At 60.9% G+C, this 57,671-nt stretch carries 47 protein-coding genes and 3 pseudogenes (1 of these 50 running past the window's edge); 30 read left to right on the forward strand and 20 right to left on the reverse strand.

Going from position 1 to position 57,671, the window contains the following annotated elements:
• The 8 genes and pseudogenes from ACKVY0_RS13080 to ACKVY0_RS13115 form a co-directional block, all read right to left on the reverse strand.
• Positions 1-424 (reverse strand): annotated as a pseudogene (locus tag ACKVY0_RS13080) (hypothetical protein); the annotation flags it as partial.
• Positions 425-465: 41 nt separating this feature from the next.
• Positions 466-2,007 (reverse strand): sialate O-acetylesterase, encoded by a 1,542-nt coding sequence (locus ACKVY0_RS13085; protein WP_409215269.1) that lies wholly within the window; start codon positions 2,005-2,007, stop codon positions 466-468.
• 36 nt (positions 2,008-2,043) lie between these two features.
• The gene (locus tag ACKVY0_RS13090; protein ID WP_409215270.1) at positions 2,044-2,541 is read right to left on the reverse strand and encodes an EF-hand domain-containing protein; all 498 of its coding nucleotides are present in this window, start codon (positions 2,539-2,541) and stop codon (positions 2,044-2,046) included.
• 33 nt (positions 2,542-2,574) lie between these two features.
• Entirely contained in the window at positions 2,575-2,703 is a 129-nt protein-coding gene (locus ACKVY0_RS13095) for a hypothetical protein (RefSeq protein ID WP_409215317.1), read from the reverse strand.
• Entirely contained in the window at positions 2,700-2,948 is a 249-nt protein-coding gene (locus ACKVY0_RS13100; protein WP_409215318.1) for a hypothetical protein, read from the reverse strand. The genes ACKVY0_RS13095 and ACKVY0_RS13100 overlap by 4 nt, the downstream gene beginning before the upstream one ends.
• 179 nt (positions 2,949-3,127) lie before the next feature.
• A pseudogene (locus ACKVY0_RS13105) lies at positions 3,128-3,595 on the reverse strand (alpha/beta hydrolase); the annotation flags it as partial.
• Positions 3,592-4,518, reverse strand: a complete 927-nt coding sequence (locus tag ACKVY0_RS13110) for a ThuA domain-containing protein (RefSeq protein WP_409215271.1) — start codon at positions 4,516-4,518, stop codon at positions 3,592-3,594. The pseudogene ACKVY0_RS13105 and the gene ACKVY0_RS13110, both read right to left, overlap by 4 nt.
• Before the next feature lie 71 nt (positions 4,519-4,589).
• On the reverse strand, positions 4,590-5,729 hold the full coding sequence (locus ACKVY0_RS13115; RefSeq protein WP_409215272.1) for an alpha/beta hydrolase: 1,140 nt from the start codon (positions 5,727-5,729) through the stop codon (positions 4,590-4,592).
• A gap of 145 nt (positions 5,730-5,874) precedes the next feature.
• Here ACKVY0_RS13115 and argH point away from each other — a divergent pair, with 145 nt between their 5' ends.
• Genes argH through tatC form a run of 3 tightly spaced genes read left to right on the forward strand, consistent with a single transcriptional unit; the run spans position 5,875 to position 9,023 of the window.
• Complete coding sequence (argH, locus tag ACKVY0_RS13120; protein WP_409215273.1) at positions 5,875-7,242, forward strand: argininosuccinate lyase; 1,368 nt, start codon at positions 5,875-5,877, stop codon at positions 7,240-7,242.
• A 5-nt stretch (positions 7,243-7,247) separates the two neighbouring features.
• Positions 7,248-7,850: an NUDIX hydrolase gene (locus ACKVY0_RS13125; RefSeq protein ID WP_409215274.1), complete on the forward strand. Its 603-nt coding sequence runs from the start codon at positions 7,248-7,250 to the stop codon at positions 7,848-7,850.
• A gap of 39 nt (positions 7,851-7,889) precedes the next feature.
• A complete protein-coding gene (gene tatC, locus ACKVY0_RS13130) occupies positions 7,890-9,023 on the forward strand; it encodes a twin-arginine translocase subunit TatC (RefSeq protein ID WP_409215275.1) in 1,134 nt (377 codons plus the stop codon).
• A 64-nt stretch (positions 9,024-9,087) separates the two neighbouring features.
• Here the strand turns inward: tatC and ACKVY0_RS13135 are convergent, their stop codons facing one another.
• On the reverse strand, positions 9,088-10,323 hold the full coding sequence (locus ACKVY0_RS13135; protein WP_409215276.1) for a hypothetical protein: 1,236 nt from the start codon (positions 10,321-10,323) through the stop codon (positions 9,088-9,090).
• Between the two features lie 82 nt (positions 10,324-10,405).
• Here ACKVY0_RS13135 and ACKVY0_RS13140 point away from each other — a divergent pair, with 82 nt between their 5' ends.
• The 5 genes from ACKVY0_RS13140 to ACKVY0_RS13160 all read left to right on the forward strand — a co-directional run bounded on the left by ACKVY0_RS13140 (position 10,406) and on the right by ACKVY0_RS13160 (position 16,766).
• Complete coding sequence (locus tag ACKVY0_RS13140) at positions 10,406-11,128, forward strand: isoprenyl transferase (RefSeq protein WP_409215277.1); 723 nt, start codon at positions 10,406-10,408, stop codon at positions 11,126-11,128.
• A gap of 62 nt (positions 11,129-11,190) precedes the next feature.
• Positions 11,191-12,666, forward strand: a complete 1,476-nt coding sequence (locus ACKVY0_RS13145) for a sigma-54-dependent transcriptional regulator (RefSeq protein ID WP_409215278.1) — start codon at positions 11,191-11,193, stop codon at positions 12,664-12,666.
• Positions 12,667-12,725: 59 nt separating this feature from the next.
• Positions 12,726-13,382, forward strand: a complete 657-nt coding sequence (locus ACKVY0_RS13150) for a DUF1080 domain-containing protein (protein ID WP_409215279.1) — start codon at positions 12,726-12,728, stop codon at positions 13,380-13,382.
• Between the two features lie 74 nt (positions 13,383-13,456).
• Positions 13,457-14,632, forward strand: coding sequence for a metabolite traffic protein EboE (gene eboE, locus ACKVY0_RS13155; RefSeq protein WP_409215280.1), 1,176 nt, complete (start codon positions 13,457-13,459; stop codon positions 14,630-14,632).
• 148 nt (positions 14,633-14,780) lie between these two features.
• Positions 14,781-16,766, forward strand: a complete 1,986-nt coding sequence (locus ACKVY0_RS13160) for a bifunctional aldolase/short-chain dehydrogenase (protein WP_409215281.1) — start codon at positions 14,781-14,783, stop codon at positions 16,764-16,766.
• A 63-nt stretch (positions 16,767-16,829) separates the two neighbouring features.
• Here the strand turns inward: ACKVY0_RS13160 and recJ are convergent, their stop codons facing one another.
• Positions 16,830-18,545: a single-stranded-DNA-specific exonuclease RecJ gene (gene recJ, locus ACKVY0_RS13165; protein WP_409215282.1), complete on the reverse strand. Its 1,716-nt coding sequence runs from the start codon at positions 18,543-18,545 to the stop codon at positions 16,830-16,832.
• 61 nt (positions 18,546-18,606) lie between these two features.
• Here recJ and ACKVY0_RS13170 point away from each other — a divergent pair, with 61 nt between their 5' ends.
• Positions 18,607-19,122 (forward strand): DUF3592 domain-containing protein, encoded by a 516-nt coding sequence (locus ACKVY0_RS13170; RefSeq protein WP_409215283.1) that lies wholly within the window; start codon positions 18,607-18,609, stop codon positions 19,120-19,122.
• A gap of 450 nt (positions 19,123-19,572) precedes the next feature.
• On the opposite strand, the gene ACKVY0_RS13175 is transcribed toward ACKVY0_RS13170, so the two are convergent.
• Complete coding sequence (locus tag ACKVY0_RS13175; RefSeq protein WP_409215284.1) at positions 19,573-21,009, reverse strand: arylsulfatase; 1,437 nt, start codon at positions 21,007-21,009, stop codon at positions 19,573-19,575.
• Positions 21,010-21,076: 67 nt separating this feature from the next.
• Here ACKVY0_RS13175 and ACKVY0_RS13180 point away from each other — a divergent pair, with 67 nt between their 5' ends.
• The 4 genes from ACKVY0_RS13180 to ACKVY0_RS13195 all read left to right on the forward strand — a co-directional run bounded on the left by ACKVY0_RS13180 (position 21,077) and on the right by ACKVY0_RS13195 (position 24,907).
• The gene (locus ACKVY0_RS13180) at positions 21,077-21,844 is read left to right on the forward strand and encodes an AAA family ATPase (protein ID WP_409215285.1); all 768 of its coding nucleotides are present in this window, start codon (positions 21,077-21,079) and stop codon (positions 21,842-21,844) included.
• Positions 21,845-21,932: 88 nt separating this feature from the next.
• Positions 21,933-23,435, forward strand: coding sequence for a class I adenylate-forming enzyme family protein (locus ACKVY0_RS13185; protein ID WP_409215286.1), 1,503 nt, complete (start codon positions 21,933-21,935; stop codon positions 23,433-23,435).
• On the forward strand, positions 23,432-24,664 hold the full coding sequence (locus ACKVY0_RS13190) for a type III PLP-dependent enzyme (protein WP_409215287.1): 1,233 nt from the start codon (positions 23,432-23,434) through the stop codon (positions 24,662-24,664). The genes ACKVY0_RS13185 and ACKVY0_RS13190 overlap by 4 nt, the downstream gene beginning before the upstream one ends.
• Before the next feature lie 12 nt (positions 24,665-24,676).
• Complete coding sequence (locus tag ACKVY0_RS13195; protein ID WP_409215288.1) at positions 24,677-24,907, forward strand: phosphopantetheine-binding protein; 231 nt, start codon at positions 24,677-24,679, stop codon at positions 24,905-24,907.
• On the opposite strand, the gene ACKVY0_RS13200 is transcribed toward ACKVY0_RS13195, so the two are convergent.
• From ACKVY0_RS13200 to ACKVY0_RS13220, 5 genes are all read right to left on the reverse strand, one after another.
• On the reverse strand, positions 24,902-25,894 hold the full coding sequence (locus ACKVY0_RS13200; RefSeq protein ID WP_409215289.1) for a hypothetical protein: 993 nt from the start codon (positions 25,892-25,894) through the stop codon (positions 24,902-24,904). The genes ACKVY0_RS13195 and ACKVY0_RS13200 overlap by 6 nt on opposite strands.
• A 93-nt stretch (positions 25,895-25,987) precedes the next feature.
• Positions 25,988-27,397 carry a DUF1501 domain-containing protein gene (locus ACKVY0_RS13205; protein WP_409215290.1) on the reverse strand — a complete coding sequence of 470 codons (1,410 nt, stop codon included), beginning with the start codon at positions 27,395-27,397 and terminating at the stop codon, positions 25,988-25,990.
• A gap of 46 nt (positions 27,398-27,443) precedes the next feature.
• A complete protein-coding gene (locus ACKVY0_RS13210) occupies positions 27,444-28,055 on the reverse strand; it encodes a response regulator (RefSeq protein WP_409215291.1) in 612 nt (203 codons plus the stop codon).
• Positions 28,052-29,581 carry a sensor histidine kinase gene (locus ACKVY0_RS13215; RefSeq protein ID WP_409215292.1) on the reverse strand — a complete coding sequence of 510 codons (1,530 nt, stop codon included), beginning with the start codon at positions 29,579-29,581 and terminating at the stop codon, positions 28,052-28,054. The genes ACKVY0_RS13210 and ACKVY0_RS13215 overlap by 4 nt, the downstream gene beginning before the upstream one ends.
• A complete protein-coding gene (locus ACKVY0_RS13220) occupies positions 29,578-30,600 on the reverse strand; it encodes a PepSY-associated TM helix domain-containing protein (RefSeq protein WP_409215293.1) in 1,023 nt (340 codons plus the stop codon). The genes ACKVY0_RS13215 and ACKVY0_RS13220 overlap by 4 nt, the downstream gene beginning before the upstream one ends.
• A gap of 139 nt (positions 30,601-30,739) precedes the next feature.
• Here ACKVY0_RS13220 and ACKVY0_RS13225 point away from each other — a divergent pair, with 139 nt between their 5' ends.
• The 4 genes from ACKVY0_RS13225 to ACKVY0_RS13240 all read left to right on the forward strand — a co-directional run bounded on the left by ACKVY0_RS13225 (position 30,740) and on the right by ACKVY0_RS13240 (position 37,349).
• Entirely contained in the window at positions 30,740-32,896 is a 2,157-nt protein-coding gene (locus tag ACKVY0_RS13225; RefSeq protein WP_409215294.1) for a glycosyl hydrolase, read from the forward strand.
• A gap of 33 nt (positions 32,897-32,929) precedes the next feature.
• On the forward strand, positions 32,930-33,784 hold the full coding sequence (locus tag ACKVY0_RS13230; RefSeq protein WP_409215295.1) for an SGNH/GDSL hydrolase family protein: 855 nt from the start codon (positions 32,930-32,932) through the stop codon (positions 33,782-33,784).
• A gap of 131 nt (positions 33,785-33,915) precedes the next feature.
• Positions 33,916-34,893 carry a prenyltransferase/squalene oxidase repeat-containing protein gene (locus ACKVY0_RS13235; RefSeq protein WP_409215296.1) on the forward strand — a complete coding sequence of 326 codons (978 nt, stop codon included), beginning with the start codon at positions 33,916-33,918 and terminating at the stop codon, positions 34,891-34,893.
• Between the two features lie 35 nt (positions 34,894-34,928).
• Complete coding sequence (locus ACKVY0_RS13240; protein ID WP_409215297.1) at positions 34,929-37,349, forward strand: PSD1 and planctomycete cytochrome C domain-containing protein; 2,421 nt, start codon at positions 34,929-34,931, stop codon at positions 37,347-37,349.
• A 12-nt stretch (positions 37,350-37,361) separates the two neighbouring features.
• Here the strand turns inward: ACKVY0_RS13240 and ACKVY0_RS13245 are convergent, their stop codons facing one another.
• Positions 37,362-37,736 (reverse strand): HEPN domain-containing protein, encoded by a 375-nt coding sequence (locus ACKVY0_RS13245; RefSeq protein ID WP_409215298.1) that lies wholly within the window; start codon positions 37,734-37,736, stop codon positions 37,362-37,364.
• Positions 37,737-37,758: 22 nt separating this feature from the next.
• Positions 37,759-38,118 (reverse strand): nucleotidyltransferase domain-containing protein, encoded by a 360-nt coding sequence (locus tag ACKVY0_RS13250; RefSeq protein ID WP_409215299.1) that lies wholly within the window; start codon positions 38,116-38,118, stop codon positions 37,759-37,761.
• Between the two features lie 57 nt (positions 38,119-38,175).
• Between ACKVY0_RS13250 and ACKVY0_RS13255 the strand changes: the two genes are divergently transcribed.
• Complete coding sequence (locus tag ACKVY0_RS13255) at positions 38,176-39,573, forward strand: DUF1501 domain-containing protein (protein ID WP_409215300.1); 1,398 nt, start codon at positions 38,176-38,178, stop codon at positions 39,571-39,573.
• Positions 39,574-39,580: 7 nt separating this feature from the next.
• Here the strand turns inward: ACKVY0_RS13255 and ACKVY0_RS13260 are convergent, their stop codons facing one another.
• Positions 39,581-42,367, reverse strand: coding sequence for a TOTE conflict system archaeo-eukaryotic primase domain-containing protein (locus ACKVY0_RS13260; protein WP_409215301.1), 2,787 nt, complete (start codon positions 42,365-42,367; stop codon positions 39,581-39,583).
• A 266-nt stretch (positions 42,368-42,633) separates the two neighbouring features.
• Here ACKVY0_RS13260 and ACKVY0_RS13265 point away from each other — a divergent pair.
• The 12 genes and pseudogenes from ACKVY0_RS13265 to ACKVY0_RS13320 form a co-directional block, all read left to right on the forward strand.
• A pseudogene (locus ACKVY0_RS13265) lies at positions 42,634-42,759 on the forward strand (DUF1501 domain-containing protein); the annotation flags it as partial.
• 88 nt (positions 42,760-42,847) lie between these two features.
• Positions 42,848-43,507, forward strand: a complete 660-nt coding sequence (locus ACKVY0_RS13270; RefSeq protein ID WP_409215302.1) for a GntR family transcriptional regulator — start codon at positions 42,848-42,850, stop codon at positions 43,505-43,507.
• Positions 43,504-44,940 carry a sulfatase gene (locus ACKVY0_RS13275; protein ID WP_409215303.1) on the forward strand — a complete coding sequence of 479 codons (1,437 nt, stop codon included), beginning with the start codon at positions 43,504-43,506 and terminating at the stop codon, positions 44,938-44,940. Before ACKVY0_RS13270 ends, ACKVY0_RS13275 begins: the two co-directional genes overlap by 4 nt.
• A 44-nt stretch (positions 44,941-44,984) precedes the next feature.
• Entirely contained in the window at positions 44,985-47,075 is a 2,091-nt protein-coding gene (locus tag ACKVY0_RS13280; protein ID WP_409215304.1) for an alpha-galactosidase, read from the forward strand.
• A gap of 8 nt (positions 47,076-47,083) precedes the next feature.
• The gene (locus ACKVY0_RS13285) at positions 47,084-47,275 is read left to right on the forward strand and encodes a hypothetical protein (protein WP_409215305.1); all 192 of its coding nucleotides are present in this window, start codon (positions 47,084-47,086) and stop codon (positions 47,273-47,275) included.
• The gene (locus tag ACKVY0_RS13290; RefSeq protein ID WP_409215306.1) at positions 47,262-51,146 is read left to right on the forward strand and encodes a DUF1592 domain-containing protein; all 3,885 of its coding nucleotides are present in this window, start codon (positions 47,262-47,264) and stop codon (positions 51,144-51,146) included. The genes ACKVY0_RS13285 and ACKVY0_RS13290 overlap by 14 nt, the downstream gene beginning before the upstream one ends.
• 37 nt (positions 51,147-51,183) lie before the next feature.
• The gene (locus tag ACKVY0_RS13295; protein ID WP_409215307.1) at positions 51,184-51,426 is read left to right on the forward strand and encodes a type II toxin-antitoxin system Phd/YefM family antitoxin; all 243 of its coding nucleotides are present in this window, start codon (positions 51,184-51,186) and stop codon (positions 51,424-51,426) included.
• A complete protein-coding gene (locus ACKVY0_RS13300; protein ID WP_409215308.1) occupies positions 51,423-51,809 on the forward strand; it encodes a type II toxin-antitoxin system VapC family toxin in 387 nt (128 codons plus the stop codon). The genes ACKVY0_RS13295 and ACKVY0_RS13300 overlap by 4 nt, the downstream gene beginning before the upstream one ends.
• A gap of 20 nt (positions 51,810-51,829) precedes the next feature.
• Positions 51,830-53,134 (forward strand): DUF1552 domain-containing protein, encoded by a 1,305-nt coding sequence (locus ACKVY0_RS13305; protein ID WP_409215309.1) that lies wholly within the window; start codon positions 51,830-51,832, stop codon positions 53,132-53,134.
• Positions 53,135-53,320: 186 nt separating this feature from the next.
• Positions 53,321-54,289, forward strand: coding sequence for a transaldolase (gene tal, locus ACKVY0_RS13310; RefSeq protein ID WP_409215310.1), 969 nt, complete (start codon positions 53,321-53,323; stop codon positions 54,287-54,289).
• A 32-nt stretch (positions 54,290-54,321) separates the two neighbouring features.
• Complete coding sequence (locus tag ACKVY0_RS13315) at positions 54,322-55,557, forward strand: hypothetical protein (protein ID WP_409215311.1); 1,236 nt, start codon at positions 54,322-54,324, stop codon at positions 55,555-55,557.
• Positions 55,558-55,637: 80 nt separating this feature from the next.
• Positions 55,638-57,278, forward strand: a complete 1,641-nt coding sequence (locus tag ACKVY0_RS13320; protein WP_409215312.1) for an alkaline phosphatase — start codon at positions 55,638-55,640, stop codon at positions 57,276-57,278.
• 65 nt (positions 57,279-57,343) lie between these two features.
• Here the strand turns inward: ACKVY0_RS13320 and ACKVY0_RS13325 are convergent, their stop codons facing one another.
• Positions 57,344-57,671: the 3' portion of a Spx/MgsR family RNA polymerase-binding regulatory protein gene (locus ACKVY0_RS13325; protein ID WP_409215313.1), read on the reverse strand. Its footprint extends 44 nt past the window's final position; 328 of the gene's 372 nt are visible here — the last part of the coding sequence; its start codon lies off the right edge, out of view; the stop codon is at positions 57,344-57,346.

Below are 57,671 nucleotides of genomic sequence, written 5' to 3' on the forward strand. Positions count from 1 at the left end.
AATCACTGCTGCGGCGGAAGTAGATGTCGATCTGCGGAGTGAAGGCCGAAAAGAAGAAAAAGGTCTCTTTTCCGGCCACAAACAGCGACGGATCAAAATCAGCGCGTCCCGCAAAGTCCTGCAAAAGAGTCGCCCCGCCCCAGGTGCGGCCTTGATCCGCTGAAAACGCCTGCATGATGCGCTGCGACTCCGCGCCCTCCGATGGCGACGAAAACCAAGCGGCCATCAATCGCCCATCCGGCAGCACGGCGATGCTCGGCCCGAAGTTGAAGCCCGAGGTGTTCGCCGGGTCCTTCGGATCGGTGCTGGTGTGTTTGAAAATGACCGTGTGGTCAGTGATCTCGATCGGAGACGCTTCAGCGGCGTGGAGCGCGGCGAGCGGCGCGAGCAGCACTGCGATAATGAGTGTGAGGGTGTGGTTCATGAGTTCTGTCGTTCAGTTATCAAGATGATTTTGTCGGGGCCTCACTTCTTCACTGCGGGCCAGTCATCCGTGCGGAAAGGCGAGGCAGGCAACCCCGCGCCATTGGCGAGGCTGTAGTCGGACCAGTCTTTCCACGCATAGCGAACGGCCACAGGCTGCGCGACCTCCTCGCTGCTGATGACGACGGTCTCGCCGACGATCTTCGCCTCGGCGTGCTTCCATTGTTGATCGGCACCGGCTATTTGGAAGCCGGTGAGAGCGCTGCCCTTGATGGATTTCAATCCGCCGTTGGCATGCTTGAATGAAACGCTGATCGCATTGCTGTTGATGGTCGAGCCTGCGGGCAGTGGGCCGCTGATGGCTGGGACATTTTTGCCATACACGGTGCCGAGCGCCCACCAGGAGAGGCGTTTGCCGACATCCTGCTTGTTCTTCGGATGGATGTCCTTCGCATCACCGAGGTCGATGGTGATGGCCATGCCGGTTTTGGGCAGAGCGAGCGTCTTGAGCATGGATTCACGCACTCGCGGCCAGCCTTCGCCGGGCGAGGTGTAATTGGGTAGCTGCACCCAGGCGAAGGGCAATTCGTCCTGCCAAAGCGTGCGCCAGCTGGTGACGAGCTGCGTGAGCTGCTTGTGATAAAGGCCCGCGCTGCTACCGGCGTTGCCTTCGCCTTGATACCAAATCATGCCGCGAAGTGTGTATGGCACGAGATTGACGACCTTGCCATTGAAGAGACCGGCGGGGCCGCCTTTGAGCTTATACATGGCGAGCGGGTCGTTCGGTGCGGGGACGACGAAGGGCGTGCCGTTCGCCTTGGCCTTCTCGGAAGCCGTTTTCCAGGTGGCGAGCTGCTTTTGATGCAAAGCGAGTGCCTGCGCCGGATCGAACTTCAAAAAGGTATCGAGCCGTGTGTCGTAGTTCGACTTCGTCTCAGGATCGGAGGTCTGCACCTCGCCAGCGACCCATGACTCGATCTGCGTGCCGCCCACGGAGGTATTGATGAGGCCGACGGGCACGCCGACTTCCCGGTGAATCTCGCGTCCAAAGAAATACAGCGCCGCAGAGTAGCCCCCGACGGTGTCCGGCGTGCAAGATTGCCATGCGCCTTTGCCTTCGGCCTGTGGCTTCTCGGACGGGCCGGAGCTTTCGCGATAATGACGCATCAGCGGGAACTTCGCCGCCGCTTTCTCCACATCGAAGTGGTAACAACGCGCGACGGTCATCGCCATGTTCGACTGGCCGGAGCCGAGCCACACCTCGCCCACGAGCACGTCCTTCACCTCGACCTTGCGCCCGTCTTTGCCAGTCGCGAGTAACACACGCGGCTCTGCGGAAGCCGCGATGGCATCGAGCTTCAATGACCACTTCCCACCGGCATCTGCGGTCGCGGATTTCGATTGCCCGGCGAAGGAGACGGTCACGGACTCACCCACATCCGCCCAGCCCCAAACGGCGACGGGCTTGTCGCGTTGTAAAACCATGTGATCGCCCAGGACGGAGGCGACCTTCAATTCCGCTGCGGTGAGCGGCAGGAGCGACGTGAGGAAAAGTGCGGAGAGCAGTGTGAGCGTGGGTTTCATGGAATCAGGGCAGCGAGCGTGATGTATCAAAACGCGTTACTTCGTGGGCTTCTTCGTCGTCACGCCACCTTCGACTCGCTTGAGCTTTCCCTCGGCGTGAGCGGTGAACTCCGTGAGATTGAGGAAGCCGTCTTTGCTGGTGTCCGCGCCTTTGAAGTGTTGCATGCTGTGAGCGCCCATCTTCGAGATATTGCGATACTCCAGCGCATCGAGCTTGCTGTCCTTGTTCGCATCGAGTCTGGCGAAGCAGGATTCGATGCCTTCGCTGAGAATCGAGAACCACGTTTGCTTTTTGAGTGCATGAGCGAGTTCGTCGGCGGCGATGAATCCATCGCTATCAGTGTCACCGGCTTTGAAGTGTTCGTCGCCGTGATGCACCGCCTGCACGTCGAGCCGTTTGAACTCTTCGAGAGCAAGCTTGCCGTCTTTGTCCTTGTCGGCGGCATTCATGATGCGCTGCATCAACGGGGCGCTCGGCGTCGCGGTGATGACTGAAGTGGCGAGGAGCAAGGCGGCGGCGAAATGGAGTTTCATTGTGGAATGGCGACAGATGTTGAGTGGCGGGCCTTACTTCAACTCAGGCCGCAGGTGGGCCTTGATGTAGTCGCTGTCGGTGGCGTATTTCACGTTCGGTGCGCCGGGATAGACGAGTTCGCAGGGGACTTGGTGAGCGTCGCAATGTTCCTTGAGCTTCACGCCGAAGTTCGCCGTGTGAGTGGGATCTTTTTCTCCTGACCGAGGTTCGGCGGCGTGCTGTAGAAAAGGCCCACGGGCGGATCGCTGCGGCTGACGAGTTCGTAGGGCGAGTAGTCTTTGATCCAAGGCAGGATGCGTTCGCGGGCGTCGTAGAACATCTGGAAGGAGCCGATTTTCTGCTTCGCATCCCACGCGATGCCGAAGGCGTGCGAGCCGTATTTACTGTTGGGTGTCCATTCACGCATCTGGTGAGGGTCGAGCGTGGTCTGGGCACCGGACACCGCAGAGCAGAGCAGAGCAGAGCAGAGCAGAGCACGCGGGTGGATTCGCGGGCGATGGGATCGGCGCTCGTGGGATCGGCCAGATCATCGTGAAAGGCCAGCCAGAGGCTGGTGCAGGCACCGGCGGACCCGCCGGAGAGGGCGACCTTGGTTTTGTCGAGGTTCCAGTCCTTGGCCTTGCTGCGGCAGAACTGGAGGGCGCGGGCGCAGTCGAGCATCGGTCCCTTCACCGGCGGCACGAGCCCATCGGCAGTGGAATCCTTGGTGGTTCGGTAATCCACGGCGGCCACCGAGATTCCGGCATTGAGCGCTGACAGAATCATGCTTCGGGCCACGGAGCGGTCCCCGCCGGTCCAGCCGCCGCCATGGATGTAAACGAGCAGCGGCGTGGGCTGATCGGACTTGACCCGCCAAAAATAAATCGCCTGCAAGCGATGCGAGCCATACGCGACGTTTTCGTCAGGCTCGACGGGCAGCTCATACTTCCGTCGCTCGGGATTGCCGTCGTAAACGAAAGGTGCTGGTGCCTTGGGCTTCTCCGCCTTCGACGGGGCATCGGCGACGTGGAGCGCGAGCAGCAGGGCGGTGAGGAGGGTGAGGGTGTGTTTCATGGAGCTGTTTTTCCGGATAGCCAGCGCACCGCATTCTCCACCACACGCAGCTGCTCGGCTTGTTGGTAGATGGGGTAGGTTTCATGGCCGGGGCGAAAGTAGAACACGCGACCTTTGCCAACGCTCCACACGCAGCCGCTGCGGAAGTGTTCGCCTTTGTCCCACTTTTCTTCGAACACGACTTCATCCGGCGCAGGCATGTGGAAGGGCTCGCCATACATCTCGGTGCGCGGGATGTCCCACTGCGCGGGCAGTCCGGCGGCGATGGGATGCTGCGGCAGGAGAGTCGTCAGGTGCCCCGGCGCACCGTCATTCCGATACACGGGGAAGACGCACGCTGGCAGCGTGAGCTTCCACACATCGCCCTCGCCCTTCTCGACAAAGGGCGTGATGCGGGCCGCTCGGCCAACGCCTTTGTAATACGGCGCGTCATTGAGGAACTCCCACTTTGCCGTGGCACGCTCGGCTTCTGGCAAAGCCTTGATCGCATCTGTCTTCGCCCGCTCCTGCATGAGGCGGACAAATGGCTTTCCCCAATGCGTGGAGTGCAGGCCGATGAAGCCAAGTTTCCCCTCCATCACACGCTTCACCACCGCCTCCATGCGAGCATCGTCTTGCTCCTTCACGCGACGGTGACACCAAAAGATGAGCACGTCGGTGGCGTCGAGGGTGGCATCGCTCAGGCCTTGGTCTGCATCATCGAGTTTGGCGGTTTTCACTGACAGGCCAGGCTGCTTCTGTAGATGCGTAGCGATGGTTTCGCCGAGGAAGCTCTCGCCATAACCCTCCTTTTGTTGAGGCTGCTGCTCATCCCACACGAGCACACGGATGGTTTTTGCGGATGCGGTGGTGGGCTCGGCGGCATGATGTTGAGCAGGCGGCGCAAGCAGCAGGGCGGCGAGGAGTGGGATGTTGTGTTTCAAATAGGTTATGTTTCATTTGGTGAGTCGGATATTCCCGGGGAACTGATCCAGATGCTGAATGTCGCAGTGAATCACTGGGCCTTTACGGTGGAATAACCTTTCCACAGCCACTCCAGTGCCTGCGGCAGAATCTGCGCCTTCGCGTTGCCTATGCCATGGCCAGCGTTCAAGCAATAGACATACTGGTAGTGATAGCCTTTGGCTTTCAGGACCTTCGCCATGCGGTTGTTCGCTTCCACCCAGTCGTGCATGTCATCGCGCATGACGTTCGGATTGAGCAGATCGCGATCACCGACGGCCATCCAGATGCGCAGCGGCTTCACCGGGCTCTCGGGGATGAGCTTGGCGTGGAAATCCCACGCGCCACCGGGCGTCTCGGGATTGAAGGGCCACTGCTGATTCACGAAGGTGCCGGAGGTGGTCAGCACGCGGTGATACAAATCGGTGCGATACCAGGACATCGCGAGCGCGGCGGAGCCGCCGGAGCTGCTTCCCATCGTGGCGCGGCCTTCGGGATCCTTGGTGAGTTTCACACCGCAGTTCTTCTCCACGAGTGGGAGCACTTCGTTCTCGATGAACTCGGCATAAAGGCCGGACATCGTGTCGTATTCGCGACCGCGTTCGTGACCCTGTGCATCGCCGCCGCCGCTGGAGATGAGGATGGCGATCTGCACCGGCACACGCTTCTGGGCGATGAGGTTGTCGAGGATGTGCGGCAGCGTCATGTCCGGCTTTCCGCGCGGCCCGTCGTGCCCGACGATGAAGGGCGCTTCGGTGCCAGCGACGTATTGCGCAGGCACATAAACGGTGACGAAGCGCTGGTAGTCGATGGGATGCGTCTCCACGATCAGCGTCTTCGGATTCTTCGGATCGACGGTGCCGAAAACGTCACGGGCGATGCCTGGGTTGAAGAGTTTGCAGTCCTTCGACTCCATCGTGAACTGCTGCACCTTCCCCTGTGGCACGCCTTCGACGACTTTGGTTTCCGGTGCCGCGACATAGTCAGGACCGATGACAAAATCGCCCTCGGTATCGACCGGCGCGTTCACACCGGGCTTGCTATCGAGCCGGGTGAACTTCGGCGCTCCCGGCGCATCAAAGGCGCGCGTCGGTGGCTGCGGGCGGTCAGGCTTCTTCGGTTTGTCGGCGCTGAAGCCGGAGATGGTGAGAGACGTGAGACCAAAAAAGAGAACATTGCGGAGGAGAGTCATGGGCAGGGAGTGGTTGGAGGCGGCGCAGACAACGTCGCCAAGTCACCGCCCCGTTCACGAGATGCGCTTTCCCGCCAAGTCAGGGAAAACAGCCCGGCGGTTGCGCCTGCGCTGAAAGCCGTTACTCTCCGCGCCCTCGAAATTTATGTGGAAAGGCCGTTTTGCTCAGGAAACCAGCGCGCTTGTGCAGCGCTACGGAGAATCCGTGTCGTTTGACTGGCGGTTGTTCGCCCATGACATCGCCGGTTCGATCGCGCACTCGAAAGGGCTGCTCAAAGCGGGCATTTTGACCGCCGAAGAACAGCAGAAGATCGAAACGGGGCTGCTGGAGATCCGCCACGAGATCGAGAAAGGAAATTTTGAGTTCAAGGAGTCGCTGGAAGACGTCCACATGAACATCGAGTCCGAGCTGACGAAGCGGATCGGCCCCGCCGGTGCCAAACTGCACACGGCACGCAGCCGGAACGATCAGATCGCGACGGATGTGCGGTTGTACTGCCGCTCGACGATTGATTCGATCCTCCAGAATACCCGCGCGATGCAGGCAGCGCTCATTGAGTGCGCCGAACGTGGTAGCGATGCGGTGATGCCGGGCTACACGCATCTGCAACGCGGGCAGCCGGTGTTCTTCGCGCATCATCTGCTGGCCTATGTCGAGATGCTGGATCGCGATGCGGCGCGGCTCACCGACTGCCGGAAGCGGCTGAATGTGCTGCCGCTGGGCTCCGGCGCACTCGCGGGCAGCACGATCATCCTCGACCGCGAATTCGTGGCGCAGCAGCTCGGTTTTGACGGTGTAACACAGAACTCGATGGATGCGGTCAGCGACCGGGATTTCGTCGCTGAGCTGCTGTTCGCGATCTCCTTGCAGGGCGTGCATCTGTCACGTCTGAGCGAGGATGTGATCCTGTGGGCGAGTGCCGAGTTTGGTTTTGTGACGCTGAGCGATGCGCACACGACAGGTTCGTCGTTGATGCCGCAGAAAAAAAACCCCGACGTGGCTGAACTCACGCGTGGCAAGTCGGCGCGGCTGATTGGCAACCTCATGAGCATCCTCACGCTGCTCAAGGGCCTGCCGATGACCTACAACCGTGATTTGCAGGAGGACAAGGAGCCGCTGTTTGATTCCATCGACACGATCTCGCTCGCCCTCGCAGTTTTCACTGAAATGATCAGCGGCATGGACGTCAATCGTGCCAAAACGCTCGCTGCGGCGAGCGATCCGATGCTGCTGGCGACCGATCTGGCCGATTACCTCGTCAATCACGGCGTGCCGTTCCGTCAGGCGCATGAAGTGATCGGCAAGCTGGTGGCTTACTCGATTGAGCAGAAGCGTGGCTTTGGCGAAATGAAGCTGGAGGAGTTCCAGAAGTTCTCACCAGCCTTTGCAGTTGATGTGACGGCCTGTTTGAACCTCGAAACCGCCATGGCGGCACGGAAGGGCATCGGTGCGCCGTCACCGCAGAATGTGCAGGCCCAGCTTGCCCGCTGGCGTACGGCTTTGAATGCGTAACTGGCATGCAGATCCCGGAATTCGACCTTTACACTCCCGGAGCCGAGCCTGGCTGGCGGAAAACGCGCAGCGAGGCGGTGCTGGATAACCCACATATCGGTGTCGAACGCGCCTGGTTCACGACGCCGAACCGCCATGAAGAAGTGCCGTGGATGGTGGTGCAGCGCAAGGCCGCCGTGGCGATCGCGCCCGTGCTGGAGGATGGACGTTTCGTGATGGTGCATCAGGAACGCCTGCCGGTGATGCAGACGATGTGGGAATTCCCAGCGGGGCAGATCGACACCGAGGTGACCCGCGAATCGATCATCTTCACCGCGTTGAACGAACTGCGGGAGGAGTGCGGCTGCGCCTTGGACAACGAGCACGGCACGCTGCAGCCGCTGGGCTGGTATTTTCCCTCGCAAGGTTTCACCGACGAGATCGTTTATCTTTTCACGGCGAAGCCCGTGTGTGTCGTCAGCCGTCCCGAACCGGATGGAAGCGAACACATCAGCGACGTGCGGTTGGTCAGCGCGGGAGAACTGCGTGGGATGATTGCTGCCAATGCGATCACCAACGCCCTGACGCTGGCTCTCTACGCACGGATCGCGGCCCAAGGACTGCCGTAGTCCTGTTGCATCCGCAAACTCTCTTCCCCTCTCATTCCCATGTGGTCCGGCATCCTCCAAAAAATCTTCAAAGTGCGCGAAAAAGTCGCCATGAACCTCGGCGGCAAGGGCGATGAGGAAAAACCCTTCCTCGATCACCTCGAAGACCTGCGCAAAATGATCGTGCGCATCGTGGTGACGCTGCTGGTTTCGACCATCGGCACGTTTTGCTTCTACGGGAAGCTGTTTGAGATCATCAAGATGCCGCTGTGGGCAACGGGTGTGATCAAGACAGAGGAGCAGCTCAAGAACATGCTGCAAATCCTGACGCCGCAGGAAGGCTTCCTGATGGTGATGAATCTGGCGCTCATCGCGGCGGTCATTTTCGCGTTTCCACTGCTGCTGCTGTTCATTTTGCAGTTCATTCTGCCAGGACTGAAGCCGGCGGAGAAAAAGGCCATTTTCCCGGCCATCGGCATTGGTGCCGGGCTGTTTCTGACCGGAGCATGCTTTGCCTTCTACGTGGTGCTGCCGAAGGCGCTGGAGTTCTTCTACACCTTCAACAACGACCTCGGCCTGACCAACGGCTGGCGGCTGGACGGCTACGTGAAATTCGCCTCACGCTTCATTTTGCTCTTTGGCGTCGCGTTTGAGCTGCCGGTCATCGTCATGGTGCTGGTGAAGCTGGACTTCCTGAACTACAAGCTGATGAGCACGACGCGCTCGTATGCCATCGTCGCCATCGCCATCTTCGCGGCGATCGTCACGCCGACACCTGATCCCTTCACCATGCTGGTGCTGGCCGGGCCGCTGTACATTCTTTATGAGGTGTGCATCTGGCTGGCCTACTTCATGGAGAAGAAGGATCGTGCCGCCTACCCTGAGTACTACGCTGACATCGACAAGGACGCGAAGGAACTGGAGAAGCCGGGCGCTGACGACTGGGACAACGAAAACTACAATCCGTGGTCGTCCGCTGACGATGAGGACGAGCAGAAGGATGAGTATCAGTCCCCTGCCGCCACACCGTCCGCGCCGCCGCCCGAGGTCGAAAAGCCTGAGGAGGAAAATCTTGGCGAGGATCAAAGCTCGCGGATGCCCGAGGAAGATCCTGCGGAACTCCCGACCAAGGAGATGACGCTCGAAGAACTGGCCCGTGAGGATGAGAAACGCTCCGGCGATGCGCCGAAGTGAGCTGGGTTATGAGTTATGGGTTATGGGTTAAGCGTGATGGAACACATCACCCTTAACTCCTAACTCACTTCTCCCGCGCCCCTTCGCAGTCGAGCACGATTACGCAAGGTGCGTCGGCCTGGATGTCGAGTTTGCGCACGAGTAGTCGGGCGAGGTAGGCCTTGCCCCATTCAGTTTCACGATCCAGCAGGCGGCCCAGCGGTGTGTCGCGTTCGACGCAGGCAACGAAGTGCGGATCGCTGCTGGCGGAGACCTGCACATCGAAGGTGAGGTATTTGGCACGCAGTTCGGCGGGAATATCGAGTCCATGGCTGGGGCGCAGGCCAACGTGCATCCACGCCGCCTCGGCACCGGTGTTTTGAAAGAGCCCCGCCAGTTTGCTCTCGTGCGTTTCCAAGAACAGCGGCCAGTGGATGTGGCGTTTGCCATCGGCACCGGTTTCGAGGCGGATGAGGGCGCCATTGGGGCATTTTGAGGTGACGAGCTTGAACAATGGCACGGGTTGGCCGCCTGGGAGTGTCAGCGGCATGCCGGGAATGCGGGCGAGCAGCCGCAGCTCGATTTTCTCCGCAGCAGCACCAAACAGCGTTTCGATCTCAGCGCGGTATTTCTCCGCGTCATGGAAGCATGCGGTGCGCCGCTCTGGCGTATCGGCGGCAAACAGTTCTGTCACCAGCGCCTTCGCATCGGCGGCGATGGCCGCCACATCCGGCAGTGGCATCACTGCGACGGCGGGTGCCGTCTTGGTGATGGGTTGAGCGTTGCGAGTTTCCGCCGCAGCCGGTAGTGGTGCTGCGGCTGCTTTCGTTGCGAAGGCCGGCGCATTCGCCTGATCCCACCACAGCCAGATGGCGCCGCCGCAGACGACCGCGAACGCCAGCAGGATGAAGGCATGTTTCCACGACGAGGTGCGCAGATGCGGCGGGGCCGTGAATTCCGCCGCCGGTGCCGGTGCGCCCGTCGGCATGAGCGCCTGCGAGTGCTGCAAGGTCATCCGCGCGATGGATGCCGTCGGTGCTTGCTCCGGCATGGGTTGCAAACCTGGCCAAGCGGCTGGCTGCGGCACACTCTGCGGCGGCTGCAGCAGCGGAGCCGTCATGCTTTGCAGCGGCTGTGTCTGCGCCACCCGCCGCCGCTCCTGCGTCACCCCCGCCACCTGCACCTGCGTGCCAAACTGTGCCCGCGAACCGCTGTGCGCACAATGTGGGCACTGCGCCACGCCCGCCAGGCTCTGCTGCATGGAGAGAAACGCCTGGCCGCAGGCCGGACAGAGCAGACAGGCGGTGGTGCCGGGATTCATCGTGACGAAAATTTAGCGCAGGCATCTGTAAACAGCGAACTGGTTGTGCAAAGAACCTGACGCGGTAGATTTCACGCTCCGCATGAGCCGCCCCAACGATGATTTGAAGCCCGTCCCACGCCATATCGCCATGATCATGGACGGCAACGGGCGTTGGGCCAAGGAACGCGGCCTGCCGCGCACGGAAGGCCATCGCATGGGCGTAGAAACCGTGCGGCGCGTCGTGGAATGCTGCAGCGAGATCGGGGTCGAGTTCCTCACGCTGTACGCTTTTTCCTCTGAGAACTGGAAGCGTCCAAAGCGCGAGGTCGAAGCGCTGATGAAGCTGCTGGAAATCTTCCTGCGCGGCGAACTGCCGCTGATGATGAAGCAAAACGTGCGCCTCCAGGCCATCGGTCGCCTGCATGATCTGCCGGAATCCTGCCAGAACGAGCTGCATCGCTGCATCGAGACCACGGCAGCAAACACGGGCCTCACGTTGATCCTCGCGCTGAGCTACGGCGGGCGCGAAGAAATCGTCGATGGCGTGAAAAGCCTGCTGCAGAGCATCGAGCGCGGCAATCTCGACAAGGCGATGATCGACGTGGAGGTCTTCAGCAAGCATCTCTACACGCGCTATTATCCCGATCCCGACCTACTGATCCGCACCAGCGGCGAGATGCGCCTGTCGAACTTCCTGCTCTGGCAGCTCAGCTACACGGAGTTCTACATCACCGAAAAGTTCTGGCCGGATTTCTCCAAAGATGACCTCAAGGACGCCATCCGCGCCTTTCACCAGCGCCACCGCCGCTTCGGCGCGGTGTGACGAAAGTTTTGACCTTGCTGCCAATTGCAGCGATAACCGCTCCTCACCCTTTAATCGCCAAAATGCCAGAAAACCCGGACACCCACATCATCATCGTGGATCCAGATGCTGACTTTCTCGGCTGGGCCGCCGCCCATCTGAAGGCTCCGGGTGTGACGATCAGCACCTACGAGCGTGGTGAGGACGCCCTGGCTTCGTATCAAAAAAAGCGTGCCGACCTGCTGCTCACCGAGGTCCGCCTCCACGGCACCACGGGCATCGAACTGCTCAAACGCCTGCGCCAGACCGATCCGCAGTCGATGGTGATCCTCTTCAGCGGCAGCGCCACCACCAGCCACGTCATCGAAGCCATGCGCCTCGGTGCCTACGATGTGCTGGGCAAGGAACGCCTGCCCTATGAGCTGCGCACGGTGGTCGAAAGCGCCCTCACCTCCATCGAAGCACGTCGCGCCACCCGTGCCCAGGCGGCTGAAGTCCCCGCTGAAACGATCCAGGAGACCATCATCGGCCGCTCCGGTCCCATGCAGGAGGTGTTCAAGCTCATCGGCCGCGTCTCGCGTTCCGATGCGCCGGTCATGATCACCGGTGAAAGCGGCTGCGGCAAAGAACTCGTCGCCGGTGCCATCCATAAGTTCAGCCCGCGCGCCCAGAAGGAATTCGTGGCCATCAACGTCACCGCGATCCCGGACAACCTGCTGGAGAGTGAAATCTTCGGCCATGAGAAAGGCTCCTTCACCGGTGCGGTGAACCAGCGCGTCGGCCGCTTCGAGCAATGCGACGGCGGCACGCTCTTCCTCGACGAAATCGGCGACATGCCGCTCGCCGTGCAGAGCAAACTCCTGCGGGTACTGCAGGAAGGCCAGTATTCCCGCGTCGGCAGCAATCAGACGCTGAAGACCGACGTGCGCGTGCTCGCCGCCACCAACAAAAACCTCGAAGACGAAGTCGCCAAGGGTGCCTTCCGCGAAGATTTGTTCTACCGCCTCAACGTCGTGCGCATTCACATCCCACCGCTGCGTGAACGCCACGAAGACGTGCGCATCCTGGCGGAATTCTTCCTCCAGCGTCAGTCCAGCCGCCGCCGTGGGCCGCAGATGCGCTTCACTGAAGACGCCCTCGACATTCTCGACGCCTACGACTGGCCCGGCAACGTGCGTGAGCTGGAAAACACTATCCAGCGTGCCTGCGCCCTGTGTAACTCCGACGTGCTGCTCCCCTCCGACATTCCGCTCGGCAGCAAAGGTTCCCGCCACCACCACTCGCCCACCAGCACCGTCACGCGCATGCGCGACGCCTTGAGCATGCTCGTCAACGTCGCGGAAAAATCCCCCGACATCGAGTTGATGCCATGGGTCGAGCGCGAACTCTCACGCATGGCCTACCGCCACTTTGAGGAGGATGCAGAACGCACCGCCAAATTCCTGGGTGTAAGCAACGCTGCCCTCGAAAGCCACCTCAACGCACCCGCCATCAAAAAAACAGCTTTAGAGAGCCCGGTGGCCGCTCCTGCCGTCAAGAAGGTGAAGAAGGCCAGCTAGCCACGCCGACTGGATGGAAGCTGGACAGCCCCCGCGCCGCGCTGTAAAACAGCGGCCCTATGATCAACCACATCTCTCTTTCCGCCTGTGCGGCATTGCTGGTGTCCGCTGCCACCTTTGCTGCGGACAATAACGACGGCTGGATTTCCATGTTCAATGGCAAAGACCTCTCCGGCTGGAAGTCCAATGAGGAAACCTCCGGTAGCTTCAGTGTCGAGGAAGGCGTCATCAAAGTCAGCAATGGCCGCGCCCATCTGTTCTACACCGGCCCGACTGGCGAAGCGAAATTCCAGAGCTTTGAGTTCAAGGCCAAGGTCAAGCACCTGGAAGGCTCCAACTCCGGCCTCTACATCCACACCAGCTATCAGGAGAAAGGCTGGCCGGAGAAAGGCTACGAGTGCCAGGTGAACAGCACCGCGCACAAAGACCCCAAGAAGACCGGCGGTCTCTATGCGGTGAAAGACGTGCTCGACAAGGCTCCCGTGGGCGATGGCGAATGGTTTGACTACCACATCAAGGTCGAAGGCAAGCACATCACCATCTCCATCAACGGCCAGGTCACCACCGACTGGACCGAGCCCGAGGGCTGGGATCCCGCCACCGCGCTGAAAAACATGCCCGGCCGCAAGCTCAGCGAAGGCACCATCGCCATCCAGGGCCACGACCCAAAGAGTGTCGTGTTTTACAAGGATCTGTTCATCAAGGTCATTCCTTGACCTTCCTGCTAGCGTTTGAATGATGAGGCGGGCGTCTTCGCAGGCGCCCGTCTTCTTTTTTAAAGCCCTCCAACATGCGCCTCAACCACGACATCCATCTCGGCTACTGCACCAACATCCATCGCGGCGAGACGTGGGAGGAAACGTGGAACGGCCTCAAGCACTACACGCTCCGCGTCAAAGACCGCGTCAGCGGTGGCAAGCCGTATGGCATCGGCCTGCGCTTGAGCGAGCAGGCCGCACGCGAGTTGAGCGCCCCTGGGAAAATCGCCGAGTTCAAGGCCTGGCTCGATGTGAACGGCTGCTACGTTTTCACCATCAACGGCTTCCCGTATGGCGCCTTCCACGGCACGCGGGTCAAAGAGCATGTCTTCAAGCCGGACTGGAGCACGCAGGAGCGGCTCGTTTACACCAATCTGCTCTTCGACATCCTCGCGCAGCTTCTCCCGCCGGGTGTCAGCGGCAGCGTCAGCACGCTGCCGGGTTCCCACAAGACCTTCGGTGTCGGTGCCGATGAATTGCAGGCGATCTTCACGAACCTGCGCCTCTGCCGTGAACACATCGAGAAAGTCGCCACGAAGAGCGGGCATGACCTGCATCTCGGCATGGAGCCTGAGCCGCTCGGCTTGTTCGAGACCAGCGGCGAGACGCTGAAGTTTTTCGGCCTCTACTTCGACCGCAATCCGCGTGATCACGATTTTTTTAAGTTCATCGGCCTCAACTACGACACCTGCCATCTCGCCATCGAGTTTGAGGACGCCAAGAAGGCGCTCGACCGCATCACTGGGGCCGGTATCCGCCTCAGCAAGCTGCATTTCAGTTCCGCGCTGAAACTCAAGCCGACCGCCGAGAATGTGGCGAAGCTCCATGCCTTCGATGAACCGGTCTATTTTCATCAAGTCATCGCCAGTTACGGCAAGGATGAGCCTGTGCGGCGGTTCAAAGACCTCCCCGATGCGTTGAAGTTCGCCCAAACGAATCCCAACGAGCTCGGCGAGGAGTGGCGCGTCCACTTCCATATCCCGATCCACGCCCAGCCCGGCGGCGGCTTTGACAGCACCCGCGATCATCTCATCGGCGCGATGGACTGGTTGGCCGCGAATCCCACTAAATGCCAGCACATCGAGATGGAAACCTACACCTGGGAAGTCCTGCCGCAGGACATGCGCAGCGGCGATGTCGTCGATCAGTTGGTGAAGGAATACGAGTGGACCTTGGGTGAGATGGGGGGGCGCGGCATCGGAGGATAGCCGTCCCGGCTGTCAGTGGATCGAGGCGTCCCGCCTTTTCGGGAAAGGCGAGACGCCCCAATCCATCGACAGGCCGGAGGCCTATCCTCCTTGACGCCTTGACATCTCCCCCGCCTTCCCCCAAGTCTGCCGCTTCCATTTCCCCACCATGCAATCCCTCTGGAACGACACTGAAGCCGCCACTTTCGGCACCGATCTGCTCGGAAAACGCGTTTACACCTCCCGTCTGCTCGGACGCAATCCCGCGCTGGTCCTTCATGGCGGCGGCAACACCTCGGTAAAGATCACGGAGCAGGACTTTTTCGGCGAATTGGTCGAGCTTTGCTACGTCAAGGGCAGCGGCTGGGACCTGGCGACCATCGAACGCGCCGGTTTCTCTCCCGTACGGCAGACCGCTCTTATCAAGATGTCCAAACTCGCCACGATGAGCGATGAAGACATGGTCACACAGCAGCGCGCCGCGATGACCAACCCGAACGCACCCGCCGCGAGCATCGAGGCGATCCTGCACGCCATCCTGCCGTTCCGTTTCGTCGATCACAGCCACGCGAACGCCATTTCCGCCCTCACCTGCGCCGCTGATGGCGAAGCGCGGGTCCAGGAACTCTACGGCAAGCGCGTCATCGTCGTCCCGTATGTCATGCCGGGCTTCATCCTGGCCAAAACCATCGCCGAACTCATCGCTGGCCGCGATCTGCGCATGGAAGGCATCCAGGGCATGGTCTTGCTGAAGCACGGCCTGTTCACCTTCGACGACGAAGCGCGCAAGAGCTACGAGTTGCACATCGAGATGGTGACGATGGCGGAAGAATGGCTAGCCGGTAGGGCAGGCGTCTCGCCTGCCACGAGTGAAGCGGGCATCCTGCCCGAATCCGTGGACCTGGCGAGCCTCGCAAAACTCCGCCGCGCTGTCTCAAAAGTCCGTGGTTTCCCGCAAATCGCCCGCCTCAACGCTTCCCCGGAAGCCGTCGGCTATGCGAACCTCGCAAACGTCGCCGAGTTCGGCACCCGCGGCCCGTTGACGCCCGATCACAGCATCCGCACCAAGCGTGCGCCCGCCTTCATCGGTGACGACATCGACGCGAGCGTGCAGAAGTTCGCCAATGACTACGCGGCATACTTCCAGCGTCACGCCAACGGCCAAACGATGCTCGATGCAGCCCCGCGCTTTGCGATCTGGCCCGGCCAAGGCATCGTCAGCTTCGGCGACACGCTGAAGGACGCCAAGATCGTCTTCGACATCGCCGAAAGCACCGCTGCCACCGTGCAACTCGGTGAAGCCGTCGGCGGTTGGGAGCCACTGCCGGAGAAGGACATCTTTGAGATCGAGTATTGGGATCTGGAGCAGGCCAAGCTGCGCAAAGGCCCGGCCCGCAAGGTGCATCAGGGCAAGGTGGCGCTTGTCACCGGTTGTGCGGCTGGCATCGGCTTCGCCATCGCAGAATCCCTTGCCGAGCAAGGCGCGCAGGTGGTCGGCCTCGACATCGACAAGGACATCCCTGCCATCATGGCAAAGATCGGCGGCATCGGCATCGTCGTGAACCTCACGGAAGACCAGCCCGTCCAGGACGCGATTGATTTCACCGTGCGCGAGTTCGGCGGCATCGACATCGTCGTCAGCAACGCCGGCATCTTCCCGAAGAACGATCATCTCGACGCCATGGCCCAGACCGATTGGGACCGCACCCTCATGATCAACCTCACGAGCCATCAGAAGCTCATGAACAAGGTCATCCCGTTTGTGAAGCAGGGCCTCGACGCCAGCATCATCTTCGTCGGCAGCCGCAACTTCAAAGCCCCCGGTCCAGGAGCCAGCGCCTACTCATGCTCCAAGGCTGCGCTCACGCAGCTCTGCCGCGTCGCCGCGCTCGAACTCGCCCCACACCAGATCCGCGTCAATATCGTGCACCCCGACGCCGTCTTCGACACCAAGCTCTGGACCCCCGAGGCCCTGCTCAAGAGCGCCACGCGCTACAACATGACCGTCGAGGAGTACAAGACCAAGAACCTCATGAAGGTCGAGATCAAGAGCAAGGACATCGGCAACATGGTCGCCGCCATGGCCTCACCGTTGTTCGCGAAAGTCACCGGTGCGCAGATTCCGGTGGATGGCGGGAATGACCGGGTGATTTGAACCATTAACAGCTCATGCTATTGACCTGACTGATTCAGCATGGGCAAGTCTTAGCACGGAAGATCACTCCGCCGAACGCACGGCTTCCAGCGTGAGCTGCCATTGCTCCTGGCCGCGGAACCAGCCGCGCTGCACGCGCATCGCCACATCCCACGGGGCAGGGGGGAGCTTGCCGATCGGCGCATTGAACCAGCGTGCCTCCATCGACGCGCCGTCCTGTGTAAGCATGATGCGCAGATGTTTTTCCTTCATCGCGCGGCCGGGAAGTTTCGGCGTCACGCGACGGCAGAAAAACAGCGGCTCCGTGTTTCGCTGGCCGAAGGGTTCCAGCAGCTTGTAGCTCTCCAAAAAATTCAGCGAGAGATCGCGCAGCTTCACTTCCGCATCGAGTTCGAGCACGGCGGTCATCGCCTCCTTGCTCAAGGCCTCGCGTGCTGCTGCTTGAAACGCCGTGCGGAACGCATCCAGGTTCTCTTCTCTGATCGAGATGCCCGCCGCCATCGCATGGCCGCCGCCGCCGAGCAGATGCTCGCCGCAGGTCTCGATGGCCGCTACAAGCGAGAATCCTGGAATGCTGCGCCCGCTGCCCTTGCCGATGCCATTTTCATCAATCGACACGAGGATCGTCGGCCGGTGGCACATGCGCGAGATGCGCGAAGCCACGATGCCGATCACGCCGGGATGCCAGTTGCGCGAGCCGAGCACGATGGCGGAAAGCTTTTCGAGATCGCCTAGGGTGCGGAGCATCGCGTCGGCCTCCACATGCACCTGCTGCTCCACGTTTTGACGGTCCTTGTTATGCGCTTCGAGCAACTCGGCGAGTTCGGCCCCGAGCGCGTCATTGTCCGCCAGCAGCAGGTTCAGCGCAGTGGCGGCAGTGTCGAGACGGCCCGCAGCATTCAACCGCGGCCCCAGGCGGTAGCCCACATGATGCGTCTGCACCAGCCCCTCGACACCGGCGATTTGTTTCAGCGCACGCAGACCGTGACGTGTGGTTTGTGCCAGCGCTTCGAGTCCACGCCGCACCAGCAGGCGGTTTTCATCAATCAGCGGCACCAAGTCCGCCACGGTGCCGAGGGCGACCAGATCAAGCGTCTCCTTCAAATCATAGCTCTCAATCATGCGCGCCTTCAGCAGCGCATGCGAAACCTTGAAGACGAGTCCTGCGGTGCAGAAGTAGTGGTAGTCAGTGCCCAACTTCGGATTCACCAACGCAAGACAGTCGGGGCGACCCAGCGGCGACAGTTCATGGTGATCCACGATCACGCAGTCCACCCCATCGGCCTTCAGTCGCGCCACTTCCGTGAGCGAGGTCGTGCCACAGTCGAGCGCGATGAGCAGGTCCGGCTTGCCAAACTGCTCGTAGCAGCGTGCGATGCCGTCGTGGCTCAGTCCATAGCCCTCTTCCAAGCGCGTGGGCAGGAACAGATGTGTGTCGAGGCCGTACGCCTTCAAGATCAAATGCATCAGCGCCATCGAAGTCACGCCATCCACATCGTAGTCGCCGTAGAGCACAACGTTCTCCTTGTGGTCCACCGCGCTCAGAATGCGCTCCACTGCGGCGTGCATCTCCGGCAGCACCGTGGGATCGCCGAGAGATGCGAGTTTTGGCACCAGGAAATCACGCGCCCGCTCCACCGTGGTGATGCCGCGCTGGATGAGCAGTTGCGCCATCAGCGGCGACACGCTCATGTCCGCCGCCAGCTCGGCAGCCCCCTCCACGGCAGGCTTCAGCAGCCAGCGTGGCGGACGGATCGAGATGGGGGATGGTTCAATCATGCGGAGGTTTGCGAGAATGCAGCATCTCTTGTATGGAACACACACGAAGCAGAGTCAAAGCATGCTTCCCACGCCGATGACGCACAAAAATTTTACATCCATCACCGCAGGCCGTTGGTGGCTCTGCGCGCTGGGCATGTTCCTTGTCATCGTCGGTTCGTTTTTCGCGTGGCGCATGTGGCTCTCATATGAAACAGCGCAGATCACGCGGCGCTGGACGCAGGTTCCCTGCCGCATCGTTTCATCACGCATCGTCAGTGAACGACCCACACCGCACTCACCGCCAGCGCATCGCGTTGAAGTGCGCTACGAGTATGAATTCAACGGCATGAAGCACACCAGCACGCGCATTCGCCAGGTCGAGTCCGCACCCACGCAGCATCTCGATCATGCACAGTTGAATCAGCAAAACTATCCCACCAGTTCATCGCAGCTCTGCTTCGTGAATCCAGCGTCTCCCGCTGAAGCCGTGCTGCAGCATGCCTCACGCGCCGCGCTGTATTCCATCTGGTTTCCGCTCCTCTTCGTCGTCGGCGGCATCGGCATGCTGCGCGGCGCGTTGCGGCGCGCGCCATGAGTCAAAACGCCATCTGCATGCCAGCCCAACGGTGTGTCGCCGGATGCTGTCGTAGGCGACAGAAATCCTGACCTCGGGCGCTTCTTGAACTGTGACAAGGAATGTCAATGAGCTTCTGCGGTTCAATCCAAATTAACCGCAGAGGCTGGACGGTCGCAGAGCAGAACTGGATCACTGAGTTTCCCCTGGGGTAAGGATGTCGTAGGCTGGGTGTGGCGTAAGCCCGCCCGGCTGAACGGTGCGCACAGGGCGAACCAACGCAGACGACCGGGCTGTCGCCACAGTCATTCTACCTCATGCCAGCGACGCACCCCAAGCCCAACGGGCTTGCGTCATGCAGCCCAGGGTTGCGCGCAGCGCTACCCTGGGTTCCAGCGCGAACACCCTTGGTTCTCAAGGACGAACCCCAACGGGGTTCCGTCCATCGCCGTGCCACCGCCAGTCATGCCATCACTCAGGCGCACGCCATGAGTCACGCATAAGCTGTTCCAGCTCCGCGACGATCTCCGGCTTCTCCGCCGTGAGATTTTTCTCTTCGCCGATGTCTGTTTCGAGGTTGTAGAGCAGCTTTTCGAGCGGCTTTGCCTTCGCCTTGGCCTTCGCACCTCGCGGCTCGGCTCCTGTGTTGAGATGAATCAGCTTCCACGGCCATTTCAGCACCGCCCGCTTACCGCCCTGCTCGTTAAAGGCCCAATACAGATGTGAATGCTGCTTCTGCCCCACTTTCCCGAGCAGCGTCGGCACCAACGACATGCCATCCGTCTCCGCCGTCAGCTTCGCGCCACTCAACTCGGCCACCGTCGGCAGCAAATCCTGAAATCCGCTTACATGTTCGCTCACCGCGCCTGATTTCACCTTCCCGGGCCACCACGCGATCAACGGCACGCGAATGCCGCCATCCGTCATGTCACGCTTCGTGCCTTTGAAGTCGCCGTTGCTGTTGAAGAAGTCGCTGTCATGCCCGCCCTCGTGATGTGGTCCGTTGTCGCTCGAAAACATCACCAGCGTGTTCTTGTCGATGCCGAGTTCCTTCAACCGCGCCGTGATGCGGCCCACCTCGTTGTCCAGAAAACGGATCAAAGACGCAAAGCCCTTCTCCGCCGCCGGCCAGTCCTTGTCCTTGAACTCGCCGTAGTCCGGGCACTCCATCCCATGCCCCAGCGGCGAGTCTTTGCCCGCCTCGTTGTTCGCATGCGGAATATTCAATGCGTAGTAGAGGAAGAACGGCTCTTGCGCCTTGGCACGCTCGCCGAGATAGCGCTGCACATCCTCCGCCAGCAACTGCGGCACCCACGCCTTGCGTCCGTCCAGCGGTGCCACGCCCGTGCCCACGAGATCGCTGTCCTTGTAATCCTGTGCGTTCTTGAACGAACCTTCGATCACCGTGTTCGGCAGTTCCACCATCTTGCCGCTTCGAATCAGCGCCTTCGTGTAGAAGTTGTGCGCGTGACTCGTTCCCACGTAGCCAAAGAACTCATCGAACCCCTTCCGCTGCGGATCATCCAGCGGCAGCGGTTTGCCCAGGCCGAATTTGCCGATGCAGGCCGTGTGATAGCCCGCTGACTTCAGCAGCGACGGCACCGTCACGTCCGAATCTGGGATAATCCACGGATCATTCCCCCGCACCCGACAGTGCCCCGTATGCAATCCAGTCATCAGCACACAACGCGACGGCGCGCACACCGTGCTGCCCGAGTAATGCCGCGTGAACCTCATCCCCTCCGCCGCCATGCGGTCGAGATTCGGCGTTGTCAGCATCTTCTGCCCGTAACAGCCGAGATCACCGTAACCGAGGTCATCGACGAGGATGTAGATGATGTTCGGCTGCTCCGCCGCACGGGCAAACGTTCCGATGACAACCAGTGCGAGAATGAAAAGTGACTTCATGGTCGAACGAAACGCAGCAACTCGCGCCTTGCTTCATTAAAACAGGTCTTTAGCCTCCAGCGAGGCCATGACCCGTCACTTCCTCCATTCCGTTGCGCTTGATCGTGGCACCGTCTCTGACTGGGACACACATCCCTTTTCCGTCCCAGCCATTCGTCAGCTCAAAAATCTCGAACTGCATCCCAAGGTCACCTTCTTCGTCGGCGAAAACGGCTCCGGCAAATCCACGCTGCTCGAAGCCATCGCTGAAAAACTCGGCTTTCGTTCCTCCGGCGGCAGCCGCGTCGAAAGCCAGTTCAAACACGACTACGCCTCGCCGCTGACCCCGCTCATCAGCCTGTCGCGCACCAGCAACCGGCCCATGGACGGCTTCTTCCTCCGCGCCGAGAGCTTCCACAACTGGGCCACCGAACTCGATGAACTCGAAGCCACGCCCTTCTGCGGCGGCGTCTTGAAATCCTACGGCGGCAAAAGCCTCCACGCCCAGTCCCACGGCGAGTCCTTCCTGAATCTGCTCACTCAGCGCATCGACGGCCACGGCATCTACCTCTTTGACGAACCCGAGGCCGCGCTCTCCCCGCAGCGCCAGCTTTCCATGCTCGTGCGCCTGCATGACCTCGTGGATGAATTTTCCCAGTTCATCATCGCCACGCATTCCCCGCTCATCATGGCCTACCCGGACGCATGGATCTATCAATTCGGCCCCGAAGGCATCGAACGCGTCAATTACGAGGACACCGAGCATTACCAGATCACGCGTGGCTTCATGCGGGATCACAAAGGCATGCTGAAACGGCTGCTGCGAAGGGAAGACGAGTTGGATTTCGAGGGTTGAGCGGTTTGAGGGGCGGTTTCAGCAAATCACTGAGCAATCGCTGCTTGATTCCAGAAACTGGAGGGTGTTCATTTTCCGCTCTGCACGCATGTCCGCGTTTCATTTGTCCGATTTTCTGCTCCAAGCCGCCGCTCATTTCCCTGAGCGGCTGTTTCTGTTCTCGGAGGAAAAGGAGATGACGTATGCGGCGGCGGCCGGGCTCGTGGACAGGCTGGCGGCGGGTATGTTGGCCGCGGGGATGAAGCCTGGTGAGCGTGTGTTGATCGTGTCTGAAAATCGCCTGGAACTGGCGCTGACGACGCTGGCGGCGATGCGTGCGGGAGCGGTTTTTTCGGTGCTGACGTCCCAGATCACGCTGGCATCGTTTGAGCGGATCGTGAGCCAGTGTGAGCCGGCGCTGATCCTGCTGGAGACCAGGCGTGCGGACCTGAAAGCGGCCTGCGCCGGCATCAGGACGCTGGTGATTGAGGATGATTTCGATGCGCTGGCACAAACGGAGGCCGTGGAGCTGCCCAAAGCGGCGGGCGGCGATGCGCTCGCCTTTCTGGTCTTCACCTCCGGCTCCACCGGAATGCCGCGCGGGGTGATGCTGAGCCATGCGAACGTGGAATTCGTCACAGAGGCGATCCTGCGGCGGCTGCAGTATCGCATGGACGACCGGATCGGCGTCTTTCTGCCGCTGTCGTTCGACTATGGCTTCTACCAGCTCTTTTACACGATGATGACGGGCGCGGCCTTGTTCATCGGGCGTCCGGAGATGTCCGGACCCGAGCTGCCGCGCATCCTGGCACGCCATGAGATCACCATCGTGCCCGGAGTGCCCACGCTCTTTGCCGGACTGATCAAAATGCAGTCGTGGCGTCCCGTGCCGCTGCCCAGGCTGCGTGCTTTCACGAATACGGGCGATCATCTGCCGCTGGCGCACATCCGTCAGTTGCAGCGGCTTTTTCCAGAGGTGCGAGTGTTCCCGATGTATGGCCTGACGGAGTGCAAGCGCGTCTCCATCATGCTGCCGGAGGAAATCGACGCGCATGAAAATAGCGTGGGCCGCGCGCTGGACGGCACGGAGGTGTGGGCGGAGTCGCCGGAGGGGCAGCGCCTGCCGCCGGGCGAGGTGGGTGAATTCATCGTGCAGGGGCCGAATGTCGGGCTGGGCTACTGGCGCGCTCCCGAGGAGACGGCGAAACGCTACCGCACGCTGCCGGATGGCTCGCGTCTGCTGGTGACGGGCGATTACGGCTCCGTGGATGCGGAGGGCTTTCTGCACTTCCATGCGCGCAGCGATTTCATGATCAAGCACAAGGGCCACCGCATGAGCCCGGTGGAGATCGAGGAGGCCGCGTGCCGCTCGCCGCACATCGTCGCCGCAGGCTGCATCAAGGACGACGAGCGCGACAAGCTCTGCCTCTTCATCACCACCGTGCCCGATGAACGCCCTGAGGACGCGGTGATCCTCGCCACGCTGGCGGAGACGCTGGAGCGGGCAAAGATCCCCGACCGCCTGATTCATCTGCCAGAGCTGCCGCGCACGGCAAACCAAAAAGTGGACCGCAAGGCGCTGCGCGCGCTGCTCGCGGCTGAAACGGCATGAATGCAGACCTCGCCAGCACGCTCACGCATCGCCACGGCACACCGCTGTATGCGTATGACCTCGCGCAAATCAGCGCGCGCGCGGAAGAACTCTTCCAGGCGCTGCCGCAGGGCTCCGCCGTCTGCTATTCCTTCAAGGCCAATCCGCTCCCGGCCGTCGCACGACGCGTGCGTGAGTGCGGCGGGCGTGCGGAGATCACCTCCGAGGGCGAACTGGCCGCGGCGCTTGCTGCCGGCTTCACCGGCGCGCAGATGCTCTTCGGAGGGCCGGGAAAAACGGCGCACGAACTCGACGCGGCGTTGCAGGCCGGCATCCGGCTTTTCTCGTGCGAGAGTTTTCGCGATCTGGCGGCGCTTTCCGCGGCCTGCGGGCGTCATCAAGCCGATGCCGAGGTGCTGCTGCGCGTGAATCCATCGGAAGCGCCGGACGCACGACTGGCGATGACGGGCGTGGAGAGCCAGTTCGGCTTTGCCGAGCCCTTGCTGCTTGATCCCGCTGCGCGCCCGCAGGTTCATCTGCCCGGGCTGAAGATTGCGGGCATTCACATCTATTTTGGCACCCAGGTGGCCGGTGTGGACGCGCTGGTGACGAACACACGCCGCGCGCTCGAGTGCGCGGAGCGGATCGAGGCCGCGCTCGACTTCGAGTGCCGCATCTTCAATGTCGGCGGCGGATTTCCCTGGCCCTATGCCAATGATCACGCTCCCACAGCGCTCACGGGCCTGCGCGAGGCCTTGACCACGCTCTGGCAGGCCACGGCGGGTGCGCGACGCGGCGCGGAGCTGTGGTTCGAATCCGGCCGCTGGCTCTGCGCGAGCAGCGGCTGGCTCATCGCGCGTGTGCTGGACCTGAAACCCTTCCCCGCACGCACTTTCGTCATCCTCGACACGGGCATCCATCACCTCGGCGGCATGGCGGGCCTCGGGCGTGTGCCGCGGGGTGCCGTGACCGTTTTCAATCTGAGCCGCGATGTCGCCGCCGAGCCTGCGATGACCGCCGATCTTGTGGGACCGCTCTGCACGCCGCTGGATGCGCTGGCACGCGGTTTGAAGATCCCGCCCGTGCAGCCTGGTGATCTCATCGGCATCCCGAATGTGGGTGCCTACGGCGTCACGGCCAGCCTGCTCGCCTTTCTCAGCCATCCGCCGCCGGTGGAGGTGGCGCACCAGCACGGCGCGGAAGTCGAAGTCTGGCAGCTTCGTCATGGTCACGACCGGATTTCTCGATAAAGCACCCCCGCAATGTCCCCCGAACAGCGTCTCCTCAATCTCCTGCGCCCCTTTCTCCGTCTGCTGCCCGCAGGCGCTGACCTGCCGATGGATGCCGAGCTCGGCAAGCTCGGTCTGGACTCGCTCCAGTCCATCGACCTGCTCATGGCGCTCGAGCAAGAGTTCGGCGTCACCATTCCCGACGAAAAAATCACCGTCGATTCCTTCGCCACTCCGGCGCACGTGCTTGCACTCGTCTCATAGGCCCCAGTCGCCCTCCGCCATCACCGGGCGGACCGGCGTGCCCTTCAGCGCGGCGGGCAGCCAGTGGTAGTGGCTGAGGAATTCATCACGCGTATAGGCCAGCGGCAGCCCATTCCACACCTCCTCTCCCGGAAAACTCAGCAGACTGATGAAAGGCCACCACGCACCGCGCTTCGCAGGTGATTGATGCATCCACCACGCCACGAGAGCATGAAGTTCGTCATGCGTGCTCTCCGTGGTGAACCAGTCCACCACTTTCCACATCGGCACGCCGCGCAGTTTTCTCGGCGTCAGCATCAGGCAGGAGGTCAGCATGCCCGCGGCGTCCACCACGCCCGCAAAATGATGCTCGCGCATCGGTGACTGGAGATACCAGCGCAGATACGCCGGCGTGATGTGCTTTTGAATGCACGGACGCGGACGTGCCGGGCACACACTGGACACCAGCGCCGCATCCGTGACGATCCGCCGCCCGGCGGCCAGACACGGCGGCTCAAAGCCCATCACACGCGCCAGCATGCCACCAGCGGCACCACGCACGATGAGACTGCGACGGACCTCCTTGTGCGGCAGCCAGCCCCAGCGGTCGAGCATCTTCTGCACCTCCGGGCTCGGCGTCGTGTCCACCATCACCAGACCACGCCCCAGCCGCTGAAACATCATCCCCATCGGTAACGCCGCATGACGGCAGCTCTCCGCGACCGCCCACGAGGTGGCGATCAGCGCCGGCACCGGATTCCCGGCACCATCTTCGTATAAAGTCGGAATCACGCCCAGATAGCCCACGATCCGTCCACTATCCCGCAACAGCCACCCACGGCACGGATGCGCGTCCGCAAAGGGGTTCAAATCCCACCAAAACACCAGCCGCCGCAGCCACTGCGCTTCATCACAGGCACCTTCACCCTGGAACTGCTCCCGAAGAAACGGCACCAGCTCCGCACGCGCGGCGGGACTGTCTTGAAAGGGCTCGATCTGGGCAGGCACAGACGAAATATACGCGTGTAGCATGACTGGCCGAAAGCAGAATTTCCAAGCGGTTCACGGACTGAAGTCGATCATAGCGCGAGCGACTGCCACTCACGCCAAAACCGCCCGCACCACCTCACCGCTCACATCCGTCAGGCGATAATCACGCCCCGTGAACCGATACGTCAGCGCTTCGTGATCCAGGCCGAGTTGATGCAGCATCGTCGCATGCAGATCGGGCACGGAGACTTTGTTCTCGACAGCGTTGTAGCCGAATTCATCGGTCGCGCCGTAAATCTGGCCGCCTTTGATGCCGCCCCCGGCCATCCACATGGTGAAACCTTTGGGATGATGATCGCGGCCCTTGCCGTTCTCAGCCACGGGTGAGCGGCCAAACTCACCGCCCCATACCACCAGCGTGCTGTCGAGCATGCCGCTGATTTTGAGATCATCGAGCAGCGCAGCGATTGGGCCGTCGGTTTCGGCGCAGTGGAGGTCGTGGTTCTTTTTGAGGTCATCATGCGCATCCCAGGCCTTCGGGCCTTCGTTGCCACCGCTATAAACCTGCACGAAGCGCACGCCGCGCTCCACCAGCCGTCGTGCGAGCAGGCAGTTCTTGCCAAAGTGCGCCGTCACCTTGTTGTCGAGACCGTACATCTGCCGCACGCTCTCCGGCTCGCGGCTGAGGTCCGTGCATTCAGACGCGCTCATCTGCATGCGAAACGCCAGCTCATACGCATTGATCCGCGCCGCGAGTGCGGTTTCCGCCGGGTTCGCCGCCGCGTATTCGGTGTTCCATTGTTTTAGCAAATCCAGCCGCGCCCGCTGCTGCGTCGCCGAGACACTCTGCGGCGGCGTCAGATACGCAATCGGCTCCCCGCTGCTGCGAAACGGCACGCCCTGAAACGCCGCTGGCATGAAGCCGTTCGACCAATTGAGCGCCCCATTCACCGGCGCGCCCTGATGATCCAGCAGCACCACAAACGCGGGCAGGTTCTCGCTCTCCGAGCCGAGGCCATACGTCACCCACGAGCCCATGCTCGGCCGTCCGGGCTGGATGAAGCCCGTATTCATCTGGAAGATCGCCGGTCCGTGGTTGTTGCTCTCCGTGTGCATGCTGCGGATCACGCACAGGTCATCCGCATGCCGCGCCAGATTCGGAAACGTCTCCGCCATGTCGATCCCGGCCTGACCGTGCTTCGCAAAGCGGTAGTAGCTCTGCATCGCCACGTTCTTGGTCTTCTTGCCCATGAACGCATCCTCCGGCTTCCACACCGGGATCGCCTTGCCATGCCACTTCGCCAGTTCCGGCTTCGGATCGAGCAAATCGACATGCGACGGCCCCCCATACATGAACAGGAAGATCACCGACTTTGCCTTCGGCGCGAAATGCGGTGCGCGAGGAGCCAGCGGATTCGTCGATGACAGCACGCCGTCCGCGCCGAGTAGCGATTGCAGCGCCAGCGAGCCGAATCCGGCTCCGCTGCGCTGAAGAATGTGTCTGCGTGTGAGGGGATGCATCTGCCTCATGTTCCTTGAGGTAGAACGTAGTCTCAAGCACTCTCGTTCATGACAAAACTTCAAGCGCCCGCAAGCTGGCTGCCGTGCGGCTTTCAACCCCTAGCTTTTCGAAGATGTGAATGGTGTGCTTCTTTACCGTGGCGATGCTGAGACCGAGGATCTGGGCGATCTCGTGGTTTCCTTTGCCCTGGGCCACCCAGAGCAGAACCTCGGCCTCGCGGGGAGAGATGCCGAGTTTTTCGAGCGGCTTCGGATTGTCAAAGTTGGGTGCAAAACGCGGCTGTTGCTGCCTAGCACGCTCCAGTCGCGTGCGCACGGCCCTGAGCAGGTCGTTTCTCGAGACGGGCTTCGGTAGGTAATCGTCTGCTCCAAGATTCATGCCGGCACGGATGTCAGGCGGCGTGCCTTTGGCGGTGAGGAAGACGAATGGAACGGCTTTGGTCGCCGCATCAGTACGAATGCGCTCCAGCACCGCGTAGCCGTCGAGTCCGGGCATCATGACGTCGCACAAAACGAGGGCGGGGAGTTGCTGCGCGGCCAGTTGAAGCCCTTCGCGGCCGTTTTCAGCAGCGAGCACATGGTAACCGGCTAGCGTGAGCATTTCGCAAAGGTTCTCACGCAGCGGTGCGTGGTCTTCGATGAGGAGGATCGTGGTCATGACCGCAAAAAGATTGAAACATGGGTCCCTTGACCCTCTTCACTCCAAAACGAAAGCTCACCTCCGCTCAGCTCGACGCAGCGCTTCACAACTGTAAGGCCCAACCCTGTGCCTGAGACATCACCAACATTTGAGGCTCGGTGAAAAGGTTCTCCGAGATGAGCTTGATCGGCATTCGGAATCCCAATGCCCTCGTCGGCCACCAGAAATCTTTGCAGTTCGCCGAGATCCTGCGCCCCCAGGATCACCTTTCCTCCCGGCCTCGAGTATTTAACGGCATTCGTGAGCAGATTGACCAGCACACTTCTCATCAGAGTGACATCAAGGCTGCGCATACCCGCGTCGAGCTTCCTCTCGATCTCGCATCTTCTCTGCGTGGCAATCTGCACCTCTTCGACGATCTCGCGGCACAATGCGGCGACATCCACAGGCTGGGAATTCGCCTTCATCGCGCCGGATTCGATGCGACCAAGCAGCAGCACTTGCTCCACCATTTCATTCATGCGTCCGGTCGAGCTTTTGATCTGAGCAAGCAGTTCCAGCCGGCGTGATTCGCTGAGCTGACCAGCATGTGCCTCCAGCAGCTCAGCGCCGGAAAGGATGACACTCAGCGGCGTGCGGAACTCGTGTGAGACGCTGCTGACAAACTGATTTTTCATCTGCCCGAGTTCACGCTCCGCATCGAGCGCAGCCCGGAGTTTGCCGGCGCGAGACGCGATGATCACAAGGATGGACAAAGGGACAATGCTGAGTGCCAGAGCTGCGAAGCCGATCCAATTCATCGGCGTTCCATACTCGCGAATGAAGCCTGGGCCTCGGGCGACGGCGAAGGTCCACTGTGATTTATTTTCGCCATCGCTGATGAGCTTGTGGCGCTCAGCAGCATCAGGCGGATCGTCAGCCGAGACTGGCCTTGCACGCAGGGCTTCACTGCTCAGGAGCGGTAGTGTCGGATCGTGGCAGAATGAATCGAGATCGAGCCAGCCGAGGATGTAGCCACGAACCAGCATGTTGTCGTTGGGTGAGGTCACCGCGCCGACGATCACGAGGGTGTTCTTCGAGAGATGGGCACCAAACACCAGCGGTGCGGTGCTCAGTCGTGCCTGTCGCAGAGCGGTAGTCAGCGGAGCATTAGCCGCGAGGTTGTCACCCACTTTGGATGATGCGTGACGACCCTGCTGCCAGAGCACGCGGATGGTTCTCTCGTCCTCGTGATTAGCGTAGGCGATGCCGCTCAGATGCGTGATGCGCGTCTCCCAGCCGGGCGGAGGCATGCCTTTCGGCGGGTGCGTGAAGTCCGGCACATAGCGCCATTGATTGCGCATGATATTGAGGAAGTTCTGATGGCGCAGCGTGTTGATCTTGAGCTGCTCCACCAGCACCTCCGTCGCGGTATCAAAGAGCTTGGCATCGCGCTCACGTGCCGCTTTGAAGGTGATGAAAGCCACCGCCGCAGGCACCAGAGCAAAGGCCAGTGTCAGCGCCGCAAGCGTGCGCGGTTGCTCGATCCAGCGGGGTGTTTTCATGACGATTTGCGCTTCCACCACAGCACATAGCCGCTCACAATTTGCAGCACGAGCGCCACGCAGGTGAGCAGAGCTATGAATTTCGTGCCCAGGCCGCCGATGGCTCCGGTGTGGATCGAGAGCTGGTTGTTTTGAAACTGGTCGCTGAGAGATCCAGCGCGCGAGCTGTGTGTGGCGAGCACTTCGCCCGTGCTCTGTTGCACAAACACCACGCAGCGGCCCGCAGGCGAGCCGTCCTCTGGAAAGGCGAGCTGGATGCGGTAGCTCGCAGCAGGATTGCCTCTGGGCATCTCGGCCGCCACCGCTCGCGCTCCTGGCAGTGCTTTTTCGGCGAAGCGGATGGCATCATCCAGAGTGATCGTCGTGTCGGATGGCTGCTCGTTCATTCGTCCCATTGGAGGGCGCGGATGCTCACCGTGCCAGTATCTGAGCGTGATGCCGGTGGTGCCGATGATGAGAAGAAACACGGACGAATAGAGTCCCGCCGCGCTGTGTAGATCGAGATTGAAGCGGCGGAAGTTCGAGCCGCGCCGGATGCCGAAGATGCGCAGCGGCCACCAGAGCCACAGTCCGGTGAGCGCGAGCATCAGCGTGATCACCGTCGCCACCACGACGATGGTCGCACCTTGCGGGCCGAGGAGCAGGTTCACATGCAGGCGAATGAGCGTCTGCATCAGCGCATCGGCACGCGGACGTGAGCCAAGCAGCGAGCCGGTATGCGGATCAAAATGGAAGGTGCGATTGCCGCTGGTCAGTGTGAGCGCGTCTGCGTCATCGCGCGGAAGACGCATGCCCTGCACCATCATCTCGGGATGCTTTTCACGAAGCTGCTGCAGCATCGAGCCAACCGCCACCCGCTCAGCCGAGCGCTCCTGTGGAAACAACTCCGGGAACCGCCACCGCACGAGCGCCTCAGGAAAAACCAGCAGGGCTCCCGTGACTGCGATGACGAGCACGACAAGCCCCGCGAGCACGCCTGCCCAGCGGTGGAGCCACAAAAGGAAACGCCGAAGATTCATGCGGCGAACTCAGCCTGCTTTGCGTGCCTCCGCAAGACGCTTGAGCGCGACGTGATGCACCAAAAGGAGCATTCCCACAGGCTTCGTGCTCCCGTAGGTGCATTGCCGCTTGCGCGCGGGTGCGGGAGGCTCACGCACCATGAAAGCAAACCTTTTTCTCCTCTTCATCTCAACCTCCGCCATCGCTGGTCCGATCCAGAATGGCAGCTTTGATAACACTCCGGCGAACCTCGCGCAGATCACCCCCTGGCAGGTCAATGGCACGACAGTCGGACTCAGTGTCACGCGCACCGCCTCGGACTTCACCTCATCGCCACTCTCGCTCCGCGTCGCGGGTCGAGGCAGCGCGACGGACGGGCCGGTGCAGCAACAAAACGTGCTGTCTGCACTGACGAACGGCGCAACGTATGTCACGCGCTTCAAGATCAAATCCGACGGCCAGGCGCAGATCCGCTGCCTGTTGTTTGTAGCCTCCAGCATCGCGCAAACTCCGATCCTGATGGCGGAGACAGTGGTGCGCAGTGATGGCGTCGGCCAGTGGATCAACGTCGAAGGCTCCGCGCCGGTCACATGGACTGGCACACCCTCAGCGGCGCGGATGTATTTTGCTGTTGAGCAGCTTTATCCGGGCACCGCACCAGTGAGTGCCTTTCCGTCTTACAACCTCGACGACATCTTCATGGAACTCGATAACGATGGCGATGGCCTGAGCAACGCCGAAGAGACCACGACGAATCCGAACGCGAAGGACACCGACCTCGACACGCTGCCGGACAAATGGGAACTGGCGAACGGCTTCAATCCAAACTCCGACACCGACTCGGCGCTGGATGCGGACAACGACGGCCACAGCAACAAGATTGAATATTGGGCCTGCACGAATCCACTCAGCGCCGCGTCGTATCCCGGCCTCACGAGTGATCCGCAGGCAAGCACAGCCACCAAGGCGCTGCTCTACTATCTGCAAACACGCGGCGCCCGCGGCAACGGACGCTACTTGACCGGCCATCACGCGCAGGACATCGCGAACGGAGACTACACCAACTACGTCGTCGGTTTGAACACGCTGATGACTCAGGCAGGACATCCGAGCTGGGTCACCATCCTCAGCATCGCCGCTGAAGGCCCCAGCGCTGCGCAGCCTTTGCAGATCGCCACCAGCGGGCCTGTTTTGCGCAGTTACATGGATGCTGGCGGACTCGGCATCATCCACTTCACACCGCGCAATCCGTGGACAAACAACTTCAATGGAGACAAGACCGGCGTGGACATTGCCGACCTCCTCACGCCTGGCACCGTGGCCAATTTGCGCATGATCGGCTGGATGGACGCGATTGCGGTGGAGATTGCTTTGAATGGTCCTGATCGCCCCGTGATTTTTCGCCCCTTCTCCGAGCAAAACGGCAACTGGAACTGGTATGGTCGGCTCCAGCAGAGCGAGTTCGTGGCGATGTATCGTTGGCTGCGTGACTACTTCGTGATCACCAAAGGCCTGCACAACATCATCTGGACGCTGGAAGGTCACATCGGCGTGCATCGCCCCGCTGGCACGGGGAATGCAGGCGCCGCGATGGACTACTACTACCCCGGCGACGATGCCCTCGACCTCATCGGCTTCAGCGCGTACATCAGCGGCTGGAATCCCGGCTTTGATGCGGATGCGCAGTCGCGCCTGCATCCGAAAGCTTTCGCCATCACCGAAGGCGGCCCACCACCGAATGAGGACGACGTGCCGAATACCTACAACTCGACCTACCTCCCTGCGCTCGACATCTGGTATCCGCGCGCGGCGTTCTTTGTGATCTGGAACAGTTGGGTCACCGGGCCTTTCGTGGCGATCAAAGACAACGCGAACTATGTCGAGCTGCTCACCGACACGCGAGTTACCAACCGCGAACAACTCAACTACCTCAATACGACAGCCTACTGGCAGGCGGCAAACGGGCTGATGAACCAAAAGCTCACCGACGACGCCGATCACGATGGCCTGGCAAACGTGCTTGAGGCCGCGATGGGCACAAACCCCCTCATGGTGAACACTGCCGCGATGCCGATGCAAAGTTTCGTCACGGTCAGCGGCCTGAACTATTCGGCGCTCACCTTCACGCGTGACCCCGCCATCGCAGATCTCATGCCCGTGGTGGAATGGTCGAACGATCTCCTCAACTGGAGCGCAGCGGCTACCACCGAATTTACCCGCGTGTTGTCTGGCGGCCTCGAAACCATCACCGTGCGCTCGAATGTGCCTGTGGGGGCTGGGCAGCAGTTCCTGCGGATGAAGGTCGATGCTCCGTGAGATTCCAGAGGCAGTGGGCGTTCTCGTTTCACCATGACACGCTCCACTCTCCTGCGCTGCCTCCTCACCCTCAGTCTCGCCACATTCGTGCGAGCAGACACTCCTCCAGCAGGCCTTCGCATCCTCACCGCCGGTCACAGCTTCCATGTTTGGATGCCTGGACTGCTCATGCAGGCGGCGAAGGAAGCTGGAATCACCGGTCACACGCAGGTCGGTCTCTCCTCCATCGGCGGCTCGCGCACGATCCAGCATTGGGATGCCAAAGACGATAAACAAAAGATCAAACCCGTGCTCATGGAGGGCGCAGCCGACGTGCTGACTCTCTCGCCGATCTTCTTGCCGGATGCGGGCATCGAAAATTTCGTGAAGCTCGGTCTCGAGCACAATCCAAAGATGCGCATCACCGTGCAGGAGTTCTGGATGACCTTTGATGATGGATCACTCTGGGGCAAACCCCTCAACGGCAAGATCGTTGACCGCGACAGCAAAACGATGGCGGACCTCCACGCGGCGCACGATTCCTACTTCAAGTCCATGGACGATCATGTGAGCGAGCTGAATGCCAAATACGCCAAGGACAAGCCTGCGGTCTTCGTCGTCCCCGTCGGCCAAGCCGTGATGGCGTTGCGTGATTTGATCATCCAGGGCAAAGCGCCCGGCATCGCGAAGCAGAGCGATCTCTTCACCGACCCCATCGGTCATCCGCGCGATCACGTCAAAGCCATCGCCGCCTACTGCCACTATGCCGTGATCTATGGTCGCACGCCCATCGGTCTGCCCATACCCGGTGCCATCGCCAAACTACCCGAGGCCGAGAAACTCAACGCCTTGCTGCAAAAGCTCGCGTGGGACGCGGTCACGCAGCATCCGCTCAGCGGAGTAAAGTAGCCATCATCGCTCCGCGTGATGAGCCTTGTGCTCCCGCCGACACGCCAGTCTCCAGAGCTTTTTGACGTCCCGCTTCAACGGAAACCACCAGTTCACCACGCGGAGCGATGATCACCGCGTTCAAGCTCACGATGAAACGCCTCCTCATCTGCCTCACCCTCGCCAGCATCTCGCATGCCGCTGATGAGGCGGCCATGCGTGCCGCCATCACCCAATCACTCCCACTGCTCGAACGCAGCTCGATCATCGCCATCGACGAGCGCTCCAATTGCTTCACCTGCCATCACACCGGCCTGCCCGTGATGACTTTCGTCACCGCACGTGAACGCGGCTTCAAAATAGACGCGCAGAACCTCCAGACGCAGCTTCAATTCACCAGCGACTTCCTCGCCAAAGGCCGCGCGAATTATCTTCAAGGCAAAGGCCAGGGTGGACACGCCTTCACCGCCGGATCGGCGCTTTGGACGCTCAAACTCGGAGCATGGAAGGCAGACACCACCACCGAAGCCGTCATCGAGTACCTGCTCGGTCATCAAACAGACCTCGATCACTGGAAACCACCCTCCAATCGTCCGCCGAGCGAGGAAAGCCCCTTCAGCACGACATTTTTCGCCCTCGAAGGCATCCAGCACTTCGGCACCGCCGCACAAAAGGAACGCATCACCGTACGCATCGCCCAAGTCCGCGCCTGGCTGCTCAAAACACCCGCACAGAACACCGAAGACCGCGTATTCCGCCTCTGGTCGCTTCATTCCGTCAACGCCGAAACCAAGCCCGCCGCCCAAGACCTCCTCCGCACTCAACGCGACGACGGCGGCTGGTCCCAACTCGAAAACATGAGCACCGACGCCTACGCCACCGGCACCGCGCTCGTCGCATTGCATCGCAGCGGCAGCGTCACGGCGCATGATCCCGCATTTCAACGCGGTTTGCAGTGGCTGCTCAAGACCCAGCTCCCCGACGGCTCGTGGCATGTCGTCACGCGCAGCAAGCCGATCCAGAAATACTTCGAGTCCGGCTATCCCCACGGCAAAGACCAGTTCATCTCCATCACCGCCGCCTGCTGGGCCACCACCGCGCTCGCGCTCGCCTTGCCTTTCGGGCAGTAGGATGTGTGTGGCGACAGCCCGCTCGTCTTCGCCGCGTGCAAGCTCGCCTCGTTTTCGAGCGTCTCTTGCAGGTGCTTCGCCTCCTCCAGAGCCTCATCATCGCTTCGCTCGCGCTTTCCACAGCCCGAGCGGACGACGGCATCGCGTTCTTTGAATCCAAGGTGCTGCCGTTGTTGCAAAGCCGCTGCTACGAGTGCCATTCGCATGAAAAGAAGATCAAAGGCGGTCTCGCCCTCGATTTGAAAGCGGGCTGGCAGACCGGCGGCGACAACGGTCCCGCCATCGTGCCGGGCGATCTGGTGAAAAGCCATCTCGTCGAGGCCGTGCGCTACACCAATCCCGAGATGGAGATGCCGCCGAAGGGCAAACTCGCCGCGAGTGAGATCGAAATACTGGAGAAATGGGTCGCCATGGGCGCGCCGGATTCGCGTGTGAGTCAGGCGACGGCGAAGAAGACACGCGTCATTGATTTCGAGGCAGAGAAGAAGTTCTGGGCCTTCCAGCCTGTGCGCGATGCCCAGGTGCCAGCCGTCAAAGAAACCACATGGCCGCTCAATGCCGTGGATCGTTTCATCCTCGCAAAGCTTGAGGCCGCTGGCCTCCTGCCCGCGCCGGATGCCGATGCCTATACATGGCTGCGTCGCGTGTCACTCGATCTTACCGGCCTGCCGCCGACGCCGGAGGACATCGCTGGCTTTTTGCATGAGTCCCATGCGACTCATGGGTCCTATAGGGCCTATGCCGCCGTCGTTGACCGCCTTCTCTCCACTCCCGCCTTCGGCGAGCGCTGGGCACGCCACTGGCTCGATCTCACCGGCTACGCGGACCAGATCGGCACCTCCAACAACGTCTTTGCCGAACATGCGTGGCGTTACCGCGACTACGTCATCAACGCCTTCAACAGCGACAAACCCTTCGACCATTTCATCCGCGAGCAAATCGCTGGAGACCTGCTGGCGGAAAAAACAGACAGCAAAAAGCAGAAAGCAGAAATGATCACCGCCACTGGCTTCCTCGTCCTCGGCGATGTCGAAATCGTCGCCGTGGACAAATTGAAGATGGAAATCGACCTCGTGGACCAGCAGGTGAGCAAGGTCGGCACCGCGTTCCTTGGCATGACGCTGGGTTGTGTCCGCTGTCACGATCACAAGTTCGATCCCATCACGCAGCGCGACTACTACGCCATCGCCGGCATGTTCCGCAGCACCGACTCGACTTACAAAACCGACAACGGCGTCTGGAGCAGCGTCAATGCGAGCGAGATGCCCGAAACGACCGAGCAGCAGGCCAGACGCACCCAACTTCTCGCAGCGAATGAGGCGAAGCTGAAATCACTCCAGGCCGACTTAGCCGCCGCCAAGGCCCAAAAAGCCGATCTCAAGCCCCTCAACGCTCAAATCGAGCACGCGAAGTTCTTTGCTCCCGTCGCGCCGAAAGCCTTCGCCGTGCATGATCGCGAAAAGCCCGACGACATGCAGATCACCATCCGTGGCAATCCGTATGCGCTGGGCGACAAAGTGAAGCGTGGCGCTTTGACCGTGGCCTCCTGGGCCGAGCTACCACCGATCCCAGCGAACCAAAGCGGCCGTGTACAGCTTGCGGACTGGCTCGCTGATCCGCGCAATCCTCTCACCGCCCGCGTCACCGTGAACCGCATCTGGCAAAAACTCTTCGGTGAAGGCCTCGTGCGCAGCGTCGATTACTTTGGCGTTCGCGGCGAAGCGCCGACACATCCCGAACTCCTTGACCACCTCGCCACACGCTTCGTGAAAAATGGCTGGTCACAAAAACAACTCATCCGCGAACTCGTGCTCTCACGCACCTACCGCCAGTCGTCTGACAGGTCCGACCTGTCAGACTCGTCGGACAACCGCCTGCTCTCCCGCATGAACCGCCAGCGCCTCGATGCCGAGGCCATTCGCGACTCCATGCTCGCCATCAGCGGCAAACTCGCGGCATCGAATGGTGGCCCCGCCTTGCCATTGGAGTTCCCCGAGAACGTCACCAGCCTCAGTCCGAAAGCTGTGAACCCACCCGCGTTTAACCTCAAGAAATTCCGTCCTGTGCAGGAGTTCGAGCGCACGGTCTATCTGCCCGTCATCCGCACCGCCACCCAGCCCGGCCCTGCAAAGCTGCGCGACGTCTTCGACTTCACCCAGCCCGCGCAAATCTCCGGCAAACGCGCCGAGACCGCCGTGCCCACACAGGCCCTGTTCCTCCTCAACAGCGACATGCTCCGCGCCCGCGCCACCGAGATCGCCCAACATCTCACGCAGACCGAATCAAACGTCGGTGCGCGTCTCGAAGCGCTCTGGCTGCGCGTCCTGAGCCGCCCCGTCACCTCCACCGAGCGCGAGGATGCCGTGCATTTTCTCGAATCACTCCCCGCCGACAAAGCCTGGACCGAACTCAGCCACGCGCTTCTCTCCTCAAACGAGTTTCTCCTCAGACTATGAAGCACTCGGTTCTCACTCCGAAACAACTGGTGGCAGACGACCTTGCACCGTCGTCAGCAGAGCTGCGATCTGCTCGATCCATCCATCCAACTCGGGCCAGTTCTCCTCTTCCAGGTCAAAACCTGGATAGCGGTGAGAGAAATAGACTTCGGCCAGTGCATTGCATAGGGGGCGAACCGTTGTCGCAAGATCAGAACCACGTGCCTGCAATTCGCTTCCCAGGCGCTGAAGGTCATGCGTTTTTTCCAAATGCCAGCCGAGCCGGATCAGTTCCGCCTTCAATATTTTCTCCAGCGCCTCAGCGAGCTTGCTCTGGCACATCCAGTAGCTCATCTGCTTCGCAGCGAGCGTCTGAATGCCCTCCATGTCGGAGGCGGCAAAAAACAACCAGTCGTGCGGGTTGTTCGAATCAGTCCGCCGAAGCAAGCGCCACCCCCTCGCTCAAAACGGTTTCAAAAAACGGGTCGTCGATCTTTTGTTTCTCGGCCAGACGCTGTGGAGTGATCGGCACGAGTGTGAATGACGGACGCGGCCACACATCCCAGATCGCCTCGCGATATTGTTTTGCCGCCTGCAACTGTCGATCAGCTCCATCCGCCACGAGGCAAAGATCCACATCACTGTCGATCCTGGAGTCGCCACGCGCATGGGAGCCGAACAAAATCACCTCACGCAGCGGCATGACACGATCCATCGCCTCAAGACACTGCCTCAAGGCTTCGTGGTCGCCGCTCAGGCTCTCGGGAAGGTTTTCCAGTCTCAGCTTCATGTTCGCATCTTACCGGCGGGCACGGATTCGCTCAACCTTCATTTCAAACCCACGCTCATGATCATCCCACTCACCCGCCGCACCTGGCTCCGCCGCACCGCCACAGGCTTCGGCGCACTCGCGCTGCACGATCTCGTGCGTGCCGCGCAGAGTCCACTCGCCACGCGTGCGCCGCAAATGCCTGCGAAAGCGAAGCGTGTGATCTTTCTCTTCATGTCCGGCGGGCCGTCGCAGCCGGATTTGTTCGACCCGAAGGACTACATCAGGCGCATGCACGGCCAGACCATTTCCGCACCGATCAACACGAACGAACTCCGCGTCGGCACCGACAAATTCCTCGCGCTCGCCACTCAGCGCGATGTGCGTCCGCGCGGACAGTCCGGCATGATGATCTCCGATCTGCTGCCGCACACCGCGTCCATCGCCGATGAGATTTGCCTGCTGCGCGCGATGCACTCCGACAACAACCAGCATCAGCCTGCCGCGCTGCAGTTTCATACCGGCGTCACGGCTGATGTGCGGCCATCGATGGGTTCGTGGATCAGCTACGGCCTCGGTGCCGAGAACCAAAACCTGCCAAGCTTCATCTCCATTCATCCTGACAGCGACACGCGCCTCTACGGCTCCGGTTTCCTGCCTGCCGCGCATCAGGGCACGAAGGTGATCATCCCACAGAGCGACAAGCAATCGCCCATCGACTACCTCGCGAATGTCTCCGGCGATGCGAAGGCGCAGCGTGCGCGCATCGACTTCACGCAGCGCATGAACCGCCGCCTGCTCGATCATGCCGGCACCGATGCGCGCATGGAGGGCATGATCGAGAGCATGGAGATCGCCTTCCGCATGCAAACCGCCACGCCCGAGCTGGTGGACATCGCCAACGAATCCGAAGCGACGAAAAAACTCTACGGCATCGGCGAGAAGCCCACGGACAAGAATGGCCGCGCCTGCCTGCTCGCCCGCCGACTCAGCGAAGCCGGCGTGCGCTTTGTGCAGGTCACCATGGGCGGCTGGGACCATCACGGCGACATCCGCAACGCGTTGCCCAAGAGCTGCGGCGAGACCGATCAGCCCTGCGCCGCCTTGATCAAAGATTTGAAATCACGCGGCCTGCTCGAAGACACGCTCGTCATCTGGTCCGGCGAGTTTGGCCGCACCCCGTGGAGTCAGGATCTCAGCGGCACCTCGCCCATCGACAAACACGGTCGCGAGCATCAGCCCGAGAGCTTCTGCACCTGGATGGCCGGCGGCGGCATCAAACCCGGCTTGACCCTCGGCGAGACCGACGACTTCGGCTTCCGCCCCATCTCCGGCAAAGTCCATCTCCACGATCTCCACGCCACGATCCTCCATCAACTCGGCCTCGATCACGAAAAACTCACTTGGCGGCATGTCGGCCGCGATTATCGGCTCACGGATGTGTACGGGAATGTGGTGAAGGAGATTTTGGGTTGAGGCAAAATCATCCCCTCGCCAGCGTCCGCAGCACCGTGTCCAGAATCACATCGAGATGCTTGCCGAGATCATCCGCCAGGAAGCGCAGCACGAAGTAGCCGTGAGCTTGCAGCAGCGCGTCTTTGCGGCGATCACGCCGATAAGCCTCCGCATCGCCGAGATGCTGCGCGCCGTCGATCTCAATGACGAGCTTTGCTTCCTCGCACAGCAGATCAACCTCCATCTGACCACGATCATCAAAGGCGATCGGTAAGAGTGCATTGAGCCGGAAGCGGTTTTTCAATTCGGGCAGCGTCTCAAAGCGCCGGAAGATGAATGCCTCGCTCGCACTGCGGGCACGATCAGCGCCCTCGGCATCGGCCGAGTGTGAGTGTGTGGCGTGAACGAAAAGCTGCGCGAGCGGCTGGTCCACACCGTCGCGAATAAGCCGCTTCACGCTCGCGGCGTAGTCTTGCTTCCATTGCGGGTCGATGGGCAGCGGCACCTCGACGGGCCAGCCGGGCAGCGCGCTCGCCGGCAGCAGGATCGTGTAGCCGACGGCTTCGTATCCGGCGCAGCGTTTGTCGAACATGCGCGCGAGCATCGGCACATCGAGGTCTGCGTAGTCATAGACTTGCACCACGCGCTTGCCGTCATGCAGCCGGTGCAGGCGGCCCACATATTGTGCGATCGTGCCGCGCCAGGACACCGGCATGGTGAGAAACAAAGTGTCGAGCCGCGAGTCATCGAAGCCTTCGCCGATGAAGCGACCGGTCGCGATCATCACGCGGCTTTCCGTGGTGGGGATCGTTTTGAGAAGCTCCAGCGCGGCGTTGAGTGATTTGCGCCCCATGCCGCCTTGCAGCGTGACGACGTGAGTGACGTATGGCCGCAGTTGGGATGCGATCATCTCCAGATGTTCGGTGCGCTCGGTGAGCACGACGGGCGAGCGGCCTGCCTTCACGGCCTGCACGATCTCGGCCACGATGAGCTGATTGCGCGACGCCGAGTTCATCACGGCGTTGCACAAGCGCTGATACTCCACGCGCTTGTCTTCGTCCGCATCACCGTCTGGAAAGAAGCCCGTGGGCCGCACCAACACCTCGTGTGTGAATGGTCGCTCCAACGCCTGCTGCCGCGCATCGACGCGATGCCGCACAGGACCACATTGCATGAAGATGATCGGGTGATGCCCGTCCTTTCTCGCCACGGTGGCGGATAGTCCCGTGACAAACTTTGCCTTTGCCCGTCGGGCCACGAGTTCAAAGCTGTGCGCTGAAAGATGATGACATTCATCGACCACGAGGTGGCCGTAATCGGCGACGAGATCTTTGACCTCGCCCTTGCGCACGAGGCTCTGCATCAGCGCCACGTCGATGCGGCCCGTGAGCTTCTTGCGTCCGCCGCCCCAGCGTCCGATCTCTTTCGGGGTCACGCCAAGGAACTGCGACAAGCGCTCCACCCATTGCTCCATCAACTGCTGCCGATGCACGAGGATGAGCGTGTTCACGTCGCGTTGCGCGATCAGCCACGCCGCGAGCACGGTCTTGCCAAACGCCGTCGTCGCCGCGAGCACGCCGAAATCATGCGCCATCATCGCCGCACCAGCCTTCGCTTGATCGGGGCGCAATGTACCCGCGAACTTCACATCGAGCGCTCGTCCCGCGAAGCGTTCATCACGCAGCTTCACTTTGATTTTGAGCGTGCGCAGCAAGTCCAGTGCTTCATCAAGACAGCCGCGCGGAAGCGCGATGTGCTCCGCGTGATCATCCGCGCAGGCGATGATGCGCGGCTTGTCATACGTCGGCAATCGCATCGCCTGTGTCTTGTAGAACTCGGGATTCTGAAACGCCGCCAGCCGCACCAGCGCATTGCGCAGCGACGGCGGCAATTCACGCTTCGGCACATAGACTTGATCCGACAACACCAACTCCAGCGCCGCAGGCATCGCACCGCTCGGCAGCGCATCACGTCGGCGCGATGGCGTGAGCTTCCACGGCTCTGCCGCGTCTTCGTCATCGGGCAAAGCCATGCGCACACCGACGATGCGACCGCGTCCTTCCGCTTCGCGCACGATCGCCTCCACACATTGCTTCGACACCCGCTTGATGCCCGACAGAAAAGCCCATTGGTCCTCATGCGGCTGCAACGCCGCATCGACAAACACGCTGTTGCCCTTCTCCCGCGCAGCTTTCTGCAACGGCAGCGCGATCAGATTGCCGAAGCCGCCGCGCGGCAGCGTGTCCTGATTCGGGAAGAAGCGGTCATACGATTTGAATCCAGCTTCCGGTCTGCGCTCCATCGTTTCGGTCAGCACATGCGCGCCGAGCTTGCGCGCGAGCGTGGCGGGGATCGCCTCTTCGAAGAAGATCCAGACATGCCCACCGTTCCCCGAACGCGAGCGTTCGAGTGCGGCGTCGATTTGCAGGCTACGGCATGTGTCGAGGTACGCGAGCGCGTCGCTGCTCCAGTCTCCCTCATCGAAATCCACGGCGAGAAAAAAGCAGCGCTCGTCGAGCAGCATCGGATACACGCCCGCCACGAATTCGCGTCCGCGTTCATCCGCGCCGGACAAATGCATCCGCACCACCTCGTCAGTGACAGGCAGCCAGCGCTGATGCGCGCAGTCGCCGCACTTGATCCTTGGCTTCTCACAGATGCCGCGCACCCATTCGTTGCCGCACACGGGCGAATAGCCGGACTTCCCCGACTTCGTGCTCTCGAAGCGCCGTGGATAAACCTCCACCCGCCCGTGAAACAGCGAGCGAAACAGCGCGATCTTCGCGGACGGCGGCGAGGTGTTGGTGACGGACATGGGGAGTATCATAGCCTTTTTAGGCTGTGCTCGAGCGGCCTATCTCGACAAACAAAACATGGGGCCTTATGACACAGGCTAGAAAGCCTGTGCTACGCGGCGTATTCACCGGGATGCTCAACGCTCGACATATCGCTGGACTCTCTGTCCTCTTCGCCCCGACCGCGTTCGCCGTGGAATCTCCGGTCTTCACGCGGCAAATCCACCCGGTCCTCTCAGAGTATTGCATCACCTGCCATTCAACGAAGAAGCAGAAGAGCGATCTTGATCTCCACGCCACGATCCTGCATCAACTCGGTTTCGATCACCAGAAGCTCACATGGCGGCATGTCGGCCGCGATTACCGGCTCACGGATGTGTATGGGAACGTGGTGAAGGAGATTCTGGCATAGTTTTCAGACTGTGAATGCGCGGCTGACTCAAATTCGCTGAAAGAAATCAAGACGGTATACTGTTTAAATGACGCAAACGGTATACCAAATGACCAGCATCCCCACATCCACCTCACGCACTGATCACGCCACCTCGCTTTTGCGGCAGGAGATCCTCAGCGGCAAAACAGAACCAGGGCATCTGCTGGCGGAGTCGGCGGTGGCTCTGCGTCTGGGAGTAAGCCGAGTGCCGGTGAGGGAGGCACTGTTTGCGTTGGAGCGTGAAGGATTCGTTGAGTTCAGTGGCACGGGTCGGGCTTTCGTGAAGGCGCTGACGCCGCAGGATTTTGAAGAGCTTTATACGCTCCGGCTAGCGCTGGAGCCGTTGGCAGCACGTCTGGCAGCATCGTCGCTCAAAGCAGATGCCAGTCTGCTGGAGAAGAACATCAAAGCCACGGCGCGGGCGAAGACGATGCTTTATGTCACCCGGCTTGATTTGGAGTTTCACGAGATCATTCTCGAAGCCTCGGGAAACGCCCGGCTGCTGAAGCTGTGGCAGTCCTTGCGCGGCGAACTGGAGCTATGGCTCGGCAGACTGCATCGGCAGCATCAGGGACAGAACCTCGACACGCGGGATGAGACCATTCGTGCGCATCAATCGGTGATTGGTTGTTTCAAAAAGCAAACGCCGACTGCCTGCGAGTCCCTGATGCGCAAACACATCACCGGCTGGCGCGAGTGGCTGCCAACGATGGAGGTGGAGGCATGAAGAGGTGGTTTGCCATCGCTCTTCTGATTGCCCTCAGCATTCACCATGTCTTTGCGGTGGACACGAGGCCCAACGTTCTCTTCGTCGTCTTCGACGATCTCAACAACCGCCTTGGTTGCTACGGTGATCCGGTGGCGAAGTCGCCAAACCTCGACCGGTTGGCGGTTCGCGGCACGGTGTTCACGCGGAACTTCTGTCAGCAGCCGATCTGCGGTCCATCACGCGCTTCGTTCATGAGTGGACGCAGGCCGGACTCGCTTGGCATCTGGAGCATGACGAAGTATCTCTACGACCTGCATCCAGATGCGGTCACGATGCCGCAGTGGTTTATGCAGCATGGCTACACGGCCATGAGTATCGGCAAGGTGCTTGGCGGCTATGGCAAGGAAGGGGACTTCAAGACGCTGAGCGTGCCGGATCGGCGCACCGGCGGTAAAACGAAGGATGAGTTTGCACTGTCGAATGGGGCTGCTTTGCCGCCAAACCTCGCAAAGGACCTGCTCTGTGAGAATCGCGATGTGCCGGATGAAGCGTGCTTTGACAACGTGTCGGCCAGTCTCGCGATCACCGAGTTGCGGGCGCTCGCGAAGAAGCCGGAGCCGTTCTTTCTCGCGTTGGGCATCTTCAAACCGCACTCACCTTACAAGGTGCCGAAGCGTTACTGGGACATGTATCGCCGAGAGGACATCCCGGCCATTGAGACGCCAGCACGGCCTCGCAACGCGCCCGAGATCGCCTTTCATGCGAACCACGAAATCCTCGGCGAGCCGACTGCCCACCGCACACTCGATGAGGAATCGAAGCGCGAGATCCGCCACGGCTACTATGCCGCGCTGAGCCTCGCCGATGCGCAGTTTGGCCGCGTGCTGGATGCGCTCGATGAACTGAAGCTCCGTGACAACACCATCGTCGTCATCATTGGCGACAACGGCTTTGAACTCGGCGAGCACGACTGTTGGGGAAAGATGACCTTGTTCGGGTGGGACGCGCGAGTGCCTCTCATCATCAGCGCTCCGGGCATCGGAAAGGGCGGCGCGAAGACGACCGCCATCAGCGAGTTGATCGACATCTTTCCCACGCTCACGGACCTCAGTGGCCTTCCCTCTCCTCCTAAGCTCGACGGCACCAGCCTCGTGCCGGTGCTCAAGGACTCCAGCGCCTCCGTGAAAACCGCCGCGCTCACGCAGCATCCACGCCCCGCGCTTTACTGGGGGGGCGGACCGCAGGCCTTGCCGCAAGTGATGGGCTACGCGCTCAAAACCGACCGCTGGAGCTATCATGAGTGGCGCGACTTCAAAACCGGCCACGTCGTCGGCCAGGAACTCTACGACGAGCAAACCGATCCGCTCGAAACGGTGAACCTAGCCGGCACCGTCGAAGCTGCGGCACAGATTCCCGCGCTTGCGGCGCAGCTCAAGACCATGACCAAATGAAGGCTGACCCCAACTCACACGACAAAAAGATTGTAGACACAAAGATGAAGAGCAGAAGCCTCTTTATCTGTCTCCACTCTTTTTGTCGCGTTGTTTTCATCGCGCTGCTGCTCGCGTCGCTCAGCGCACTCACGCTGCATGCGGCGGTGCCGACATCGGAGGAAAACGCTGCCGCTGCGCAATGGGCGCAGAGCCATGTTTTCGCGGAGCAGGCGAAGTTGCCGTTCAGCTTCACGCTCGGCGGAAAATCATCGGATGAGTTGCTGCGTGATTGGAAGCGAACCGATGCAACGCGCGAACTCGGTGCCCAGCGACGAGAGCACACACGCTCATCGATGGATGCGACTACGGGTCTTCAAGTGCGGCTTGTCGCGACTGAGTATTCGGGCTTTCCCATCGTTGAGTGGACCGTTTGGATCAAAAACACAGGCAAGGTCGACTCTCCGCTCTTTGAGAACATCCAAGGTCTCGATAGCACCTTCGCAGCAAATCCGAAAGACGCGCTTTCACTGCATGGCATTCGCGGTGACACCTGCGTGGCCGAGAGTTTTCAGCCTTGGACGCGCGCACTGAAAACAGGCGCGCGTCATGTGTTCTCCCCGCCAGTCAAAGGCGGCTACGCCTCTGGAAAATCCAGTGATGGCCCGGATGGCTGGCCTTACTGGAATCTGCAACAACCCGGCGGCGGCATGATTCTCGCCGTCGGCTGGCCGGGGCAGTGGGAGGCGAAATTTGAGCGCAGTGAAGACGGTTCATTGCATGTAAGGGCTGGGCAGCAACTCACGCATCTCGTGTTGAAGCCGGGCGAAGAGATTCGCACGCCGTCCACCACGCTTTTATTTTGGCAAGGTGACGATCTCGTGCGTGCGCAGAACCTCTGGCGCTCCTGGTATCTGGCGCATGTGCTCCCACGCATCGGCGGCGTGCCGCAGCCGCCCACCACCCAGATTCAAGTGGGCGGCTCACTAGCCACATGGCCCGGTGTGCAGGCGTATCTCGATGCGGGCATCAAGCCGGACATCCTCTGGCGCGATGCAGGTTCGGATTCGAAAAGCACTTGGTATCCCAGCGTCGGACCGCGCAAGACTGAGTGGCTTAATACAGGCACCTGGGAACCCGATCCCGCCAGGTATCCGCAGGGCTTCCGACCGTTCAGCGACAAGGCGCGCGCGAACGGCATGCAGTTCCTGCTGTGGTTCGAGCCAGAGCGTGTCGGTGATCCCGGCTCATGGATCGGCAAGAACCATCCCGATTGGCTCCTGCCCGGCAACAGTGCCGGCGACGTGCTCAACCTCGGTAACCCGGATGCCTTGAAGTGGCTTATCGACCACATCGACGGCATGGTGAAATCGCAGGGCCTCGACTGGTATCGCGAAGACCTCAACGGCGACGGTTACGGCACAGCTTGGCGCAAGGCAGACGCGCCTGACCGGCAGGGTATCACTGAGAACCTCCATGTGCAGGGACATCTCGCCTTTTGGGATGAACTGCGCCGCCGCAACCCGAACCTGCATCTCGATTCCTGCGCCTCAGGTGGACGCCGCAACGACTTGGAAACCATGCGCCGCGCGGTGCCGCTGTTGCGCAGTGATTGGTCAGTCGTCGATCTGCGAGAAAAGCTCCTGCAAATCGAAGGCAACCAGACACAGACTTATGGTCTTTCCTCGTGGCTGCCCTGGCAGGGCGCAGGTGTGCCGTTCTTCAAGGATAGTTATGCCGTGCGCAGCTATTATATCACCGGCTTCGGCATGGTCACCCCCGCTTGGACCAAGACGCCGGAATCCATCGCCGCAGTTCAGAAAGGCTACACCGAGTGCCGCCACATCGCCCCGCTCATGCTCGGCGACTACTTCCCGCTCACACCCCACAGCCTCGACACGACTTCATGGATCGCGTGGCAGTTCCATCGCGCCGATTTGAACGAAGGAGTCGTGCAAGTCTTCCGCCGTCCCGAAGCCGAGAGTGACACGCTCACCGTCAAACTTCACAGTCTTGTTCCGCAGCAACGTTATGAGATCGAAAACCTCGACGGCGGCAAGGAAGTCCGCACCGGCGCTGAACTCATGCGCGGCCACGCCATCACGCTCCGCGAGAAACCCGGCGCCGCCGTGCACGTGCTAAAAGCCCTCAAGTGATTGATTCCATGAGACCCATCCTTGCCATCCTGCTGCTCGCGTCGCTCCCTGGGCTGCACGCCGCCATCTTCCTCGCCGCACCCGAGAACAACTTCACCACCGGCCATATCCTCGTCGTCGATGGGGGTTGGATCGCTAGTTGCCACTGCGATTTTGATTCTCTCTCATCCTTCACCACTCAACACCATGACTGCGATTAAGATCCACGGCATGCCGGCCGCAGGCGGACTTTTGTTCATCAGTGTCTCATTTTTTACCGCGCATCTTTTTGCCGATCAAAAGCAGGTCTTCGAGCAATCGATCCTGCCTTTGCTGAAGGAATCTTGCCTCAACTGCCACTCGACCGCGAAGCAGAAGGGCGATCTCGATCTCGAAAAATCGGACATCCACAAGGAGCCGCACATCTGGGAGAACGTGCTCGACCAGATCGCGATGGGCGAGATGCCGCCGAAGAAGGAGAAACCGCTCGCGCCCGATGAGAAAAAGCAGCTCGTTGGCTGGGTGCGCGAAACGCTGGATCAAATCGCGCTCGCCAGCGCGGGTGATCCGGGGCCGGTGGTGCTGCGGCGGTTGTCGAACATGGAGTACACTTACACGATTCGTGATCTCACCGGCGTGGCATCGCTTGATCCGGCGAAGGAGTTTCCGGTCGATGGCGCAGCGGGCGAAGGCTTCACCAATGCAAGCGCTGCGCTGGTGATGTCGCCTGCCTTGCTCACGAAATACCTCGATGCTGCGAAGGAGATCGCGAATCACGCGGTGCTGACACCGCGAGGCATCCATTTCTCGGCGGGCAACTCCTCGCGTGACTGGACGGACGAGACGCTGGCGAAGATTCGCGCGATCTACTTGCGGCACACGGCTATCGCCGAGGGAACTCAAACCACGCTGCAAGGAATCAAACTCGACACCGGCACAGGCAGCGGCCGTCTGCCGCTCGCTCGTTACCTTGATGCATTGCAGGGCCGTGCGAAGAGCGATGGATTGAGCGACAAGTATCTTCGCATTTTGCGCGACGCACTCACGAGCACGCAGCCGTCGGTTCTGCTCGACCCGCTTCGTGCGAAATTCCGCGCGAAGAAGCTCAAGGCGACCGACATCGAGCCGTGGCAGCAGGTTTTGTGGCGCTTCACCAGTGTGGGGCACATCGGCAAAGTTAACGGCCCGAAGGCCTGGCAGGAGCCGGTGACGCCACTGGTGTCGCAGCATGAGATGCGCGTGAAATTGACGGGAGAAAAAGATGTGACGCTCTATCTCACCACTCGCGATGCGGGCGATGGTGCGGAGCACGATGCGGTGATCTGGGAGAATCCACGCCTCGTGGCTGCTGGCAGGCCGGATTTGCCGATCAGCGATCTCCCGGCGCTCGTGAAGCATTTGGAGGAGCAGCGCCGCAAAATCATGGCGAGCACGGAGACCTGTCTCGCGGCCATCGCGGCCGGGAAAGACGATGTCGATGCCGATTTGATCGCCGCATGGCGCGAATACCTCGGCTATGGCACGACGAAGCTCGAACCACTGCTCACGAAGAAACTGCTGAGCACGCCGGACTATAATTTCATCAAAGGCTGGACTGGCGAGCAGGCATTGAGCGTGCTGGCAAACTCCTCCGGCGCCAACGTGCGCACGCCGGGCCTCATGAAGGCGCACAGCATCGCCACGCATCCCTCGCCGAAGCTTGCGTCGGTCATCGCGTGGCGCAGTCCGGCGGCGGGCACACTGCGCATCCGTGGCGATGTGGCCGACGCGCATCCCGAGTGCGGCAACGGCGTGACCTGGGTGCTCGAAGTGCGCCGTGGCAACACGAGCGAGACGCTCGCCAGCGGTGTGACCACTGGTGCGAAGTTGCTGCCAATGGGGCCGTTTGAAAACGTGCGCGTGATGAGCGGCGATGTCGTCGCGCTCGTCATCGGTCCGCGCGATGGGAATCACGTCTGCGATCTCACCGCGATCAATCTGACGCTGCACGATGGCAAGACGACGTGGGATCTCGCGAAAGACGTGTCGCCAAACATCCTCGCGGGCAATCCACACGGCGCGTGGCATTTCCTCAGCCAGCCTGCAACGATCGACACCGCGCCTGATCTGCCCGCGCCGATGGTCGAGTGGCGCAAGACACCGACGCCGGCGCTCGCTGCGAAAGTGCGGCAGCATTTGGAACGTGATTTCCCGCTGAACAGCCCGCTGCTGCGCGCCCACCTCAAAAATCAGACGGATCCGTCCATTCCGACCGATCTAAAGGCCAAAGCGCCTTCCGTGATCGAGGTGAAAATCCCCGCCGTGCTCGCCAAAGGCATGGAGTTCGTCGTCACAGGCAAACTCAGCGCAGATGAAGGTAGCGTGCAGATGCAGGTGCTCACCACCAATCCAGCAACGCTCAAAGGCATCGCCGCAGGCAAGGCCGAGTCCGCCCTGACCACCGGTCAGTGGAGCGACAACAACCTGCGCACGCAGCACAGCGCCCCAATCATCGTGAATGACAACAGCGCCGCACGTCGGCGATTTGAGGCGGCTTTCGACGACTTCCGCGCTCTGTTTCCCATCGCGCTCTGCTACACGAAAATCGTGCCGGTCGATGAAGTGGTCACGCTGACGCTGTTTCATCGCGAAGACGACCAACTCAAGCGTCTGATGCTCGACGCGGCCCAAATCGCCGAGATCGACCGCCTGTGGGATGAACTGCGTTTCGTCAGCGAATCGCCGCTGAAGCAGGTGGATGTGTTCGAGCAGCTATATCAGTTCGCCACACAAGACGCGAAGCCCAGCGCCTTCGAACCGATGCGCCAGCCGATCATGAAGGCCGCCGATGCCTTCAAGAAGCTGCTCGTCGATGTCGAGCCGCAGCAGGTGCAGGCCGCGCTCGATTTCGCCACGCAGGCCTGGCGTCGCCCGCTGAGCGCTGCCGAGCAGAACGAACTGCGCGCGTTGTATCAAAAGCTGCGCCAGCAAGAACTGCCTCACGCCGCCGCCGTTCGCATATTGATCGCGCGCGTGCTCGTTGCTCCGGCTTTCCTGTATCGCGGCGAAAAAGCCGCACCAGGCCCGAAAGCAGCGCCAGTGAACGATACGGAACTCGCCACGCGCTTGAGCTACTTCCTCTGGTCATCTGCACCCGATGAGGAACTCCGCGCGCTCGCCGTCTCCGGTAAACTTCACGACTCACTCGTCGCTCAAGCGCAGCGCATGTTGAAGAGCGACAAGATCCGCCGCCTCGCCACCGAGTTCGGCTGCCAGTGGCTGCATGTGCGCGATGTCGCGACGCTCGACGAAAAAAGCGAGCGCCACTTCCCGACGTTCCTCGGTCTGCGAAGCGACATGCAGGAAGAAGTGGAGCGTTTCTTTGTCGATCTTTTCCAAAACAACCGCAGCGTCCTCACGCTGCTCGATGCCGATCACACGTTCGTAAATGACGCGCTTGCGACCCACTACGGCATTGCAAATCTGAAATCCGAAATCCGAAATCCGAAATCAGATGATTGGCAGCGCATCGACTATCTCCGCTCCAAAGGCCGCGGCGGCATCCTCGGCTTCGCGGCGACGCTTTCCAAGCAAGCCGGAGCCTCGCGCACCAGCCCCATTCTGCGCGGCACATGGCTGAGCGAAGTCATCCTCGGCGACAAACTGCCCATTCCACCAAAAGGCGTGCCCGTATTGCCCGAAGAAGCTCCAGCAGGCCTCACTGAACGCCAACTCACCGAGCGCCACACCCGCGACGAAAACTGCGCGGGTTGCCATAAACGCATCGACCCCTTCGGCTACGCCCTCGAAGGCTTCGACGCCATCGGTCGCGCCCGCCAAGCCGATACGAAGACCATTTTACCCGATGGCACTCAAGTCGATGGCCTCACCGACCTCCGCACTTATCTGCTCACTACGCGTCGCGACGACTTCCTCCGCCAATTTTCCCGCAAACTCCTCGGTTACGCCCTCGGCCGCAGCGTGCAGCTTTCCGACAAGCCACTGATCGAAACGATGGTGAAGAGCGATCATCGTATCGCCACGCTCATCGACTTGATCGTGCGCAGCCCGCAGTTCCGCGAAGTGCGCGGGAAAGATTACAGCATGGACTAAGTTGACTAACTTTGGTGCAAACGGTATTTTCGCGCCCATGACCACGATCACCACCCACGAAGCCAAGACGCATCTCTCCCGCTACCTTGCGGAGGTCGAGAAGGGCCAGGAGTTCATCATTGCACGTGGCAAATCGGACGTTGCCATGCTGGTGCCGATGAAGAAGCCGAAGCAAAAGCCACGTCCGAAAGTGGGCGATTGCTTGGGGCCGGTCATTGAGATTCCAGAATCCGCTTTTGCACCACTCACCGAAGAAGAACTCAAGGAGTGGGGTCTATGAATGTTCTGCTCGATACCTGTACCTTTATTTGGCTCGCGATGCCGCAGGGAAAACTCTCTGCGGCGGCAACCCAGATCATCAACGACCCCGCCAACCGGCTTTACTTGAGTGATGTGAGTGTTTGGGAAGTATGCCTGAAGCACTCGGTTGGAAAACTCGATCTTCCAGATACACCAAGGACCTGGGTGCCCCAACAAATGAAGTTTTTTCAGGTCGAAAGTCTCCACCTCGATCAAGATTCGATCTACCGCAGCGGAGAACTCCCAAAAGTTCATCCCGATCCGTTTGATCGATTGCTAGCCGCACAAGCCATTGAGTCTGGCATGACCGTCCTTTCGCCAGATACGCCGCTTTCCTCGCTAGGCGCATCGCGAATTTGGTAAAACTCCACCCGCGAAAAAGCATGAACACCCACCATTACTCACGTCGAGCCTTCCTGCGCGGGACAGGTGTCAGCATGGCCTTGCCGTGGCTGGAATCCTTCAATGTCTGGGGCGATGAACCGAAGCGTAACAAACCTGCGAGTGAAGCGCCGGTGCGGCTGGCGGTGCTGTTCTCGGGCAATGGGTTTCATTCCAAGGAGTGGTGGGCGAAGGGCGAGGGGAAGGCGATGGAGCTGGGCAGGGTGCTCGCGCCGTTGAATGACTTCCGCGAGAAGCTGTTGTTCGTGCGCGGCTTGTATCACGAGGAGGCGCGGAAGGGGAACATCCACAGCTCGCAGACGGGAAATCTGCTGTCGGGTGCGCCGATTGCGTCGGGCGGCGAGATTCGTTCGGGCACGAGCTTCGATCAGATGCTGGCGCAGACGTATGGGCGCTCGACCAAGGTGCCAAGCCTCGTGCTCGGTTGTGAGCGCTCGAATCCGTCGGTGCATAAAAATTACTCGATGCTCTACTCGTCGCACATCTCGTGGTCTTCGCCGACGACACCGACGCCGCTGGAGCTTTACCCGGCGCTGGCGTTTGACCGCCTCTTTAAAGATGAAGTCACACCGGGTGACAAGAGCGTGCTCGATGCGGTGCTGGCCGATGCGCAGGACTTGCGCCGTGGTATCAGCAGCAGTGATCAGCGCAAGCTCGACGAGTATCTCGACAGCGTGCGCGAGGTGGAGAAGCGCATCGAAAACGCCGGCAAGCGAGGCGAGTTGCAAGGCTGGCGACCCACTCTCGACAAGCCGAACATCAAACGCCCCGCCGACGGCATCCCGCAGGACATCGGCGAGCACATGCGCATCATGTGCGACCTCCTCGTGCTCGGTTTCCAGACCGACACCACGCGCATCACCACGCTCAAACTGAACAACGACCACAGTTCCTTGCGCTTCCCGAATCTCGGGGTGGATTACATGATTCACCACCTGCTCTCGCACAGCGACACGGCGGACTGGCTCAAAGTGAACCAGTTCTTTCTCCAGCAAGTCGCCTACATCGCGCGCAAGCTCGACGCCATCCAGGAAGGTCCGCGCACTCTGCTCGACAACACGATGCTCATGTACTGCTCTTCGATGCTCACTGGCAACCACGACGCCTCGCAGTTGCCTGTCGTCATGCTCGGTGGGGCAGGGGGGCGCATCAAAGGTGGACGCGTGCTCGACTACAAGGGCAAGCCCGAGCGCCAGATGTGCCGGCTGTACCTCTCCATGATGGACAAGATGAATGTCCGGCTTCCGAAATTTGGCGATGCGGCGAAAGCGCTGGAAGAGGTGTAATCCCCATTGCCGTATTACCGGGGGCTGATCCCGCGTCTCACCAAGTCCGACCGGGTGATCATCTTCCTCCACCGGACCTTCTCCGTCCGAAACCCGTTTTCCGAATAACTTGATTAAAGCGTTGCCTGCAGCTTGCTCTTTGGCACATTGGCCCGGAGAATTTGCGGCAACACACAGACAGAATTTATGAGCAACAACACCCTGAACCAGCTCGAACAGCTCCGTTACATCACCACCGTTGTCGCCGACACGGGCGATTTCGCGACGCTCAAGGAATACACCCCGCGCGATGCCACCACCAATCCTTCGCTCATCCTCAAGGCCGCGCTGATGCCCGAATACCAGCACCTGGTGGCCAAGGCCATCGCCGACAACCGCTCGACGGCGCTCTCCGGCCCCGCGCTGGTCGCGCAGGTGGTGGATTGTCTGCTCGTCCTCTTTGGCCAGGAAATTTTGAAGATCGTTCCCGGTCGCGTCTCGACCGAGACGGACGCGAACCTCTCCTTCGACACGGCGGCGCTGGTCGCCAAGGGCCGCAAGTTCATCGCGCTTTACGAAAAAGCCGGCTTCGGACGCGAGCGGATCCTCATCAAGATCGCCACCACCTGGGAGGGCATCAAGGCCGCCGAGCAATTGCAGAAGGAAGGCATCAACTGCAACCTCACCCTTCTTTTCTCGCTCGCCCAGGCCGTCGCCTGTGCTGACGCGAAGGTGACGCTCATTTCACCGTTCGTCGGACGAATCCTCGACTGGCACAAGCGGAACGCCGGGCGGGACTTCACGGCCACCGAGGATCCAGGCGTGATTTCGGTGAAGGCGATCTACGCCTACTACAAGAAATTCGGCCACTCCACCGAGGTGATGGGCGCGAGCTTCCGCAACATCGGTGAAATCCAGCAACTGGCCGGCTGCGACCTGCTCACGATCAGCCCCGCGCTGCTCGGCGAATTGAAGAAAACCGTGGCCCCGCTGGAGCGCAAGCTCAGCCCAGAGATCGCCGCCGCCAGCGATATTCAGAAGCTGGTCATCGACGAGAAAAGATTCCGCTGGCTCTTCAACGAGGACGCCATGGCCACGGAAAAGACCGCCGAAGGCATCCGCCTGTTTAACGCCGACGCGGTCAAACTCGAGAAGTTTATTGCGGAGAAGCTTTAGGCGGCCGGGGGCCGCGTTTACGCTATCGCTGGATGAAAATTTCCAAGTCCACGACCACGCTGCTGCTCCTGAACCTGGTCTGGATGGGAGCGGTGGCTTATCTGGTCAAGCGATTGGCGGATGCGCAGAACGCCGCCGCTCCAGTCCCGGCCGCATCCGTCCCGGCCGCTCCCGAGGTGAGGGTCGAAAAGCGCATCGTAACGGTCACGCGCACGAACGATTTTCACTGGAGCCAGTTGGAGTCGGAGGATTACCGCGCCTACATCGAGCGGCTGCGCTCCATCGGTTGCCCGGAGCAGACGATCCGTGACATCATCATCGCCGACGTGGACAAGCTGCTGGCGCCTCGCTTGCGGGCCGCGGCGCCGGGCCGGAAGGATCTGGCCTACTGGCAGTCGGAGGAGAAGGAATTGTGGAGCAGTCTTGACCAGCGGGAATCGCACCGCCAGCAGCAGGCCATCGATTTCGAGAAGCGGAATGTGATCCAGCAGTTGATGGGTGTCGATCTGGTCGCCGAGCGGCAAAAGGTGTTGGGTCAGGAAGATTATTACGGGAAGCGGCTGGATTTTCTTCCGGACGGGAAACGCAGCCGTGTCCGCATCGCCGTGGAGAAGGCGGCCGGGGAGGAACTGGCGGTGCGCCAGAAGGTGTGGGAGGAGGGGGAGGCGTTGACCGCCGGGGACCAGGCGCAATTGCGGCAAATCCAGAAGCAGCGGGATGCGGAAATCGCCGCCACGCTCTCCCCGGAGGAGTTCAGGCAATACGAGTTGCGGATGTCGCCCACGGCCTACTCGGTGCGCGATTCTCTCTTCGGCATGAACGCGACCGAGGAGGAGTTTCTAGAGATCTTCAAACTACGAAAAGGTTTCGACGACGTCTGGGGCCAGGGCGAACCGGAAGATCCGGCGGCGCAGGAAAAGTGGGCTCAGTCCGGCGAGGCGTTGCAGGCGGCGATCCGTGCGAAACTGGGCGAGGCGCGCGCCGCGGAGTACGTGCGTGCACAGGACGCGGACTATCGCGGATTGTGCGTGGCGGCGGCGCGTTTTCAACTGCCTGCGAGCAAGGCGCTGGAGGTTTATGATTACAAGCGACAGGTGCAGGAACAGCGGGTCGCGTTGGCTTCCAATCCAACCCTGACCCTGGCGCAGAAGACGGCGGCCTTGCAGGCCATGGGCGACGAGACGGAGCAGGCGGTGCGGGAGGCCATGGGCGAACGGGCCTTTCGCTACTATCAGCGTCAAGGGCTGGGCGGCTGGATGCGGAAATAGACCCGCGGCACAGGCTGAAACGGCAGGAGGGATGGATTTGTTGTTTACCCCGGCAAGCCCCCGTGCTTAATTCCCCGACCATGATTAGCCGCCGCAGTTTTTTCAAGGGTTCCGCCGTGGTCTCCGCGGCTGCCGGCTTTCCCCATCTTGCGCGGTCTGCGGATGTGCTCCACGCCATTGCCGGCCAGAAGCCGCGTCATATTATTCATCTCGTTGCTGACGGGATGAGCATGGGCACGCTCACCCTGGCGGACGCATTTTCACGCCTGACCCGCAAGCGCGGGCTGACGTGGATGGAGCTGTACAAGAATCCCGCCGCCGTTCAGGCGCTGATGAACATGCGCTCGCTCAACTCGCTGGTGACGGATTCCTCGGCGGCATCGTCGAGCTGGGGCAGCGGCTCGCGGGTGCTCAACGGCGTGATCAACCAGCTTCCCGGCAAAAAGAATCTCAAGACGCTATACGAGCTGTTCGCCGACATCGGCTGGAAGCGCGGGCTGGTCACCACCACTGAGATCACCCACGCCACACCGGCCGGGTTCGCGGCCAACGTGGACAATCGCGACACCGGCACGGCCATTGCCGTGCAGTACCTGGAACGCAAGGTCGATGTCCTGCTCGGTGGCGGCAAAATCTTCTTCGATCCCGCCAAACGGAAGGACAAGCGCGACCTGAAAAAGGATTATCTCGCCGCCGGCTACGTGGTGATGGAGACGCTGGATCAACTGAAGGCGGCCCCGAACGACCAGCGCTGGCTGGGCACCTTTGCCTCGAGCCATCTGCCCTACACGATCGATCATCTCGCCAGCCGGAAGCTCATCGCCACGGTTCCCACGCTGGCCGTGATGACGCGCGCCGCGCTCGACTGGTTGGGCAGGGAAAATCACTTTATCCTCCAGGTGGAGGGCGGACTGGTGGACCACGCCTGTCACAACTGCGACGCTGCCTCGGCGTTGCACGACATGATCGCGTTCGACGACGCGCTTGAGGTCTGTCTGGAATTTCAGAAAAAAAATCCCGACACCCTCATTACGGTCACCACCGACCATGGCAACGGCAACATGGCCTTGAATGGCGCAGGCACTCTTTACTGCGACAGCTCCAAGCATTTTGCCAACGTGGCGAAGGTAAAATGCTCGTTCCCGGAAATCATCAAGCACCTGAAAAAGACCAACGTGGCCGTGGACCCGGGTGCCGATCCCCTCAATGCCGACGAGGGTGGTGATGTCGCCAAGCTGGGCGCGGCCAATCAATTCACCGATGAACCACCGGTGGGCGCCAAGCCTCCGCCCAAACCCGTCGAGCCGCCCAAGCCGAAGGAGCAGATTCCGACCTACAAGGAAATCATGCAGATCATCCCGGAGCTGACCGGTTGTAAAGTTTCGCAGCGCCGCTCGGAGTGGCTGATCCCGTTTCTGAGCAATAAGGGGCACGCAATGTACGAGATCATGAACAATGAAATGGTGCAGTTGGGCCAGTTGCTCGCGAATTATTACGGCATCGGTTGGACGGGCAACGCGCACACGGCTGACTACGTGCCGCTGATCGCGCTGGGGCCGGGCGCGGAATTGTTCCGGGGCTTTGTGGAGAACGTGGACGTGTTCCGTCACTACACCTCCCTGGCAGGGATTGACTTCAAAAATCCAACGGTGCCTCTCACCGCCCAGGTCGGTCGGGAAGCCGGGGACGTGGAGAACACCGCTGCCTACGCACTGGCGTGATGCCCCGGTGCGCCCGGCTCAACCGGCGGGCTGGCGGGCGTTGCCGAAAAATCTGCCGCTGAAGATCAGGTGGCGGGCCGGTCCTGACAGAACTTTTCCCACTCGTCTTCCTTGAAGCCCATCAGCCCTCCTCGTTCGGACAAGGCAAACGGACGTTTTACCAGATTGCCGTTGCTGGCGAGCAGGGCTACCGCTTCAGCGGGGGTGAGTTTCGGCAGCCTGTCTTTCAAGTTTTGCGCCTTGTAATCCAGACCGGAAGTGTTGAACAGCCGGCGAAGTTCTCCGCCGTAGATTGCCAGCATGCGCTGCAACTCGGGCCGGGTCGGCGGCGTTTCGCGGATCGGCACGGCGGTGAAGGGGATGTCGCGCGATTGCAGAAACTTGATCGCGTTG

It is taken from the genome of Prosthecobacter sp. (genome assembly GCF_046154365.1).
Lineage (GTDB): Bacteria > Verrucomicrobiota > Verrucomicrobiia > Verrucomicrobiales > Verrucomicrobiaceae > Prosthecobacter.

What these genes read in the sequence shown, in the direction of transcription:
- ACKVY0_RS13085 (WP_409215269.1), bottom strand. Translation starts at nt 2,007, where the DNA reads ATGAAACCCACGCTCACACTGCTCTCCGCACTTTTCCTCACGTCGCTC.
- ACKVY0_RS13090 (WP_409215270.1), bottom strand. Translation starts at nt 2,541, where the DNA reads ATGAAACTCCATTTCGCCGCCGCCTTGCTCCTCGCCACTTCAGTCATC.
- ACKVY0_RS13100 (WP_409215318.1), bottom strand. Translation starts at nt 2,948, where the DNA reads ATGCGTGAATGGACACCCAACAGTAAATACGGCTCGCACGCCTTCGGC.
- ACKVY0_RS13115 (WP_409215272.1), bottom strand. Translation starts at nt 5,729, where the DNA reads ATGACTCTCCTCCGCAATGTTCTCTTTTTTGGTCTCACGTCTCTCACC.
- argH (WP_409215273.1), top strand. Translation starts at nt 5,875, where the DNA reads ATGTGGAAAGGCCGTTTTGCTCAGGAAACCAGCGCGCTTGTGCAGCGC.
- ACKVY0_RS13125 (WP_409215274.1), top strand. Translation starts at nt 7,248, where the DNA reads ATGCAGATCCCGGAATTCGACCTTTACACTCCCGGAGCCGAGCCTGGC.
- tatC (WP_409215275.1), top strand. Translation starts at nt 7,890, where the DNA reads ATGTGGTCCGGCATCCTCCAAAAAATCTTCAAAGTGCGCGAAAAAGTC.
- ACKVY0_RS13135 (WP_409215276.1), bottom strand. Translation starts at nt 10,323, where the DNA reads ATGAATCCCGGCACCACCGCCTGTCTGCTCTGTCCGGCCTGCGGCCAG.
- ACKVY0_RS13140 (WP_409215277.1), top strand. Translation starts at nt 10,406, where the DNA reads ATGAGCCGCCCCAACGATGATTTGAAGCCCGTCCCACGCCATATCGCC.
- ACKVY0_RS13145 (WP_409215278.1), top strand. Translation starts at nt 11,191, where the DNA reads ATGCCAGAAAACCCGGACACCCACATCATCATCGTGGATCCAGATGCT.
- ACKVY0_RS13150 (WP_409215279.1), top strand. Translation starts at nt 12,726, where the DNA reads ATGATCAACCACATCTCTCTTTCCGCCTGTGCGGCATTGCTGGTGTCC.
- eboE (WP_409215280.1), top strand. Translation starts at nt 13,457, where the DNA reads ATGCGCCTCAACCACGACATCCATCTCGGCTACTGCACCAACATCCAT.
- ACKVY0_RS13160 (WP_409215281.1), top strand. Translation starts at nt 14,781, where the DNA reads ATGCAATCCCTCTGGAACGACACTGAAGCCGCCACTTTCGGCACCGAT.
- recJ (WP_409215282.1), bottom strand. Translation starts at nt 18,545, where the DNA reads ATGATTGAACCATCCCCCATCTCGATCCGTCCGCCACGCTGGCTGCTG.
- ACKVY0_RS13170 (WP_409215283.1), top strand. Translation starts at nt 18,607, where the DNA reads ATGCTTCCCACGCCGATGACGCACAAAAATTTTACATCCATCACCGCA.
- ACKVY0_RS13175 (WP_409215284.1), bottom strand. Translation starts at nt 21,009, where the DNA reads ATGAAGTCACTTTTCATTCTCGCACTGGTTGTCATCGGAACGTTTGCC.
- ACKVY0_RS13180 (WP_409215285.1), top strand. Translation starts at nt 21,077, where the DNA reads ATGACCCGTCACTTCCTCCATTCCGTTGCGCTTGATCGTGGCACCGTC.
- ACKVY0_RS13185 (WP_409215286.1), top strand. Translation starts at nt 21,933, where the DNA reads ATGTCCGCGTTTCATTTGTCCGATTTTCTGCTCCAAGCCGCCGCTCAT.
- ACKVY0_RS13190 (WP_409215287.1), top strand. Translation starts at nt 23,432, where the DNA reads ATGAATGCAGACCTCGCCAGCACGCTCACGCATCGCCACGGCACACCG.
- ACKVY0_RS13195 (WP_409215288.1), top strand. Translation starts at nt 24,677, where the DNA reads ATGTCCCCCGAACAGCGTCTCCTCAATCTCCTGCGCCCCTTTCTCCGT.
- ACKVY0_RS13205 (WP_409215290.1), bottom strand. Translation starts at nt 27,397, where the DNA reads ATGCATCCCCTCACACGCAGACACATTCTTCAGCGCAGCGGAGCCGGA.
- ACKVY0_RS13210 (WP_409215291.1), bottom strand. Translation starts at nt 28,055, where the DNA reads ATGACCACGATCCTCCTCATCGAAGACCACGCACCGCTGCGTGAGAAC.
- ACKVY0_RS13215 (WP_409215292.1), bottom strand. Translation starts at nt 29,581, where the DNA reads ATGAAAACACCCCGCTGGATCGAGCAACCGCGCACGCTTGCGGCGCTG.
- ACKVY0_RS13220 (WP_409215293.1), bottom strand. Translation starts at nt 30,600, where the DNA reads ATGAATCTTCGGCGTTTCCTTTTGTGGCTCCACCGCTGGGCAGGCGTG.
- ACKVY0_RS13225 (WP_409215294.1), top strand. Translation starts at nt 30,740, where the DNA reads ATGAAAGCAAACCTTTTTCTCCTCTTCATCTCAACCTCCGCCATCGCT.
- ACKVY0_RS13230 (WP_409215295.1), top strand. Translation starts at nt 32,930, where the DNA reads ATGACACGCTCCACTCTCCTGCGCTGCCTCCTCACCCTCAGTCTCGCC.
- ACKVY0_RS13235 (WP_409215296.1), top strand. Translation starts at nt 33,916, where the DNA reads ATGAAACGCCTCCTCATCTGCCTCACCCTCGCCAGCATCTCGCATGCC.
- ACKVY0_RS13250 (WP_409215299.1), bottom strand. Translation starts at nt 38,118, where the DNA reads ATGAAGCTGAGACTGGAAAACCTTCCCGAGAGCCTGAGCGGCGACCAC.
- ACKVY0_RS13255 (WP_409215300.1), top strand. Translation starts at nt 38,176, where the DNA reads ATGATCATCCCACTCACCCGCCGCACCTGGCTCCGCCGCACCGCCACA.
- ACKVY0_RS13260 (WP_409215301.1), bottom strand. Translation starts at nt 42,367, where the DNA reads ATGTCCGTCACCAACACCTCGCCGCCGTCCGCGAAGATCGCGCTGTTT.
- ACKVY0_RS13270 (WP_409215302.1), top strand. Translation starts at nt 42,848, where the DNA reads ATGACCAGCATCCCCACATCCACCTCACGCACTGATCACGCCACCTCG.
- ACKVY0_RS13275 (WP_409215303.1), top strand. Translation starts at nt 43,504, where the DNA reads ATGAAGAGGTGGTTTGCCATCGCTCTTCTGATTGCCCTCAGCATTCAC.
- ACKVY0_RS13280 (WP_409215304.1), top strand. Translation starts at nt 44,985, where the DNA reads ATGAAGAGCAGAAGCCTCTTTATCTGTCTCCACTCTTTTTGTCGCGTT.
- ACKVY0_RS13285 (WP_409215305.1), top strand. Translation starts at nt 47,084, where the DNA reads ATGAGACCCATCCTTGCCATCCTGCTGCTCGCGTCGCTCCCTGGGCTG.
- ACKVY0_RS13290 (WP_409215306.1), top strand. Translation starts at nt 47,262, where the DNA reads ATGACTGCGATTAAGATCCACGGCATGCCGGCCGCAGGCGGACTTTTG.
- ACKVY0_RS13295 (WP_409215307.1), top strand. Translation starts at nt 51,184, where the DNA reads ATGACCACGATCACCACCCACGAAGCCAAGACGCATCTCTCCCGCTAC.
- ACKVY0_RS13300 (WP_409215308.1), top strand. Translation starts at nt 51,423, where the DNA reads ATGAATGTTCTGCTCGATACCTGTACCTTTATTTGGCTCGCGATGCCG.
- ACKVY0_RS13305 (WP_409215309.1), top strand. Translation starts at nt 51,830, where the DNA reads ATGAACACCCACCATTACTCACGTCGAGCCTTCCTGCGCGGGACAGGT.
- tal (WP_409215310.1), top strand. Translation starts at nt 53,321, where the DNA reads ATGAGCAACAACACCCTGAACCAGCTCGAACAGCTCCGTTACATCACC.
- ACKVY0_RS13315 (WP_409215311.1), top strand. Translation starts at nt 54,322, where the DNA reads ATGAAAATTTCCAAGTCCACGACCACGCTGCTGCTCCTGAACCTGGTC.
- ACKVY0_RS13320 (WP_409215312.1), top strand. Translation starts at nt 55,638, where the DNA reads ATGATTAGCCGCCGCAGTTTTTTCAAGGGTTCCGCCGTGGTCTCCGCG.